Origin of the sequence: Streptomyces sp. NPDC044571, assembly GCF_040647115.1 — a bacterium.
Taxonomy (GTDB): Bacteria; Actinomycetota; Actinomycetes; order Streptomycetales; family Streptomycetaceae; genus Streptomyces.
Map to the genome: position 1 here is coordinate 1 of NZ_JBEZBN010000032.1, position 56,025 is coordinate 56,025.

Below are 56,025 nucleotides of genomic sequence, written 5' to 3' on the forward strand. Positions count from 1 at the left end.
GCCGGGGGGCGCGGCGCCCCCCGCCGGCGCCCGGGCCCCCCCCCCCCGCCGGGGGGGGGCCCGGCGCCGGCACGACGTGGCCCGACCTACGGCTGCTCCGGGCCCACGGCCCAGTGGCCGGCTCCCGAAGACGGGCGGCGCCGGACCGCCTAGCCGCCCCGGCGCACCCGGGCGGCGCGGCGCGCCTCGGCGATCTGCCGGGCCTCGGCCGTCTTGCGGGACTCCTTGCCCTGGCCCGGACGGCCGGGGCGGGTGCCGATCCCGCGGAAACCGAGGTCCGAGCCGGAGGGCCTGCCCTTGGCGTCGGTCGGTGCGGCGCCCGCCAGCGGAACGCCGGAGGGGGCCTGGGCGCCGGTGATCCGGCTCAGCGCGGCCTCGCCGGAGCGCACCTGGGTGGTGGTCGGCCGGATCCGTGCCTCGGACATCAGCCGGACCATGTCCCGGCGCTGGTTCGGGGTGACCAGGGTGACGACCTTGCCGGACTCGCCCGCGCGGGCGGTACGGCCGCCGCGGTGCAGGTAGTCCTTGTGGTCGGCGGGCGGGTCCACGTTCACGACGAGGTCCAGGTCGTCGATGTGGATGCCGCGCGCCGCGACGTTGGTGGCGACGAGGACCGTGATCTCCCCGTTCTTGAACTGCGCCAGCGTCCGGGTGCGCTGCGGCTGCGACTTCCCGCTGTGCAGACCCTGCGCCCGGACGCCCATGGCCCGCAGGTGCTTCACGAACTGGTCCACGCCGTGCTTGGTGTCCAGGAACATCAGCACCCGGCCCTCGCGGGCCGCGATCTCGGTCGCCGTCGAGTACTTGTCGGCCGCGTGGATGTGCAGGACGTGGTGGTCCATCGTCGACACCGAGGCCGCCGAGGGGTCGACGGAGTGCGAGACCGGGTCCTTCAGATAGCTCCGCACGAGCTGGTCGACATTGCGGTCGAGCGTGGCCGAGAACAGCATCCGCTGCCCGGCGTGGTGCACCTGGTCCAGGATCTCGGTCACCTGCGGCATGAAGCCCAGGTCGCACATCTGGTCCGCCTCGTCGAGCACGGTGATCCGCACCCGCTCCAGGTGGACGTCACGCCGTCCGACCAGGTCGCTGAGCCGCCCGGGGGTGGCCACGACCACCTCGGCGCCCCGGCGCAGCGCGCTGACCTGCTTGCCGATCGACAGGCCGCCGACCACGGCCGCCATGCGCAGGTTCAGGGCCTGGGCGTACGGGGTGAGCGCCTCGGTCACCTGCTGGGCCAGTTCGCGCGTCGGTACGAGGACCAGTGCCAGCGGCCGCTTCGGGTCCGCGGTGCGCCCGGCCGTACGGGCCAGGAGGGCCAGGCCGAAGGCGAGGGTCTTGCCGGAGCCGGTCCGGCCGCGGCCGAGGATGTCCCGGCCCGCCAGGGAGTTGGGCAGCGTGGCCGCCTGGATGGGGAACGGCTCGGTCACCCCCAGCTCCGTCATCGTCTCCAGCAGCTCACGGGGCAGGTCGAGCTCGGCGAACGACTCCACGGGCGCCAGCGCCGGGGTGACCGTCTCGGGCATCGCGAACTCGCCCTGCAGGGCGGCGGCCCGGGGGGCCTTGCCGGCGGCCTTCGCACCGCCCTTGGGGCCTGCCTTGATACCGGGCTTGATGCCGAAACGCCCATGAGCTGACGGGTTCTTCATGCAGAACCTTCCGTGAGACGCGAAAAGGGAGATTTTACCATCGGGCGCTACGGCGCCACCGGCCGCAGCTCGCCGGCCCGCACTTGGGCCAGATGCGCGCGCATCTCCTCCGTCGCGCGCCCGAACCAGTCCGCGATCACGGCGACCTCGTCAGGGGTGTACTCGGCGAACACCGAGCCGAGCCGCGCATAGAAGGGTTCGTACACCGCGACGATCCGTGCGGCGGCGGCCGGGTCGGCCACCACCCGGACCCGGCGGCGGTCGGCCGGGTCGGGCCGGCGCCGGGCGTACCCGGCCCGTTCCAGACGGTTGAGCACCCCGGTGACGGCGCCGGTGGTGAGGTGGGTCAGCTCGGCGAGATCGCCGGCCGACAGGGGGCTCTCCCCGGCGCCCAGGATGTGGCCCAGGCAGGTCAGGTCGGTGACGTTCAGCCCCAGCAGCTGCGCCACCTCCTGCTGGCCGATCAGGCCCAGCGCGACGTACTGGTCCATGCGCGAGATCGCCTCGCCGGCCGTGGCCGGGGGGCGGGGCTTGCCCTGCACCCGAATACTCCTTAGTGTCTAAGTTACTTAGTTCGCGAGATATTTATCTTGCGAGGTAAATCTTTGCTCTGCGTCGAGCCTACTGCCGACCCGTCCCACCAGGAGAATCATGAGCGCGCATGGAGACGTCGACCTCGGCCACACCGTCGCCGGCTGGACCGGCACGGCCCTCGCCGTCCTGGGCTCCGCCCTCGCGGGCCTCGCCCTCTGCACGGCCTGGACCCCGGGTGTCTGGATCGGCCTCGGCCTCGTCGCGGTGGCGGCGCTCGCCACCTGGCTCCTGCACTTGGCCGGCTGGGGCAAGCCCGGCGGGCCACGGCCGGCGGCCGAGCGGGACTGGCGCCGCCGGGACACCGTCGCCCGTACCGGTCACGCCCAGTGCCTGGGCTGCCGGATGAGCGGACCGCGGCGAGCCGCGGCAGCCGCCCCCCGGCCTCGGTCCGCCGCGCTGTCGCCGGCCGGGGACGGTAGTGCATGAGTGCGAAAGGTCCCCGGTTGGGCGCGTTGCGGGTGTGGTCTGCGGGGCGGATGGGAAGGATCGAGACGGCTGCACCGCACGTGCGGCCCGCGTGGAACGTTGTGAAGGATCTGCACGATGGCAACAGGCACTGTGAAGTGGTTCAACTCGGAGAAGGGGTTCGGCTTCATCCAGCAGGACGACGGCGGGCCCGACGTGTTCGTGCACTACTCGGCCATCCAGTCCAGCGGGTACAAGTCCCTGGACGAGGGACAGAAGGTCGAGTACTCGGTCACGCAGGGCCCCAAGGGCCCCCAGGCGGAGAACGTGACGCCGGCCTACTAGCGTCGCTTCACGTGTCGAGAACCCGGTGAGCCCCGCCGATCCGCCCGGCGGGGCTCACGGCTGTCGACGGTGCGTGCCGTGCAGGGCCAGCAGCAGCGCCCACAGGAGGTCCGCCAATCCGGCCGGGTCGCCCGGGACGAGCCCGTGCAGCCAGTCCGCGAGGACACCGGTGAAGGTGGCGGCCACCGCGGAGGCCACCAGATCGGCGTGCGGGGCGCCCACCGCGGTGCGCTCGGCGCGGGCGCGGGCGCGCAGCTCGCGGTGGAGCCGGTCGCCGAGCGGGCCGCCGCCGCCCGGCAGGAGCAGGGTGCGGTAGAGCGCTCCGTGCGCGGCGGCGTCGGCGAGGAATGCGGCGAGGGCGGCCGGGGGACGGGCCGGGGCCTGCGCCCCCGGGCCCGTCTGCCAGGCGTGCAGGGCGTCGACCGCGGCGTGTACGACGTCGGCGCAGGCGTCCAGGGCGAGCGCGGTGAGGTCCTCGTAGTGCAGGTAGAACGTGGCCCGGCCGACACCGGCCCGGCGGACCACGGCCGAGACGCTGACCTCGCCGAGCGGGCGGTGCGCACACTCGGCGAGCAGGCTCTCGCGGAGCCGGGCCCTGGTGCGCGCGGTCCGCGGATCCTCGGCGCTCACGCGGCCGAGAGCGCCGCGCCGAGGGCGAGGGCGGCGGGCAGGGCCTGGGCGACGAGGATCCGCCGGTTGGCGGTCGCGGCCCCGTAGACGCCGGCGACGATCACGCAGACGAGGAAGAAGACCTGCGTGGCGAGGGAGCCGGTGACGAGCGACCAGACGAGTCCCGCGGCGAGGAAGCCGTTGTAGAGCCCCTGGTTGGCGGCGAGGGTGGCGGTGAGCCGCGCGGTTTCCGCGTCGAACCCGGACAGGGCCCGGCCGGGCGGCCGCTGCCACAGGAACATCTCCAGGACCAGGAAATAGGCGTGCAGCGCGGCGACGACGCCGATGAACACCTGGGCAACGATCTGCACGACGACCTCCACGCGGCCCGGCCCCAGCCGGGAACGCCGGGCGACTTCCTGGACAACTGTACAGGAAGTCGCCCGGGGCCCCGGGCGGGTCGGGCGCCGCCTCCTCAGGGCGTGCGCACGGTGATGGCCGAGACCGGGCAGGCGCGGGCCGCCTCGTGGAGGAGCGGGCTGCCGTGGCCGTCCTCCCGGCCCGGGATGACCTGGCTGTAGCCGTCGTCGTCCTGGGTGAACACGTCGGGGGCGGTCAGCGCGCACTGGCCGGCACCGATGCAGACGGTGGTGTCGATGTCGATCCGCGGACGCGGTGAGGCTGAGGACATGTGATCACCATGCCACGGGGAGTTCGACCATGCCCTGAATGGTGTCTCCGGGTTTGAAGGGAATCCGGTCGGGGTCCTCCGCAAGGCGGAGTCCGGGCAGCCGCTCGAACAGCGTGCCCAGGGCGATCTCCATCTCGGCCCGGGCCAGGTTCTGCCCCAGGCACTGGTGCACGCCGAAGCCGAAGCCCAGGTGGTGCCGGTCCGGGCGGTGCCAGTCCAGTACGTCGGGCTCGGCGAAGACCGCCTCGTCCCGGTTGATGACGGAGGTGGAGAAGACGATCCCGTCGTCCGCCCGGATCCGCACCCCGCCGATCTCGATGTCCTCGGTGGCCACCCGCAGCATCCCGTCCGCGATCGACAGGAACCGCATCAGCTCCTCCACCGCCGCCGACATCAGCGACGGGTCCGCGCGCAGCTCGGCGAGCTGCTCGGGGTGCCGGAGCAGGGTGAACGTACCGAGCGAGATCATGTTCGCCGTCGTCTCGTGCCCCGCGATGAGCAAGATCGCCGCCAGGGACACCAGCTCCTCGACATCGGTCTCGCCGGTCTCCAGACGTCGGGCGACGAGCTCGTCCAGCAGCCCGTCCCCCCGCTGCGTCCGCTTCCGCTCGATCAGGTCGGCCAGATAGCCGTTCAGCTCCTCCCGGGCCGCCTCGACGTCCGAGGGCTCCGGTCCGCGCAGCAGCCGCCGCGACTGCGCCTCGAAGAACTCGTGGTCGGCGTAGGGGACTCCGAGCAGGGCGCAGATCACCATCGACGGCACCGGCAGGGCGAAAGCGCTCACCAGTTCCGCCCGCGGACCGCCGGCCACCATCGCGTCGATCAGCCGGTCGACCGTCTCCTGGATCCGGGGCCGCAGCGCCGCGGTCCGCTTGAGCGTGAAGCTCGGGATCAGCATCCGGCGCTGGGTGTTGTGGACGGGGTCGTCGACGCCGAGCAGGGCCGTGCGCCGGTTCTGCAGACCCTTGAACCGCCGGGTGGGGGTGGGGAAGTACGCGTTCTGCCGGTCGGCGGACAGCCGCCCGTCGCCGAGCAGGGCGCGCGCCTCGGCGTGACCGGTGACCACCCACACGGAGCGGCCGTCGAAGAGGGTGACCCGGGAGAGCGGCCGGCTCTCGCGCAGGGGTGCGTAGGCGGTCGGCGGGTGGTAGGGGCAGGTCCGGTCCTGGGGGAAGGCAACGGTTTCTGACATGCGACACCTCATAGGCATGGATGGCGTGGTTCCGTCTCGCCGGAGTCCATTACATGCCCCAGGCACCTATCTGATCCATGCCAGTTTCGGCCAGACAGCCCCTTTTCGCCCGCACGGGGAAACGGGGTCAGAGGTGGGCGTCCAGGAACTCCCGGAGCTCCGCCCGGGTCAGCACTCCGCTCCGACTGGCCGTGGCCGCACCGTCCTTGACGATGACGACGGTGGGCGCTCCGGTCACCCCGTAACGCCTGGTCGGCTCGGGGCAGCGGGTCATGTCGGTGCGTACGGCGGTCAGGCGCGGGCCGTACTCCTCGGCCGCTTCCGCCACGAGGAGGTCCATGGCGCGGCACCCCTCCAGCGCCTTGGGCCAGGTCCCGGTGAAGTAGGCGAGAACCGGCCCCCGGGCCATGCCGAGGATGAAGTCGAACTCCTCGTTCTCCAGTGGCTGGTGTACTCGACGTGCCATGGGTGGAGCTCCTCCTGCGTGGATCCGGAACGTGCGCTGCCCCCTCATCATCGCCGCCGCGGGGTGCAGGGGCGGGCCGGCCCGTTGATGCTCCTATTGATCGTCAAGCCATGGAGGCGGTTGGTGCGCCGTAGGGTGGTCTGGTGCGGTACTTGGCAGAGTCGTTCATCCTTGGGTCCTTGCGGCGGGGCCGTCCGGTCGAGCAGTTTCTTGGGCCGTGCGGCTCGTCAGAGCGTCCGGGAGTGCGCTATGTAGAGGTTCGCCCGACGAAGACGTCCTATGAGATCTACCTCCATACGGTCGAGGACGCCCGCAGAGAAGGCTTCCTGGACCTGGGCGAGTTTCCGCCCTTGGATCCCGATGACGAGGACGACGAGTTCGGTCGGCTCCTGGTCATGGCTGAGGACCCGTTGACCGCGCTGATCGCTGCCGAACAGCGCTCTGGAGCCGAGCGTGGTCGGTGGGTCAACGAGAACGTCGTCCAGGATGAGTACGGCGACTTCGTTCGCGCGGGACGGCCGCCGGGGGCTGCCCCTGACGGTCATCCGTGGTCTGCCGTGCCAGACGATCTATGAACCCGGGTGGGTGATCAGGCGGCCCGGAGCCAGTCCCGGTAAGCGAGAGCGAGGTCATCGTCTCGGCGGATCCCGCGTTCGAGGGCGGAGACGGTGGCCGGCCAGACGCCGAAGTGATCTGCTGCAGCGGTAAGGGTGATGTTCTTGGACTGCCGCAGAGGTCGCAGGTCGGCGATGGCGGGAACGGTGACCGGGGTGGTCAAACACCGGAAGATCTCCCGGGCGATGGCTCGCTTCAAGAGCCGAATGATCTCCTTCTTCGTGCGACCGGCGGCGGTTTGCCGTGCCACGTATTCGCGGGTGCGGGAGTCTGCTGACATGCGGACCAGTGCGATGCGATAGAGGGCGGCGTTGGCTGCTCGGTCGCCGCCTCGTGAGAGGCGGTGCCGGTTGGTTTTGCCGCTGGAGGCGGGGACCGGCGCGGCCCCGCAGAGCGCGGCGAAGGAGGCCTCGGTCCGCATGCGTTCGGGGTTGCCGCCCGCCGTGATCAGCAGTTGGGCCGCGGTGTCGGGGCCGACTCCATAGGTGGCCCGCAAACCGGGATTGTGGACGGTGACCTCGCTGTCCAGAGCTTTGGTCAGGGCCGTGTGCTCGGCGGTCAGCGCTTTGACGCGTCGGGCGAGGATCTTGAGCGAGGCGAGGACCGCGACGTGGACCGCGTCTCCGGCTGGCCGCAGCCGGGCAAGGGCGTCGGTTCGGTCCGTCCCCTTGAGCTGCCCGTACTTGGCGCGGATGCTCTCGGGTGCGGCGAAGAGGATGTGGGTGATCTGGTTCAGGGCTGCGGTCCGTGCCTTGACGGCGGAGCGAGCGGCGTTGTGCAGGGCGCGTATGCCGGCGACGGTGTCGTCCTTGGGTGAGCTGGAGGCCCGTCCGGACAGGGCGGCGCGGGCGGCGGCGTAGGCGTCGATGGGATCGGACTTGCCCATGCGGCGTCGTTCGGCCCGGTCGGGCCGGTTGACCTCGACGACCGGGTGCCCGTGCGACCGGGCGGCGCGGGTGAAGCCGGCGCCGTATGAGGAGGTGCCTTCCACGCCGATCGCGATCACGTGGCCGTGGGCATCCAGGAAGGCCAGAGCCGCGGCATATCCGGCGGCCGTGGTGACGAACTCCGCGTCTGCTAGACGGCCGCCATTGTCGCTGATGACGGCAACGTGGAGGGTGTCGGCGTGGGAGTCGACCCCGCCGAACACAGCCTGGTCCGCGGTGTCCGATCCGCCCTCTGATGTCATGCTGCTGATGCCTTCCCAACCGGAGGTAGGCGCCGGCCGGGTGGCGCAGACAGGACATTGAGGGGGCTTCTGACCAAGCTCCTATCAGGTCATGTTCCGCCCGGCCGGAGCCATGAGAACAGGTTCCGGCGACCGGACAGAACAACGGGAGGACAACCCAGCAGGGCGTCAGTCAGTGCCCGAGCCACGACCACCGGAACCTGAGTATCAGCATCAATGTCAGTGCCCCTCGCTAGTCTCCCGGCATACCGCAGCTCAGGGGGCTTTCCCGCCTCGATCGACGCTGCGCGGAATCCGGATCGGGCAGGCGGAGGGCACGCACTGATGGCATGGCTGGCGGCGGGCGAGGGGTACGAGATCGCCCTGGTGGAAGGGAAGGTGGCGGCGCGGTCCGCCACCGGGCGCGCGGCAGGACGCCAGTTGAAGACCCTGCCCAAGGCGCTGCGCGACCACCCGGAGGTGGACCGGCTGCGCAGGCTCGCCGCGTGGCTCGACCGGCACGAACTGGCCTGCGCGGCACAGGTGGACACGTGGATGGTGTCCTCGCTGCCGGTGCCGACCGCGCTGCTCGCCCGGGTGTGGCCGGACGAGGCCTGGCAGCGCGCGCTGCGCGACATCGCCGTCGTCGGAGACGACCCGGACGAGGTGGGCTTCCTGCGGGACGCCACCGACGCCGGCGAGCTGAAGGTGGTCAACCTCGACGGCGAGACCGTACGGCTCTCCCCGCGCACGGTGACCCTGCCGCACCCGGTGCTGCTACCCGATCTGGAGGACCTGCGGGACTTCGCGGCCGAACTCGGCATCGTGCAGCGCGTCGAGCAGATCCACCGGCCCACCTGGCACAAGCCCGAGGGGCTCGCGGCCACCGCCACCGAGGTGCGCGACTACGCGGGCGGGAAGTTCCCGAACCGCTTCAGCCTGGCCGCCCGGGCGACCGGCCTGGGCTACCGGGTGTCCGGGGGCTACGCCACCTGCAAGGTCCGCGACACCGGTCGAGGAGCGGAGGCGGCGGTGTGGATCGGCGAGCCGTACTACGACGACGACTCGACCACCGGAGCCCTGAGCTGGCACGACGAGGAAGGCCGGGCGGTACGCCTGGCGGAGGTCGGACCAGTGGCCTGGTCCGAGGGCATGCGCATGGCCGCGGCGCTGTACGCCGGGCGCACGATCGAAGAGGGCGGGGACGCACGATGAGCACCACCGGTACCACTGGCACCACGACCGACACGGCCACGGCCGCCGAGGCCGCCCGCGCGACCGAGGCCGAACTGCTCCTCAAGGCAGGCGCCGTACTGCCCGCCGGCACCCCCGGCGCCGGCCCCTCCGCCGTGGACCTCACCGCCCGCACCTACCGCCACCCCGCCCTCGGCGACGACCGCGTCGTCGTCCGGCTGACCGCCGCCGAACTGGGCCCGGCCGAGGACCTCGCCGCCGGATTTTTGGGGCTCGTCCTCGACGAGGGCGCGCCGCCCGTGGTCGGCCTCGGCCAGCGCCAGGCCCTCGGCTTCCCCGAATGGGTGCTCGTCCGCCACCCCGCGGACGGCCACCACGCCCTCGCCGTCGTCCCCGAGCTCGACCGGGCCGCCCGCCAGGCCAAGACCAAGCCGAAGGCGGCCCTCGACGCCTGCCACGAACTGGCAGAGCGGCTCGCCGCGGCCGTCCCCCACTTCCTGCCCGTCTTCTACGAGCAGGCCGCCCGCATCTTCCTCGCCGTCGAGAACACCACGTACGCCGCCCAGCTGTTCGGCCGCGCCCGCACCAGCGAGAGCCGGTACGGCCTGAGCATCGACGAAGACCGCCTCGACGCCGTGTTCCTCGAATTCGCCCTGGCCGGCGCCCTCCCCGTCAAGGTGCTCACCGGCTACGGCAAGGAGCTGTCCACGCGGGTCGCCCCCGCCGAGGCCTACGAGCGCTTCCGGCGCCTGTGCGTGCGCCGCACGGCAGGCGGCCTGCCGCCCTCCGCCCAGGCCACCGCCGAACTGCGCCGCCTCGCCCGCAACGCCGGACTGACCGGCACCGAAGCCGAGCAGCAGTACCTCGCCGAACTCCTCCCGCTGCCCGCCACCCTGCGGGCGGCCTACGGCTGGTGGAACGCGCACCGCACCGCACTGATCGCCCTGGCCCGCCGCCAACCCGCTCTGCGGGGCACCATGCTCGGGCTGATGCCGCCCGGCGGCGGAGACGGCGAACTCTCGGCGCTCTGGCTGGACGTCCTGGAGGAATCCGGCGCCACCGCCGGGCTGGTCGACGCCGGCCTGCCCGCCGAGGAGCAGTGCGCCGACGGCGCCGCAGGTTGGCTGGAGCGATTCCACGCCGCCCGGCACACCGGCTGGGGCCCGCGCCGCACCCCGCCCGTCCTGCTCGACCTCGTCACCCGGGCCGCCGACCGGCTGCGCGCCGAACTCGCCCGGCCCGGCCGCGAAGCGGGCCTGAAGGTGGGCGCCGAGGACGCCAACCTCCTCGACCTGCTGCTCTCCCTCGGCATCCCGGTCGCCGATCCCGCCACCGACGCCCCCGCCTGGAGCCGGCACGACCAGCTGAACCTGGCCGACTGGGCGCGCGGCGACCAGCGCCGCGACCTCGTCGCCCTCGCCGCCGACCAGCGGTTCCGGCCCGCGTTCCGGCGCGCCGCGTACAGCTTCGGCGATGCCGGCTCGGGAGCCGACGTCATGTGCCGCCTCGCCGCCTCGCCCGGCGGCCGCCCCATGCTGGCCGAGTGGATGCACGAGGTGGCCCACGCCTCCACCGCCGCGGGCCTGCCCGCCCTGCCCGACGCCATCCAACGGCTGAGCTGGCTGCCCGCCGAAGCCCTGGAACTGGCCCGCGAGGAGGTGGCCGCCGCGGCCGCCGCCGACCTCGGCGAGATCCTCTCCCGCACCCTGCGCGGCGGCCTCTTCGAGGAACTGACGTGGCCCGCCTGGGAGAGCGCCGTCGCCGAACTCGCGCCCGCCGGCCAGGGGGGCCACGGACTGAACGTCTACGAGGCCTGGCCCCACCTCATCGTCGCCAACTCCACCCAGGTCCGCGTCATCGACGCCCACTCCACCGTGCTCACGCACGACCTGCGGGCGCCGCGCGGCCCCTCGTACCAGTACGGATTCCACTACGTCGACGGCGACCTGCTCGTCTTCTGGAACTCCTGGAGCGCCAAGCAGATCCAGGGATACTGGCACTCCGCGCCCGGCACCGTCCTCACCCTCGCCGCCGACCACGACAACTGGTCGCTGCGCTCCGACAACATCAGCCTGCCGCTGCCCGGCGGCGGCCGCGCCACCGGAGGCGGCGTCCTGCACCGCGGGGACACCCGGCTGCCCGCCGAGCGGCCGCTGCTGTCGGACGGGACCTCGTACTGGGTGTGGCAGCGGCGCGACCAGTCGAACGAGAGCGGTTGGCGCGAGTACGACCCGGTCGGCGGTGAGCACGGCCGCTTCTCCGAGCCCGGCTTCCTCCCCGCGGCACTGCGCGCCCGCCCCGAGGCCGCGCTGTCCGCCCAGGCCTGCTGGCTGCGGCCCGCACCCACCGTCGAGGGCTCGGTGCTCGGCGCCCCCGTCGACGGGCTGCTCGGCTGGCGTGCCGTACGCCTGCCCGGCCAGGGCTGGCAGGGCAGCGACACCGCCGGACGGACCGTCACCGCGCCCGAGGGCAGTGACGTTCCCGTCGCGGCCCTGGCCTTCCCCGGTGACGACCGGCCGCGCGCCCTGACGCACCGCTGGCGCGAGCTGAGCATCAGCGACCCCGACGGTGTCGTCACCGCCAAGTCGGGCAGCCACCACCGGGCCGTGGCCTTCGCCACCGGCAGCGTCGAACTCCCCCCGCTGCCCTTCTGGTACGCCCTGCGCCCGCGCGACCCCGAGGGCTCGGCCGCCCTGCGCGCGGCCGACCGCGACACCGCCGCCGCCCTGCTGCGGGCCGCCGCCACCGCCGAGAAGGACTCCGACCTGCCCGGCCTGGTGAGCGCGGCGCTGCCGCAGGTCACCGCCCCCCAGCTGATCGGGGGCATCGTGGAGGTGCTGCGCTTCGCCCTCACCCAGCAGAAGGCGCTGGACGCCGTCGCCGCCCGCCTGGATCCCGGCACGCAGGCCGGGTCCGACGAGCCGGCGGGCCCCGAAGACCACCTGCTCGCCGACGCCCTGCACGGCCTGCTCGGTACCGGCTACTACCGCTGGGGTGCCCACAGCGACGCCGCGCACCGCTTCCTGCGCCGCCTCGCCGAGGCCTGCACCGACACCGGTGCCGCCGAGGTGCCCGGCCGGCTGCACTTCGACATGCCCGCCCTGACCTACTCCTCCCTCCCCTTCACCCCGCTGCTGGACCAGCCCGCCGCCGTCGCCTACCGCGCCGTCTCCCTCGGCACCACCGAGGAACACCGGGCCGCCCTGTGCACCCTGCTCGGCCAGGTGGACGCGCTGGGCCTGGCTTCGGCCGAGGGCTCCGCCGACCGCTGGCGCCGGGTCCTGGTCCACCTCGACCACCGCCACCTGCGCACCCCCGACGGCATCGAGCGCAGCCTCCCGCACCGCAGCCTGCTCCCGCTCGGCGGCGGAGCCGTCCTCGCGCTCACCGAGCACAGTGCGTCCGTGCCCGACGGGCACGAGTTCGGGGCGCTGCTGTACGACCCGGCAGGCCGGTTCGCCGCGCCCGACCCCTACACCCTGCGCGGCGAGGCCCCGCTCGGCGACCGGGACCGCGGGCCGGACTGGCTGGCGAAGTTCCTCACCGAGGCGGCCGACCGCGGGCCCGCGCCCTTCTTCCCCGAGGCCGCCGAGGAGTTCGCCCGCCTCACCGGCGTCTCCACCACCCTGGCGAAGCTGCTGCTCGCCGGCCTGCCCCACATCGACAGCTACGAGCACCACTTCCTGCCGACCGACCTGCGCACCGCCCTCGGCGTCAAACTGCCCGACGCGAAGAACGCCCGCAGCGAACTGAAGTCCCTCGACGCCGAAGTGCGGCGCGCCCTCGTCGCGGCCCTACTGCCCGCCGACCCGGCCCGGCTGTGGACCGACGGCCCGGACGTGGCCGCCGCCGCGGAGGTGTGGCTCCGGCGCGTGGGCCGCCGTACGCCCGTACCCGAATGGCTGCTGACCGAGACCTCCCGCGGTGTGCGGACGGGGTGGGCCACGCACCGTGCCCTCGCCGCGGTCCTGGATCCCGCCGCGTCCCCGTCGCTCGGCGTCGACGTCGCCTGGACGGTGAAGGGGGACCACGCCGAGCCGTGCGAGCCCGCCACCGAGCCCTTCACCGGGCACATCCTGACCGGCGCCCTCGCCCTCACGGCCTGGCTGGCCCACCGGCTGCCCGCCGGTGACCCCGTACGCTCCGCCCTGCCGCCCGCGCTCACCGCCGTACGCCAGCGGCTCGCCGCGCCCGAACTGCTCCTCAACGTCGGCCACTACACCAGCCTCCCGGACTTCCGGAAGGCGGCGGGCACGCCGACCGAGACCGGCGAGGGCTACGAGCGCTACGGCGCGGTGGTCATGGCCATCCACGACGACCGGCCCAAGCCCGCGCTGCGGACGGCCCTGCTCGACTCCACCGGCTCCGACCCGTACCTGGCGGCCCTGCGCGGACCCGACCAGCAGCCCTCCGGGGTCGAGACCGCACTGCGGGCCGCCCACGACCCGCGCTTCGCCGCACTGCTGGCCGACCCCGGCGCCCCGGCGACCGGCGCGGTGGACAAGGACGGCACCTGGTGGCCGCAGGACCCGGGCCGCTCGGTACCGGACCTGGTCGCGGAAGTGTCCCGGACCCACGGGCTGGGCGCGGACGCCGCGACCGTCTACCTCACGCTGCTCGCCATGCCCGACCCCACCGACCGCAACGTGGCGCGCTGGACCGGCTGGAAGCCCGCCCGGCTGAAGGCCGCCCGCGCCGAACTGGCCGCCACCGACCTGGTGGTGTCGGCGAGCCGGACCCGGGCCGGGCGCTCCCTGTTCCTGCCCGGCGGCTGGGCCGAGATGGCCTCCCCGACCGTGCCGGTGGAGCAGTGGAAGCTCCCGATGTACTCCCTCGCCCCGGGCGGATCCCCGGTGCTGGGCGTCCTGGTACCGGGTGAACCGGCCGCGGACCTCTACCGGCGGGCCTGGCAGCGGGTCGGCGAGGGCGACGTACCGCGCTTCGAGGAACTGAAGGTCAAGCGCACCCGCTCCCGGGCGGGCCGCCGCTGACGCCGCCGCGCTCCGGCCGGCGGTGAGCCGGCCCTTCGCCGGTCGGCGCCCGTCCGGCCGTGGGGCACCCGCTTGCGGCGGCTGCCCCACGGCCCCCTCCTGCTTCCCGAAATCCCGAGAGGACCCTCCCATGACCCTCACCGACCAGGCCGCCGGGCCGTCGACCACCGCGGCAGCGGCTACGGCGCCGCCCCGGCAGACCCTGCCCGCCGAGGAGCGCCACGCGGCCGAACTCGCCTTCCTCGCCGCACAGGACACCGGCCCCCGCCCGCCCGGCTGGGCGCTCACCCCCCGCGCCGTCGTCACCTTCGTCTGCGGCAGCTCCGGCGTGGAGCTCGCCCTGCCGAAGCGCCGCGCCGGACTCCCCGCCAAACTGGCCATCGCCCCCAAGTTCGTCGGCGAACGCGCCCTCGTCGAGCGCTGCGTCGTCACCCTCGCGGGGGAGCGCGGCCTGCTGCTGACCGGCGAACCCGGGACCGCCAAGTCGATGCTGTCCGAACTGCTGGCCGCCGCCGTCTGCGGCACCAGCTCCCTCACGGTGCAGGGCACCGCCGGTACCACGGAGGACGCCTTCCGCTACGGCTGGAACTACGCCCTGCTGCTCGCCCAGGGCCCCAGCCGGCAGGCGCTCGTCGACTCCCCGGTGCTCTCCGCCATGCGGACCGGGCGGGTCGTGCGCGTCGAGGAGATCACCCGCTGCCTGCCCGAGGTGCAGGACGCGCTGGTGTCGATCCTGTCCGACCGGCGCGTCAGCGTGCCCGAACTGACCGCCACCGAGGACGCCGTGGTCTCGGCGGCCCCCGGGTTCACGGTCATCGCCACCGCCAACCTGCGTGACCGCGGCGTCTCCGAGATGTCCGCCGCCCTCAAGCGGCGCTTCAACTTCGAGACCGTCGCGCCGATCGCGGACGCGGACGCGGAGGCGACCCTGATCCGCCGCCAGGCCGTGGCCGCCGTGCAGCGGGCGGGCGCCGCGTTCGGAGTCGACGACGCCGTCCTCGACGCGCTCGTCACCGTCTTCCGGGACCTGCGCTCGGGGCGCTCGGCGGAGGGCTGGGACGTGGAACGCCCCGGTACGGTCATGTCCACCGCCGAAGCCGTCCAGGTGGCCGCCTCCCTGGGGGTCGCCGCGGCGTACCTGCCGGGCGGCGACGTCCTGGACCTGCTGCCGGGGCACCTGCTGGGTGTGGTCCGCAAGGACGACCCGGCGGACCACGGCCGCCTGCTGGGGTACTGGGACGGCCCCGTCCGCCGCCGCGCCGAGGACGGCTCGGCGATGTGGCGCCGCCTGTGGGACCTGCGCGGGAGCCTGCGATGACGACGTCCCGCCCGGTTCCGGCGTCCGCCTCCCGGTCAAGGGCCGCCACCGGTGCGGCGGAGGCCGACACGGACGCGGGGGCCGGTCCGCGGGCCGTGGTGGACGCGCTCGCCGCGTCGCGCGAGCCGTACCTGCTGGGAGTGCGCCACCACAGCCCCGCCCTGGCCGCGGTGGTCCCCGCGCTGCTGGACGCGTCGGGGGCGGAGGTGGTCTGCGTCGAGCTCCCCGCCGACTTCCAGCCGTGGCTGGACCACCTGGCCGACCCGGAGACGGTCGCCCCCGTCGCCCTGGCGGGCACGGGCGTGGACGGCCGACTGGCGTTCTACCCGTTCGCGGACTTCTCCCCGGAGCTGGCGGCGATCCGCTGGGCGCGGGCCCGCGGTGTGGAGGTCCGCTGCTGCGACCTCCCGCTGTCGGCCCCGGCCTGGACGGACCCCTCTCCGGCCCGTCCCGACGCCCCCTCCCCGGCGCTGCCCCCGAGCGCGCCCGGGTCCCCGCAGCCCGCGGCTGCGGGCGCGGACCCGGCGGGCCCGGAGGCGGACCGGGTTGCGGACCCGGCCACCGAGGCCCCGGCGCGGGCGCGGCGGACCTTCGCCGACGCCCTCGCCGCTGCCGGCACCGGCCGAGACGGCGACGACCTGTGGGACCGGGCGGTCGAGGTCCTGGCTCCCGGCTGCACCCCGGAGGCCGTCCGCCGCGCGGCCCTCGGCGTCGGCTGGGCCCTGCGCCAGGACGCCTCCGTCCCCGCCACGGACCTGGCCCGCGAGGCCTGCATGCGCGCGGTCCTCAGCGACGCCGCCGCCGGGGGCCGCCGGGTGGCGGCGGTGATCGGCGCCTTCCACGCCCCGGCCCTGACCGGCGCCGCACCCCTGCCGGCCGGTTCCGGCACAGCCGCGGCACCGGCCGCGGGGCCCGGAGCGATCGCAGCCGCGGTCCCCCCGTCGGCCGGATCCGGGTCCCCGGTGGCCGTGGCAGACCACGGCGTACCGGCCGGCAGCGGCACTCCCCGCGCCGACGGGATGGCCGCCGCGGGAGGGGGAGCGGTGGCGGACGGGGCCGTGGTGACCTCGTTCGTGCCCTACTCCTTCGACCTGCTCGACTCCCGCTCCGGTTACCCCGCCGGCATCCGCGATCCCCTCTGGCAGCAGGCCGTCCTGGACGCCGGCGGTGACCCCCGGCGGCTGCGCGACGCGGCGTCCGCCGCCGTCGTCGGGATCTGCCGGGAGTTGCGGCGGGCCGGGCACACCGCCGGGACCGGGGAGGCCGCGGAGACGCTGCGGCTCGCCTGCGACCTGGCCGTCCTGCGGGGGCTGCCCGCCCCCGGCCGGGGCGAGCTCCTCGAAGCCGTGTCCACCGTGCTCGGCCAAGGCGAATCGCTGGGCCGGGGACGGGCGTTGGCCCGCGCCCTCGAAGCCGTGCTGACAGGCACCGGCCGCGGCCGGATCAGCCCCCGCGCGCCCCGCTCCGGACTCGGCCCCTCCGTCGAGTCGGAGCTCGCGGAGCTGCGGCTGCCCGGCCCCGAGGAACCGGCCGCGCGGGAGGTCCGCCTCGACCCGCTGCGCTCCGCGCTCGACGGACGCCGCGAGGTCCTCCTGCAACGCCTGCTCGTCTGCGGTTCCTCGTACGGGGAGCCCCTCGCCGTGGCCGCCACCGGCGACGGCGCCGCCCTCGGCACCAAGTGGCGCCTCCGCTGGACGCCCTCCGTCCCCGCCCGCCTCGACCTTGCCGGGGTCCGCGGGGTCACCGCCGCCCAGGCCGCGGCCGGGACCCTCCGGGACACCGCCCGGCGGGCCGCCGCCGACGGGGGTCCGACCCCCGCCCAGATCCTCGCCGGTCTGGCCGCCGCCGCGCGGTGCGATCTGCCCGAGCTGGTCGACGTACGGCTGGAGGAGGCCGCGGCCATCCTCCCGCAGACGGCCACCCTGCCCGAACTGCTGGAGGCGCTCGACCTGTTGGAGGGCCTGGCCCGCGGCCACCTGCCCGGCACCGGCGACGCGTCCCGTACCGCCGCCACCGTGCTCGCCGGTGAGCTGCTCGAAGCCGCCGTACGGTCCCTGCCCGGTCTGGCCGGCAGCGAGGACCCCGCCGACGCACGCGCCCTCGTGGCCCTGGCCGACCGCGCCGCAACCCGCCACCTGGGCCTGCGCATGGACACCGCCCTGGCGGAACTGGCCGCCACCGCCTCCCCTTTGATGCAGGGCGCCGCCCTGGCCGTACGGGTCCTCCTCGACCTCGACCCGGCCGCCGGACTGGGCGACCGCGCCGCCGGCTGGATCGACAGCGCCCGCACCCCGGACGGCCGCCGCGCCCTGGCCCGCCGGCTCGGCGGCGTCCTGGCCGCCGCAGGGCCCCTGCTGGCGTCCTCCGAGGCCGCCCTCATCCCGGTCCTGGACCGGGTCGACACCCTCGCCGACCAGGAGTTCCTGGACCGGCTCCCGGCCCTGCGCGGCGGCTTCGACACCCTCGCGCCCGCCGCCCGCGACCGGCTGCTCGACACCGTCACCGGACGGCTCGGCGACCGCGTCGACGTGTCCCTCGACGCGTCCCCCGCCCTGCTCGCACTCTGGGCCGCCGCGGACGCCGCCGGTGCCGCCGCCGTCAAGGGTCTTCCGCTGCCACGGTGCGATACGCCGCCCCAGCCGCGGGATGCGGGGCCGGCGGCCACCGCCTCGCGCGGACCCGTCCCCCTACCGGAGGACCGCAGGCTCGCCCCCGCCGACCGCTGGCGGCTGCTGCTCGGCCGCCGCCGCGACCAACTGCCATCGGGCGCGCGCCGTTATGCCCATGCCCTGGACGAGCTGTACGGCGCCGGCCGCGGCGAGGGCGCCGCCGACCTCGACTCCGGTGCGGGAGGCGGCGCGGGGGGCGGCCAGGAGGCCTCCTTCCCCACGGCGCGGGAGTGGGCGCAGGAGCTGGAGGCCCTGTTCGGGGCCGACGTACGCGAGGAGGTGCTCGCCGAGGCCGCGGATGCGGGCCGCGCCGACGTACTGACCCAGCTCGACCCGCAGGCCGTACGTCCCTCCGTGGAGCTGCTGAGCTCCGTGCTCTCCCTCGCCGGGGGCATGCCCGAGGCCCAACTCGCCCGGTTGCGGCCCATGGTGCGGCGGCTCGTCGACGAACTCGCCAAGGAGCTGGCCACCCGGCTCCGCCCGGCGCTCTCCGGCCTCGCCGGCCCGCGCCCCACCCGCCGTCCCGGCGGCCCGCTCGACCTGGCGCGGACGCTGCGGGCCAACCTCGCGCACACGCGCCGCCTCCCCGACGGCAGGACGGTCGTCGTCCCCGAACGGCCCGTCTTCAGCACGCGTATGAGCCGTGAGGCCGACTGGCGGCTGATCCTCGTCGTCGACGTGTCCGGCTCGATGGAGGCCTCCGTCGTCTGGTCGGCGCTCACAGCGGCCGTACTCGGCGGTGTACCGACCCTGTCCACCCACTTCCTCGCCTTCTCCACCCAGGTGGTGGACCTGACCGACCGGGTCGAGGACCCCCTCTCGCTCCTGCTGGAGGTGCGGGTCGGCGGCGGTACGCACATCGCCGCGGGCCTGGCCCACGCCCGCTCCCTGATCACCGTCCCGAGCCGCACGCTCGTCGTCGTGGTCAGCGACTTCGAGGAGGGCGGCCCGATCGGCGGCCTCCTCGGAGAGGTACGCGCCCTCGCCGCCTCCGGAGCCCATCTGCTGGGCTGCGCCGCGCTCGACGACTCCGGTACGCCGCGGTACTCGGTCCCCGTCGCGCGCCAACTCGTCGCCGCCGGGATGCCGGTGGCCGCCCTCAGCCCCCTTGCCCTCGCCCGCTGGGTGGGCGACCGCCTCCGTGGAGAAGCCCGTTGAGCACCGACCCCCTGCCGCAGCTGCCGCCCGTCGCCCCCGAGGTCCTCGCCGAAGCCGTGGAGAGCCTCACCGCCCGGCTGCGCAAGAAGCTCGACGCCGCGATCGCGGGCTGCGCCGGCGGTGCCGAGGCGGGGCCCGACGGCAGCGTCACCGTACGCTTCGGCGAGGACGCCCTCGTCACCCTGCGGCCCGGTCCGGACGGCACCGTCGCCACCGCCGAACAGGCTCAGTGCAGCTGCCTGCTGGCCCCCCGCTGCCTCCACCGCACGGCGGCCCTCGCCGCCTGCCCCCTCGCCGCCCCCACCTCGTGGCCCGACCCGGACCACGAGGTGGAGCCCGGTCCCGACCCCTCCCTGCCGGAGGCCGTTCCCCCGCGACCGGATGCCGCCCCGGCGCCCGGCCCCGGTCCGGTGAGCGGTTCCGGCCCGCAGGCCGGCTGGGGCACGACGCCCGGCGCCCGCTCAGGGCCGCAAGGAGACCCGGGCTCCGGGCTGGAGCCCGGCTCCGGCTCGGAGCCCGGGTCGGGTGGCGACCGGGTGCGCGGGACCGGTTCCGGCGAGGGCTTCGGCCGGCCGCGGCGCCCCGGGGCCGACCGAGCGAGGCAGGAGGCGGGCCATCCGGGCGGGGCGACGCAGACGGCGCCCGCGCTCAGCGGGGCGCAGCTGCGGGCCGCCGGCGGGCTGTGGCAGGCGGCGGCCGAGGCCCTGGCCGCGGGCGTCACCGCCGGTGGTGCGGTGGTCCAGGCCGAGCTGCTGCGGGCCGGCCACACCGCCCGCCTGGCCGGGCTGCCGCGGGCCGAGGCCGCCGCGCTGCGGGTCGTACGGGGGCTGCGCGCGGCCGGCGAGCGCAGCGGCGGCCACCGGCTCGCGGAGCTCACCGGCGCCTTCCGCGAACTCCTGTACACCGCCGGGCTGCTGGCCTCCGGCGCGGCCGGCCCCGAACTCACCGGCACCGTCCGCCGGGCCTACCGGCCCGGCGGCAGCCTGCGCGTGTACGGCCTGTGCCGCGAGCCCGTGCTCTCCGCCACCGGATACGGGGGAGTGGTCACCCACCTCATGGGCTCCGACGGCGCCGCCTACTCGGTCTCCGACGTGCGCCCCGGCGGCCTGGCCCGCGCCCGGGGCGCAGGATCCGCCCCGGTGGCGCTCGGCGGTGCCACCCTCGACCATGCGGGGCTCGCCCGCGGGGGCCTGCGCATCGCCGGGGCCACCGTGTCCCCCGACGGCCGCCTCGGCGCCGGACGCGGGGTGCAGGCGACACCGCTGCGCGGAGTCCCGTGGACCGGGGAACCGGCCGCAGCCCTGTTCGCCCGACCGGCGGCGGAGGCGGTGGCCGCCCAGTCGGCCGACCCCGACCGTGATGGCGCCCCGGAGGTGGAGGAGGGGCCCCGGCTCCTGGGCTGCGAGGTGCGCGTCGTGGGCGCCTGCGGCGAAGACCTCCTGGTCCGCGAGACCCGTGAGGACGGCCCGCTGCTCCGGCTGCGCGCCGCCCACCCCCACCCGGAGCTCCCGTACACGGACAACCTGCGCCGGATCGCCGCCCGCCCCGGACTGGTGATCCGCGTCCTGGGCCGGCCCGACCTGGACCGGGCCGCAACCCTGCGCCCGCTGGCGGTCGGCCCGGCGCCCGGTGCGGAGTACACCCTGCGGCTGCCCGAGGAGTGGCTCGGCCGCGCCGACCTCGGCTACGACCGGCTCCAGGGCAGCCACTTCCCGCCCGCCTCCGCCGGTCCGGACCCCGTGGCTCCCGTCTCCCCCGGCCCGGACCCGCTGGCGGACTCCCCGCTGTGGCGGGTCCGCCGCCTGCTCGAAACCGGGGTCGCGGGCGGCCGCCGGGCCGTCGCCGAAGCGGCCCGCGGAGCCGAGCCCCTCGCCGCGAACGGCGCGCTCCGCCGGTCCGGGTTCACCGCGGCGGCGGAGTCGGCCGCCGCCCTCGCCGCCGAGGCGGACCGCCGCCCCCGCGACGCCTTCGGCCGCCTGGCCGACCCCTCGGCCGACGCCTACGCCTGGGCCTGGCTGGCCGCGGCGACGCACCTGGAGGCGGCCCAGCGCTCGCTCGTCACCGCCTCCTGGAAGGAGACCCTGCCGTCGAACTAGGCTCGGACCCGCGATACCGAGGTGTCCGGACGGCCCACCTCGCGCAGCCATGCGGCGAGGACGGTGAAGTCGGCGTCGGTGAGACCGAACGCGGGGTCGACCCGGTGGAGCAGGGCCGGGCCGGGGTGGTGGGCGGCCACCCACCACCGGTCGGCGTCGGTGATCTCGTCGTCGATCCAGGCGAACGGGCGCCCGGCCGCCCGCCACGTCGTCGCCCACACCAACGCGCACGGCAGCGCCGCCAGCAGAGGTCCGAGCGAGGGGTCGATCCGGGCCGGCAGCGGATGCGCGGAGTCCTCCCCGTACGTCGGGTAGCCGTACGGCCGTTGCTGCCGCGTGGCTCCGAAGGGGATGAGCGGGCCGTCGACATCGAGGAAGAGAAGCGGCCGCGGCCGTCCTGCACCGGTCATCCTCCTCACGATAGTCGTCGCCCGGAGGCGGAACCGTGGCGGGCCCGATCACCTCTCCATGGTCGAGGGGGAGGACGATCGTGACGAAGAAAGCCGTATCCGCATCCGTATCCGTGTCCATGACCGGGCCCGCGGCCCGCAGAGCGGTGGGGGCGGCCCTGTTGTGCGCCGTACTGGCGGCCTGCGGGACCCGGCATGCGGGCGAGGCCGCCGCGCCGCCGTCCCCGGTGCCTGCGCACGAGACGTGTGGCCTGGACCGCGATCTCACCACCGACGACGACGGCGCCGGCGCCGGAAACGCCGGCCCGCCGACCGACGAGGAGACGGGTTACGCGGGCCCGCCGACCGACGAGGAGACGGGTTACGCGGGGCCGCCGACCGATGAGGAGACGGGTTACGCGGGGCCGCCGACCGATGAGGAGACGGGTTACGCGGGGCCGCCGACCGATGAGGAGACCGGCTACGCCGGCCCGCCCACCGACCCGGACGTGACCAACGGCGCGGGCCCCTGCGGTGGCGCCGGATGGTTCGACATGACCCGGGATTTCAACGCCTACTACGCCGAGCACCGCACCGCCGAGGACCGGTTCCTGCCCGCGCAGCCCGTCCGGCAGGCCAAGGTCCGTACGGCCGGCGGAGCCGGCGAGGCCGTGCTGACCTTCGCGACCCGCTCCGTCGGCAAGGGGGTCGGGGAGGACGCCCGCCGCCTGGCCCGGGTGTTCACCGCATGGCGGCAGCAGGTCTACGGGGACAAGGGCACGGTGTCGGTCCGGACGACCGGAGGCGAGGTCATCACCACCGCGCCCTGGTGACCGGCGCGCCCCCGCGTCCGGCACCGCACCGCACCGGCCGCCTCACGGCCACCGCGCGTCCCACAGGTCGCACCGGTGCTCGGCGCGGGCATCCACGGTGCGGATCCCCCCTGCCCCGGGCGCCAAGGACACCACGGCCCGGCCGGGTCCGAAGCGCGGCCACTCGGGCGCCCCGGCGGCCCGCGGCACACCGCTGCGGGCGAACCCGGTCCAATAGCCGATCATCCGGTCCGACAACTCCTGCTGCGGTCCCGTCAGCGGGACGCCCATGCTGAACAGGTAGGGCAGTTCGAAGCCGTGCGAGGCGCCGTACGGGAGGCCCACCACCTCCGGCAGGCCGGTGAAGTTCGGCGCGTCCCGATCACTGAACCGGTAGGCGTACGTCGGCACGTGCCGGGCCAGCGCCCGGCTGTCCCGCAGCGCCGGGCAGGTGAACGAGGCGTCGGACAGCACGGCGGCGAAGGCCAGCGCCGGCGTCGGGTACGCCCGCGCGGGGTAGCGGGCGGCGATGGCGCGGGCGGCCGACGCACCGAAGGAGCGCTCCAGCCGGGCCCGGTAGCCGGCCTCGTCGGCCACGGGGTAGGCGGCCAGGTTCTGGCCCAGGAAGATCCGCATCTCGTCCCAGGTGGTGCCCTGGATCACCGGCACCCGGTGGAAGCGGCCCTGCTCCAGGGCCCGGCGCGGTTCCACCGGCAGCAGGGTGGTGCCGTGGGAGACGAGGGAGAAGTCCTGCATCAGCTCGGGGGTCGCGAGCCGTGCCGTGTCCAGCTCGCGCAGGCAGTCCAGCACGGCGGCCGGCTCCGCCCGGTCGCAGCCGAGCCGGCTCGCGGCGGCGACTCCCTTCTCGACCGTGCGCGGCTCGGGCACGAACGGCTCGTACCTGCCCAGGGTGGGGAGCAGTGACCAGGGCGGCATGGTGGTCGAGCACGAGCCGCTCTGCAGGACCGCCCGCTGGAAGAGGCCGCCCGAGGCCGGCGAGGTCAGGTGGGCGCAGACGCTGAGCCCGCCCGCTGATTCGCCGAACAGCGTGACGTTGTACGGGTCGCCCCCGAAGCCGGACGCGTTCGCCCGTACCCAGCGCAGGGCCGCCTGCTGGTCGGCCAGGGCGAAATCGGGTGCACCGCCGAGCGCCGGATGCCCGAACAGGCCGAAGACGCCGAGCCGGTAGTTGACCGTGACGACCACCGCGCCGCCCTGGACGGCGAGCTGCTCCGGGCGGTAGAGGTCGCCGGCGCCGTTGGCGAAGCCACCGCCGTGGAACCAGACCAGGACAGGCCGCTGCTGCCCGTCCGGGGCCGCTGAGCGCGCGGGTGCCGGGTCGGGTGCGGTGACATTGAGGTACAGGCAGTCCTCCGAGCCGGTCGGACCGCCCGGCCCGATCGGGGGCAGCTGCACACAGCGGGGCCCGGGCGCGCCGGCGTCGCGTACGTCCGTCCAGGGCGCCGCGGGCTCCGGCAACCGCCAGCGCAGCCGGCCGGTCGGCGGTGCGGCGTACGGGATGCCCTCGAAGGTCCGGTGTCCGCCGCGGGCCCGACCGCGTACCGGCCCGTGATCGGTGACGACCACGGGGCCGTCCGCCGCAGTGGTCACCGCGCCGTCCGCCGCAGTGACCACGGGCCCGACCACCGCTGCGGGCACGGGGCCCTCCGCCGCTGCGGCCGTCGGCCCTGCGCCGACGGCGGCGGCCGGCCAGAGCGCGAGCAGGCACAGCGCCGTGATGCCGCGCCGGACCAGATCCACCGAAGGCACGTTGACGCCCTTTCACCGGGTCTGCCTTGCCGAATTCCGCGATGAGGTTACCCGCGGGCAGGGGCTTCCCAACCGTGGTGCGGCGCGTTAAGGTCCCCGCAACCCGATACCTAACGACGTTAGATTTATGGGCCCTCCCCGCTGGACGGCGCCACCCGGCCGCCGCCGGCCTCATTTCGAGGAGTCATGTCATGAACCTGCCGCGAATGTCCCGGCGTGCCTTCGGTGCCGCCGCCCTCTCCGCCGCAGCCGTCCCTCTGCTCGGCGGCCGCGCCTTCGCCGCCCCCGCCGAGGACCCGCACCACGCGCCCGCCGAATGGGAGCCGCACTCAGGCTGCGTGATGGCCTGGCCCTGGGACAAGACGGTCGGCTGGGGCTCACTGCTCGGCAGTGTCCAGGCCGAGATCGCCGGCATCGCCAAGGCCATCGCCCGCTACGAGACCGTCACCATGGTCGCGGAACCGGGCAGGGCGGCGCAGGCGCAAGCCCAGTGCGGCAGCACGGTGACGGTCACCGAGTACCCGGTCAACGACTGCTGGACCCGCGACACCGGGCCGGTCTTCGCCGTGAACGCCGCCAAGAGCCACCGGATCGGCCTGGACTTCGGCTTCAACGGCTGGGGCAACAAGTACCCCTACGACAAAGACGACTTCCTGCCGGTGGGCGTCTGTACGTACCTGGGCGACACCCGCAAGCCGGTCGACATGGTCCTGGAGGGCGGTTCCGTCATCACCGACGGGCAGGGCACCCTGATCACCACCGAGGAATGCCTGCTCAACCCCAACCGCAACCCCGGCATGAGCCGCGCCCGGATCGAGTCCACGCTGCTCGCCGCGTACGGGGCGACCAAGCTGATCTGGCTCCCGTACGGCCTCGCCGGCGACACCATCACCAACGGCCACGTCGACCTCGTCGCCGCCTACCTCGGCCCCGCCAAGGTGCTGCTGCACACCCAGCCCGACCCGGCCGGCCCCAACCACGCCCGGATGGCGGCCAACAAGGCGGTGCTCGACGCCGCGACCGACGCGTGCGGGCGCCCCTTCAACGTGGTGGAGATGCATCACCAGCCGCACTTCCGCCACAACGGCCTGATGGTGGAGACCTTCAGCTACACGAACTACTACCTGACGAGCGGCAGCGTCGTCGTCCCCACCTCGGGCGAACCGGCGGACTCCCTCGCCCTTGCCCAGTTCGCGACGCTCTTCCCCGGCCGCGAGGTCGTCGGCACCCCGGCGCGCACCCTGGCCTGGGGCGGCGGCGGCGTCCACTGCGTCACCCAGCACGTCCCGCGGGTGAACTGCTAGCGGGTGGCCCGCCGGCGGCGTTGCAGCGCGCCGCGTACGAAGGCTGCCTGGCCGGCGTGCTGGAGGTCGTCGGCCAGGACGCTGACCAGGCGCACCCCGAGCGTCACCGGCGGGTCCCAGCGCTCGTCGACGACACGGTTCAAGTCGGCGGCGGCCAGACCCCGCAGGAATCCGAGGCTCTGCTCGTGGACCGCGTCGAAGTACCCCAGCAGCAGCTCGCCCGAGTCCACCCGGACCGAGCCCACCTGCCGCGAGCTGTGGCCGAAACCGGTGGCGTCGGCGGGCAGGGGCAGCGCGAACCGGGTCACCCAGTCCTGGGCGTGCCACACCTGTTCCCGGCCCGAAGCGTCCGCCACGTGGTCGTCCTGCACCCGGGTCAGATGCCACACCAGCCAGGTGATCGAGTTGGCCCCCGCATCGGTCCGGTCGTTCAACTCCTCGGCCGAAAGCCCCTCGACCACCTCGTGCACGACCTCCCGGATCCGCCCGTACCCGTCGGCCAAGATCTCCGTCGCCTTCATCCACCGTCCCCATACGTGTTCATGTGCACCTGTACGTACGGCATCGGCCGGGGCCGCTGCCACCGGCCGATGCGTGCTGCGCGGGACCCGCACTACATGGGATCCATACCCCGGTCGTCGATCTTGCTCTCCTGCTTGCTCTGCTCCTCCAGCCGCCGGGCCTTCTCCTGGAGCCTCCGGCGCTCTTCCGGGTCGGTGGAGCGCTCGGCCGCCTTGTTCAGCTCCTGCGCCTTCTCGCGCAACTGCCGGGAACGGCCCTGGGAATCACCTGCAATGCTCATGCTCACTCCTTGGGGGTGTGGGGGAAAGACGGGCGGAACCAGCGAAACAGCAGCGCCGCGCGTGCGCATCTCGAAGCGTCACCGGGCGTGACGGCAGCCGCGGGCTCCACCGTTCGCCTACCCCGAGTGGCGCGGCGGTGCGGGCTGCCGCTGAATGTGACCAAGGGTGCGGGTGGGCCCGCTCCCGCCCCCGCCGCGTCTAGGCGAGCAGGTTCACGGCTCGCGTGAACAGCCACGGCATGCGGGCGGCCGCGGGCACGATCCGTCCCGCGAGCCGGGGCTGTTGGCGCGCCCAGAGCAGGGAGGCGGTGAGCGCGCGATAGCTGCGGGAGAGGTCCCGCCAGGCCCGTTCGTACGCCTGCGGCCGGCCGGCCCGCACGCAGCGGACCAGTTCGCCCGCGGCGGTCAGGGCCAGGGTGAGCCCCTCACCGGTCAGCGCATCCACGTACCCGGCGGCGTCCCCGACGAACAGCACGCGCCCCGCGACCCGTACCCGGGCCCGCTGGCGCAGTGGCCCGGCCCCGCGCACCGGCGTCTGCGCGGAGGCGGGCAGGCGCGCCGCCAACAGCGGGAAACGGCCGAGCTGTTCCTCGAAGGGCGCGCGGTCCCCGGTGAGGACCGCCACGCCCACGCGTCCGGGCCCCAGCGGGGTCACGTACGCCTCGCACCGCTGCGACCAGTGCACCTCGACCAGCTCGCTCCACGGTTCCACCGCGTAGTGGCGGCGCAGCCCGTAGCGGGCGGGCCGCCCCGGCGCGGGCGGCGCCGACAGGCCCAGGCTTCGCCGGACGGGGGAGTGCAGGCCGTCGGCGGCCACGAGGTAGCGGGCGCACAGCCCGGCGGCGCCGACCCGGTCCTCGTCCTGGCGGACCTCTCCCGCGCGCCGGGCGAGCACCCGTACGCCCAGCCGGGCGGCGCGGTCGGCCAGCGCGGCGTGCAGGACCGTACGGCGGATGCCGAGGCCGGGGCCGGAGTGGAACCGCCCCTCCACGTGCCGGCCGGTCATCCCGTCCAGGTAGCGGATCCCGTGGAACGGACGGCCGGGCACGGACAGGCCCAGCTCCGCCAGACGGCGTACCGCCCCCGGCATCAGCCCTTCCCCGCACGCCTTGTCGATGGGGGTGGGGCGGGGCTCCAGGACCACCACCTCCATCCCGGCCAGCGCTCCGTGCACGGCCGTGGCCAGCCCGGCCGGGCCGCCCCCGACCACCAGCAGGTCGATCACAGGGCGCCGTCCCCGGCCGGCACGGCCGCGCGGCGCGCCGGCGCCGTATCGGCGAGAGCGGCCTCCTCGCAGCGCACGCGCACCCTCAGCAGCAGCAGGTTCAGCACGCCGAAGCCGAGCGCCGTCAGCCATGCCGTGTGCACCAGCGGCAGCGCCACGCCCTCCACCACCACGGCGGCGTAGTTGGGATGGCGCAGGAAGCGGTACGGGCCTGCCGCCACCAGCGGCAGCCCCGGCACCACCAGCACCCGGGTGTTCCAGCGCGGGCCGAGGGTGGCGATGCACCACCAGCGCAGGCCCTGGGCCGCCACGGCCAGGGCGAAGGCGGTCCAGCCCAGCGCGGGCAGGAACGGACGCGGCGCGGCGAGCGGTTCGACCACGCAGGCGAGCAGCAGCGCGGTGTGCAGGGCCACCATGGGCGGATAGTGGCCCCGGCCGTACTCGCGGGCGCCGCGCGCCAGGCTCCAGGCCGTGTTGCGGCGGGCGACGGCGAGCTCGGCGAGCCGCTCGACGGCCACGAGCCCGACCAGCAGCAGGTAGGGGGCCAGGGTCGCGGCCGTCGACAGGGCGAGGGAAGGCAGTGCGGGCACGGCGGGCGTGACGGGCACGGCGGACGGGAGCGGCATGGCGGACGGGAAGGGCATGGCGGGCAAGGGCACGGCGGGCGGGAAGGCCATCGGACTCACCAGCGCAGCAGGACGAGTTCGCAGGCGAAGCCCGGTCCGAAGGCGACCATCAGCCCCACCGCGCCGGGCGGGGGCGGGCCGGCCGCCTGGATCCCGCTCAGCACGTGCAGCACCGAGGCCGAGGACAGGTTGCCCGCGGACGCCAGCGAGCGGCGGCTCGCGCCGAAGGCCGAGCCGGGCAGGGAGAGCGCGTCGGCCAGTACGTCGAGGATCTTCGGGCCGCCGGGATGGACGATCCAGGCGTCGACGTCCGAGGGCTTGAGGTCGTGTCCGGCGAGGAAGCCCTCCACGTCCCCGGCCACGTGCAGCCGGACCAGGTCGGGCAGTTCCCGCCCCAGCACCATCCGGAACCCCCAGTGGCCGATGTCCCAGCCCAGCAGGCCTTCGGTACCGGGATAGAGGTGGCTGCGCGCGGCCACGACCGAGGGCCCGGGGGCCGTGCGGTGCAACGGATGGCCCCGGCCCACCGCGAGCAGGCCGCCGGCCCCGTCGCCGAAGAGGGCGCCGGCCACGAGGTTCGCGGGCGACGTGTCGGCGGGCTGGAGGGTGAGCGAGCACAGCTCGGTGGAGAGCATGAGCGCCGCGTGGTCCGGGCGTCCCGCCAGGTAGTCGTGCAGGTGGCCGAGGGCGGCCGCGCCGCCCGCGCAGCCGAGGCCGAACAGCGGCAGGCGCCTCACATCGGGGCGCAGCCCCGCGCGGGCGGCGAGGCGGGCCTCCAGCGAGGGCGTCGCGAGCCCGGTCACCGTCGTCGACATGACCAGGTCGACCTCGTGCGCCGCCATCGAGGCTGCGGCCAGCACGGATTCCAGGGCGCGGGCGCCCAGTTCCTCGGCCGTCGTGAGGAAGACGGCGTTCGCCGTGCCGAAGTCGTTCGCCGGCCCGTACCGGTCCAGCGGGAGCGCGAGGTGGCGCGTCTCGACCCCCACCGACGCGTGGAGCCGGTGCAGACGGGCCGAATCGGCCGGTGACGGCATGAAACGGGAGAGTGCCGCGGTGATCTCGCACTGGGGGTAGCGGTGGGGCGGGAACACACTGCTCACTGCCATGACACGGGTCATTGCCCCAACATAGGGAATAACTGACACTTCCCAGGGAATCCCGCGAATCGGGCGCGGCGCCGTCCCCGCCCCGGGCTTAGCGTGGTGCCGTGCAGCAGACCCCCACCGCCGCACGGCCCGTTGAGGGCGGGCGGCCCGGCCTCGCCGGGCTGCGGCCGGCCGTCGCCGGCGCCGTCGCCCTGCTCAAGGCCTGTCACCCGCTGCCCGCGGCCGCCGTGACCCTCTTCACCGCTGCCCTGGCCGCAGCCGTCGGCCGGGACCTGCCCGGATCGGCGTTCACCGTGGCCGCGGTGGCCGCGGGACAGCTCTCGGTGGGCTGGTGCAACGACCGGGTGGACCTGCGTCGGGACCTGATGACCGGCCGGAGGGACAAGCCGCTGGCTGCGGGGGCGGTGCGGCCCGGCGCGGTGACGGCCGCCGCACTCACCGCCCTGCTGCTCTGCGTGCCGCTGTCGCTGGCCGCCGGACTCCCGGCCGGCTGCGCGCACCTGTGCGGGGTGGCCGCCGCCTGGGCGTACAACCTCCGGCTGAAGCGCACCGCCTGGTCCTGGCTCCCGTACGCCCTCGCCTTCGGGTTGCTCCCGGCTTTCGTCACGCTGGGCCTGCCCGGTACGCCCTGGCCGCCGGCCTGGCTCACGGCCGCGGCCGCCCTGCTCGGAGCGGGGGCGCACGTCGCCAACGTACTGCCCGACCTCGACGACGACCTGGCGACGGGAGTGGCGGGCCTGCCGCACCGGCTCGGGGCGCGGCGTGCGGCCGCCTTGGGAGGACTGCTGGTCCTCGGCTCCACCGGGGCCTTGGTGCTCGGGCCTCCGGGCCGGGTCGGCCCGTACGGCTGGACCCTGCTGGCCGTGACGGCCGCGGCGGTGCTCGGCACGAGCGGCCGCCGCGGCCGGGTGCCCTTCCTGGCCGTACTGGCGGTCGCCGCCGCCGACGTGACCCTGCTGCTGGTCCGCGGCGCCGGGCTCTTCCCGGCGGTCTGAGGCCCGGTCAGGCCGCTGCCGCGGCGGAGGGCGGCCGGCGGGTGCGGGTCCAGGTGAGGAGGTCGTCCAGCGGCCAGGTGTTGACGATGCGTTCGACCGGCACCCCGCACTCCGCGGCCCGTTCGCAGCCGTTCAGCTGCCAGTCCAGCTGGCCGGGGGCGTGGGCGTCCGTGTCGACGGCGAACAGCGTGCCCGTCTCGACCGCGAGCCGCAGCAGCCGCCGGGGCGGGTCCAGGCGTTCGGGGCGGCTGTTGATCTCCACCGCGGTCCCGGACTCCGCGCACGCGGCGAAGACCGCTTCGGCGTCGAACTGCGACTCGGGGCGGCCCCGCCCGGTCACCAGTCGGCCCGTGCAGTGGCCGAGGACGTCCATCAGCGGATTGCGTACGGCCTTCAGCAGCCGCCTCGTCATCGCGGGCGACTCCATCCGCAGCTTCGAATGGACGGAGGCGACGACGACGTCCAGTTGGTCCAGCAACTCCGGATCCTGGTCGAGCGTGCCGTCGAGCAGGATGTCGCACTCGATGCCGGTGAGCAGCCGGAAGGGCGCCCACGTCTCGTTGAGCTCCGCCACCACGGCCAGCTGCTCGCGCAGCCGCTCCGCCGAGAGCCCCCGGGCGACGGTCAGGGTCGGCGAATGGTCCGTGAGCACCGCCCACTCGTGGCCCAACCCGGCCGCGGCGCGCCCCATGGCCTCGATCGGGCTGCCGCCGTCGGACCACTCGGAGTGCAGATGGCAGTCCCCGCGCAGGGCCGCCCGCAGCGCACGGGCTCCCGGGGTGGCCGGCGGGCCCTCGGGGTGCGCGGCGACCTCGTCCTCCAGCTTCTGCAGATACGACGGGACGGCTCCGGCGAGCGCCTCCCGGACGGCCTGGCCGGTCTTGGGGCCGATGCCCTTCACCGCCTCCAGAGATCCGGCGGCCACCCGTTCGGCCACTTCGTCCTCTCCCATGCGGACCAGGGCGGCCGCCGCCGTGCGGAAGGCCTGCACCCGGTACGTGGGCGCCTGTCCGCGCTCCAGCAGGAAGGCGATCCGCTCCAGCGCCGCCACCGGGTCCATCGGGGCACCTCCTCGTACCGGCGGTCGGGACACCCACCCCACCAGTGTGACCGGGGACTCCAAGGATGTCCTGGGGAAGTCATAAGTTCGGCTTATGGGGTCATAAGCCGGGCCCGGGTGCTCGCTTAGGGTGCCCTTAGCTTAGGGTTCCCCTTGATCCATTTTTGTCGGTCGAAGGGAACTTGTCATGCCTCGCCCCCTGCGGGTAGCAATCGTCGGTGCCGGCCCCGCCGGAATCTACGCCGCCGATGCGCTGCTGAAGTCCGAGGCCGCCGCCGAGCCGGGCGTCTCCATCGACCTCTTCGAGCGGATGCCCGCCCCCTTCGGCCTGATCCGGTACGGCGTCGCCCCCGACCACCCGCGGATCAAGGGCATCATCACCGCCCTCCACCAGGTGCTCGACAAGCCGCAGGTCCGCCTCTTCGGCAACGTGGACTACCCGAACGACATCAGCCTCGACGAGCTGCACGCCTTCTACGACGCCGTGGTCTTCTCCACGGGCGCGACCGCCGACCGTGCGCTCGCCATACCGGGGGTCGACCTCGACGGCTCCTACGGCGCCGCCGACTTCGTCTCCTGGTACGACGGCCACCCCGACGTCCCGCGCATCTGGCCGCTGGAGGCGGAGAAGGTCGCCGTGCTCGGCGTGGGCAACGTCGCCCTCGACGTCGCCCGCATCCTCGCGAAGACGGCCGACGAGCTGCTGCCGACCGAGATCCCGCCGAACGTGTACGAGGGCCTGAAGGCCAACAAGGCCCTCGAAGTGCACGTCTTCGGCCGCCGCGGCCCCGCCCAGGCCAAGTTCAGCCCCATGGAGCTGCGCGAGCTGGACCACTCGCCGAACATCGAGGTCATCGTCAACCCCGAGGACATCGACTACGACGAGGGCTCGATCGCCACCCGCCGCTCCAACAAGCAGGCCGACATGGTCGCCAAGACCCTGGAGAACTGGGCGATCCGGGACATCGGCGAGCGGCCGCACAAGCTGTTCCTGCACTTCTTCGAGTCGCCCGTCGAGGTGCTCGGCGAGGACGGCAAGGTCGTCGGCCTGCGCACCGAGCGCACCGAACTCGACGGCACCGGCAACGTCAAGGGAACCGGGCAGTTCACCGACTGGGACGTCCAGTCCGTCTACCGGGCCGTGGGCTACCTCTCTGACGAACTGCCCAAGCTGCCCTGGGACGTGGACTCCGGCACCGTCCCGGACGAGGGCGGCCGCGTGATGCAGGGCGGCGAGCACCTGCAGTCGACGTACGTCACCGGCTGGATCCGGCGCGGCCCGATCGGGTTGATCGGCCACACCAAGGGCGACGCCAACGAGACGGTGGCCAACCTCCTCGCCGACCACGCGGGCGGGCGCCTGCAGACGCCGGCCACGCCCGAGCCGGAGGCCGTCGACGCCTTCCTCGCCGAGCGGAACGTCCGCTACACGACGTGGGAGGGCTGGTACCGCCTCGACGCGGCCGAGAAGGCGCTGGGCGAGCCCCAGGGGCGCGAGCGCGTGAAGATCGTCGAGCGCGAGGACATGCTCGACGCGAGCGGAGCCTGATCCCGGGCGGGGAGTCCGCCGTTGCCGGGTCCTGCCCCCCGCAGGACCCGGCCGGAACGGCAGTGCGGCAGACCGCTCGTACGGGGGATGGGCCGGCCGGGGCGGAATGCCGGGCGGCGCCGGGCGGTTCGGACCAAGGCGGCACCACGCGCAACCGCGCGACACCGGCCACCCTGCACGCACGGGAGAGCTCATGAAGATCGGCATCATCGGCGCAGGCAACATCGGCGGCAACCTCACCCGCCGCCTCACCGCCCTCGGGCACGAGGTGCGCGTGGCCAACTCCCGGGGCCCCGAGACCCTGGCCGACCTGGCCGCGGAGACCGGCGCGACCCCGGTCACGGCCGCGGAGGCCGCCCGCGGCGCCGAGGTCGTCGTGGTCACCGTCCCCCTGAAGAACGTACCGGACCTGCCCCCGGGCCTCTTCGACGGGGCGGCGAAGGACTTCGTCGTCATCGAGACCGGCAACTACTACCCGAAGCGGCGCGACGGCCGCATCGCCGGCATCGAGGACGAGGGCCTGACCGAGAGCCGCTGGACCGAGCAGCAGCTCGGGCACCCCGTGGTCAAGGCCTTCAACGGCACCTACGCCCAGGACCTCATCGACCGGCCCCGCCCGGCCGGCGACCCGGACCGGATCGCCGTCCCGGTGGCCGGCGACGACGAGTCGGCCAAGGACACCGTCCGGGCCCTCATCGACGAACTCGGCTTCGACTCGGTCGACGCGGGCGGACTCGACGACTCCTGGCGCCAGCAGCCCGGCACCCCCGTCTACGGGCTGAGGGCGGGCGCGGCCGAGGTCGCCAAGGCCCTCGCCGAAGCCTCCCCACTCCGCCAGGAGGACTTCAAGGCCTGACCACCCCCACCCGGGAGCCCCACCCCCCGGCCCTGCGCAGCCGCCCCGGCCCGGCAGCCCCGGCTCACGGCTCGGTCCGTGCAGTCGGCTCGACGGTGCGAACGGCCGGGCCCTGCGGCCTGCCCCGCCAGCCGGCCTGCAGGGCCGGTCTCCGCGCACACGGCGCCGTGCGTACGGCTCCGCCCGTCGGGAACCGTGACCGAAGTGTCACCCTCCGGCGCAGCCCCAGGCGGGGGCGTCCTGTTACGGTCCGGGCCTCACGGGAGCCGTAGGAGGGCCACCAGCATGTACGTCAGACCCCGTCTGCTCATCGCCTCGGCGGTGCTGGCGGCGAGCCTCACCGCCTGCACCGGGCAGTCGCACACCAAGACCGGGTCGGCCGCTCCCGCGCCGTCGCCGACCGGCACACCCTCCGTCTCCGGTACGCCCGCGCCGACCGCCTCCCCGTCCGCTTCCGCTTCCGCCTCCGTGCAGGCGCAAGCACCCTCGTCCACGCCCTCGGCCGCCGCGGCCCGGCCCTCGGCCCCGGCGCCGGCCGCCGCCCCGGCGACGCGGCCGGCCCTCTCCGTGGACACCGCGGGCGGTCGGCTGAACCTCGTACGCGGCGGCCCCGCCCAGGAGTTCACGGTCACCCTGCGCGGCGGCAGCGGCCAGGCCTACCGGCACCTGCTGGTGGCCTTCCAGATGGAGCCGCTCCCCGGCTCGCCCGGGGACCTGCCCGGACCTGCCGACCCGTACGTCCTGGAGCGGCGCGACCCGGCGACCGGCAGCTGGCGCCGCGTGGACCTGCGCATCGCCACCGACGTGCTGCCCGCCGACCTCTACGAGGGCGGGACCGCCCTCGGCCAGGGCGCCGTCCGCACCGAGCGCTACCGGCTGCGCGCCACCGTCACCGGTCCGACCGGCAGCAGCCCGCTCATGGTGTACGCCGTCGACACGGACCACGCCGAAGGCGGCCCCGCCGCCCGGTCCTCGCTCGCGCACACGACCCGGCGTCTCGTCTGACTCCCGTTCCCGCCCGGGCAATCCGGCGCACGTCCCTCGTCTCCGGCACCGCGCGGACCCCGCGCCGACGGCGAAGCGGGCGTGAGGCTCAGCCCGCGTTCCCCCGCGGCGGGGGCCCCGGCCGCACCCGGCCGTCGGCCTGTCCGCACGGCTCCCCTCGTGGATCTCGTCAGACGGCCGCGGCGGGGGCCCCGGAGGCTCGATAGGCTCCCGGTGGGAAGTGAGAGAGGGGAAACGACGTGCGGGTGCTGCGAGCCGGTGCGCGGGAGGCCGTGCCGTGGAAGAACGGCGGGGGAGTCACCCGGGAGATCGCCGCCTGGCCCGAGGGCGCCGGGACGGATGACTTCGCCTGGCGGGTGAGCCTGGCCGAGGTGGCCGCCGACGGGCCGTTCTCCGCGTTCCCCGGCGTCGAGCGCACGCTCACCCTGGCCGAGGGCGCCGGCATGCACCTCAGCGTGGGCGGCGCCGCCCGCACCGTCGCCGAACGCCTCGCCCCGCAGGACTTCCCCGGCGACGTCCCGACCGGCTGCCGGCTGATCGACGGCCCCGTCGTCAACTTCAACGTGATGTACCGGCGCGACAGCGCCCGCGCGGACACCGCCGTCGTCCGCGGCGTGCTCGCGCTCAGCGCCGCACCCCGCGAAACCCTGCTGGTGGTCGCCCTGCGCGGCTCGGCGGAACTCGACGCGGGCGACGGGCCGCTCACCCTCGGCCCGTACGACGCGGCCCTGATCACCGCCGGGTCCGGCTGCCGCCTCCGTACGGCCGGGCACGCGGCCGTGGTCAGGCTGGCAGACCACCGCGCGCAATGACCCCGGCGTACCAGCGGCCGCTGTCCTTCACGGTGCGCCGCTGCGTCGCGAAGTCCACGTGGACGAGGCCGAACCGCTTGCTGTAGCCGTGCGCCCACTCGAAGTTGTCCATCAGCGACCACACGAAGTACCCCCGCACGTCCGCCCCGTCCGCCATCGCCGCGTGCACCGCCGCCAGATGGCCGTGCAGGTACGCGATCCGGTCCGGGTCGTGCACCGCGCCCTCCGGGTCGGCGTAGTCGGCGTAGGCTGCGCCGTTCTCCGTGATCAGCAGCGGCACCCCCGGCAGCTCGTCGCGCAGCCGCGTCAGCAGCTCGTACAGTCCGCCCGCGTCCACCGGCCAGTCCATGGCCGTCCGCGGACCCGGCGCGGGCAGCAGGCGTACGTACGGCTGCGCGCCCACCCACGGCGAGGGCTCTGCGACGCCTGGCGACCGCGGTGACGGCCCGGGCTCCGCGGCCGGGGCGGCGGCGACCAGCGTGGGGGAGTAGTAGTTGATACCGAGCCAGTCGACGGGAGCGGCGGCCGCGGCCAGATCGCCGTCCCGGACGAACGACCAGTCGGTGAGCCCGGCCGTGTCCCGGACCAGGTCCTCGGGCAGACGACCGTGGAAGACCGGGTCGAGGAAGATCCGGTTCCCGACCGCGTCGATGCGCCGGGCCGCGTCCAGATCGGCGGCAGACCCCGTGAGCGGGCGCACCGCGTGCAGGTTCAGCGTCAGCGAGACCGCTGCCGGGTGCGGCAGGACCGCGCGCAGGGCAGCCGTGCCCAGGCCGTGCGCGAGGTTGAGGTGGTGGGCGGCCCGCAGGGCGGCGACCGGCTCGGTCCGGCCCGGGGCGTGGACGCCGGACGCGTATCCGAGGAAGGCCGCGCACCAGGGCTCGTTGAACGTGGTCCAGTCGTGCACCCGGTCCCCGAGCGCCGCTCCCACGATCCCCGCGTACTCGGCGAACCGCTCGGCCGTCTCGCGCCGGGGCCAGCCCCCGAGGACTTCCAACTGCTGCGGCAGGTCCCAGTGGTAGAGGGTGGCGACCGGCCGGATCCCGGCCTCCAGCAGGGCGTCGACGAGCCGCCGGTAGAAGTCCAGCCCGCGCTGGAGCGCCGGGCCCCGGCCGGTGGGCTGGATCCGCGGCCAGGCGACCGAGAAGCGGTAGTCGCTCACGCCGAGCCGCTTCAAGAGGGCCACGTCCTCGGGCACCCGGTGGTAGTGGTCGGCCGCGATGTCCCCGGTGTCGCCGTTGAGCACGTTGCCCGGGGCCCGGCTGAAGGTGTCCCAGATGGAGGGTCCGCGCCCGTCCGCCGAGGCGGCCCCCTCGATCTGGTAGGCGGCGGTGGCGGCTCCCCAGCGGAAGCCGGCCGGAAAACGCAGGGCCGTATCGGTCTGCGCACTCGTCCGCACATCCGTGCGCGCGTCCGTCTGCGTATCCGTCCGCGCATCCGTGGCGGCGTCCCCGAGCGCGAACGCGTCGGCAGTGGTCATGGAAGGACTCCTGGAGGGAGAGAAGGGGAAAGGAGGACCCGGCCCGGCGGCGCCCGTCAGCCCTTGACCGCGCCCTGCATGATGCCGCCGACGATCTGGCGGCCCAGTACGGCGAACACCAGCAGCACCGGCAGGGTGCCGAGCAGGGTGCCCGCCATGATCACGGACTGGTCGTGGACGTAGCCGCCGCCCAGCTGACGCAGTGCGACCTGCACGGTCGGCTCCTGCGAGGAGAGCGCGACGATCGGCCAGAAGAAGTCGTTCCAGGCCGTCATGAACGTCAGCAGCCCCAGGACGGCCATGCCCGGGCGGGCGATGGGCACCACGACCGACCAGAAGATCCGGGCGTACGAGGCCCCGTCCACCCGGGCCGCCTCGATCAGCTCGTCCGGCAGCGACTGCGCCAGGAACTGCCGCATGAAGAACACGCCGAACGCCGAGACCAGTCCGGGCAGGACCACCGCCTGGAGCTGGTTCACCCAGTGCAGCTCGACGATCAGCATGAAGAGCGGGATCACCCCGAGCTGCGGCGGGATCATCATCGAGGCGACGACGGCACCGAGGAGCAACCCGCGACCGCGGAACCGCAGTTTGGCGAAGGCGAAACCGGCCAGCGTGGAGCACAGCACCGTGCCCACGGTGATCGACGCGGAGACGATGAGCGAGTTGACCAGCGCCTTGCCGATCGCCGCCTCGTCCAGCACCGCCTGGAGGTGCTCCAGAAGACGCGGGCCGGGCAATAGCGCGGGCACCGGCCGCGCCAACTCGGAGTTCGAACGGCTCGCGGCGACCAGCGTCCAGTACAGCGGGAAGGCCGAGACCAGCACCGCGACGGCCAGGACCGCGTAGGCGACCCTCCCGCCACGCCGGGCAGCCGGGGCAGAGGTGCTCATCACCAGGCCTCCTGACCCGAACGGCGCCGCGCCAGCAGGGCGTTGACCCCGACCAGCACCGCGATCAGCAGGAACATCATCCAGGCGATGGCCGCCGCCCGCCCCAGGTGGAAGAAGCCCCAGCCCTGCTCGTACATGTAGAGGCCCAGGGTCTGGTACTGGTGCGAGATGCCGCCGGACATCGAGCCCTCGAACAGGAGCGGCTCGCCGAAGAGCTGGGTGGCTCCGATCGTGGAGACGATCGAGGTGAAGACGATCGTGGGGCGCAGCCCCGGCAGGGTCACGTGGACGAACTGCCGCCAGGACGAGGCACCGTCGACCTCGGCGGCCTCGTACCGCTCACGGGGGATCGACTGCATGCCCGCCAGGTAGATCAGCGCGTTGTAGCCGGTCCAACGCCACACGACGATGGACGAGACGGCGATCTGGGAGGCCGCCGTGCCGGTCTGCCAGTCCACCGGGTCGACACCGGCCAGCCCGAGCACCTGGTTCACCAGGCCGAAATCACGTCCGAAGAGCTGCGCGAAGACGAGGGACGCGGCGGCGACCGACGTCGCGTACGGCAGGAGCAGCGCGGTACGGAAGAACGTCAGTGCACGGAGCCGCGAGTTGAGGAGATGTGCCAGACCCAGGGCCATCAGCAGCTGGGGGACGGTGGAGAGGAGGCCGATGGTGAAGGTGTTGCGCAGCGCCGTCCAGAAGAACGGGTCGCCGAGCAGCGCGGTGTAGTTGTCGAGACCGCGCCACTCCAGCTCGCCGGGGGTCTGCAGCTCGACGCGGTAGAGGGAGACGTACGCCGTGTAGAGCAGCGGGAAGATCCCGAACGCGGCGAACAGGGTGAAGAACGGGGCGAGGAAGGCGTAGGGGGACCTGGCGCTCACGGGGCGGTCCTTCGGGATCGGGGTGGGCGGGGCGGCGGGGAAGCCGGGCGGGGCGGCGCGGAAGCCGGGCGGAGCCCGGCAGGGCGGCGGGAGCCGGGCGGGGCCGCGCGGCGCCGGGCGGGCGGCGGGCTCAGCCGAGGGCGTTCTTGACGGCCTTCTTCGCGTTCGACCAAGCCGTGTCCGGCGCGGTGCCCTTGCGTTCGACCTCGCTCAGCGCGTTGTTGATCTGGTCGGCGATGTCCTTGTCGTGGACGCCGAGCACCTGCACGGGGGACTGGCGGGCGGCCTCGCCGAAGATCTGCCCGATCGGGGCGTCGGAGAAGTACGGGTCCCCGGCGTCCGCGATCTGCGCGATGGCCCGGGTGGCGGAGGGGAAGTTGCCCTGCTTGCGGAAGACCTTGGCCTGCTGCTCGGGCGCCGTGAGCCACTTGACCAGCTCGTACGCCTCCTTCTTGTGCGGGGCGGCGCCGGGCACGGCCAGGTAGGAACCGCCCCAGTTGCCCGCACCGCCGGGCAGCTTCGCCACGTCCCACTTCCCCTTGCCCGCCTCGCCGGCCTGGCCCTTGATGTAGCCGAGCATCCAGGCGGGGCAGGGCAGCGTGGCGAAGGCACCGGAGGAGAACGCCTGGTTCCACGGGGGCGACCACTGGTCCAGCTTGGCGCTGAGCCCTTCGGCGGCGGCCTTGACGGAGGCGTCCCAGGCGGCCTTCACCGCGGGGCTGTTCTCGTAGATCAGCGCGCCCGAGGCGTCGTAGTACCGCTCCTTCTGCTGCCCGACCATGACCGCGTTGAGGCTGCCCACGCTGTCCAGCCAGGTGCTCCCGGCGGGTGCCTTCTGCCGGTACTGGCGGCCCAGTTCGAGGTAGCCGTCCCAGGTGGCCCAGCGCGCGGCCAGCTCGCCGCGGTCGGTGGGCAGACCCGCGGCCTTGAACAGGTCGCTGCGGTAGCACATGGCCTCGGGGCCGACATCGGTGCCGAGCGCCAGCACCTTGCCGTCCTTGGTGGTCCCGGCCGACCAGGTGGCGGCGGCGAACTCGTCCTTGAGCGCGCCGGCCCCGTACGCGGTCAGGTCGGTGAACTTGTCGGCCTGCTTCTGGGTGACGGAGGCGATGCGCCCGACTTCCAGGGCCTGGACGTCGGCCAGTCCGCCGCCGCCCGCGAGCCGGGTCTGGAGCGACTTCCAGTAGTCCTGCTCGTCCTCGGTGTCGGTTTGCCTGATCTTGATCCCGGGGTGGAGCTGCTCGTACTCGGCGTAGAGCCCGCTCTCCTGGTAGCCGAACGCGCCGAACAGGTCGATGGTGAGTGTGAGGGGGCCATCCGCGTCCCCGCTGCTCTCCGGGCTGGAACCGCATGCGGCGAGGAGCGTGCCGGCGAGGGCGACGGCGCCGAGGCGGAGGGCGGCTCTGCCGGCGGTCCGGGGCATGGGCATGGGGTGGCCTCCTTGGCCGGGAAGGAATGAGAGCGCTCTCAGAACGCGCTTGGAGCGTGCACCCACTGCCATGACCCCGTCAAGAGTGTGACGCCGGCGGTGTCGGCGAGGAGGCACCCGAGCCAGCGCGTTGCGGTCAGACCGCAACCCTCGTCAGGGCAGGCCCGGACCCTCGTCGGCCCGGGCGCCGGTCAGGCCGAGGCGCGCCGCACCAGCGAGGTCGCGGTGATCACCGACGCCGGAACGGCGCGGCCTTCCCGACCCCGGCCGGTGTCGAGGATGCGCAGCAGCAGGCGGGCCATCATGCGGCCCATCCCCTCGATGTCCTGACGGACCGTCGTGAGCGGCGGATCCGCCGTCTCGGCCACCGGCTCCGCATCGTCGAACCCGACCAGGGCGACGTCCCCGGGCACGGACAGCCCCCGCTCGCGCAGCACCCGCAACGCCCCCGTCGCCATCAGGTCGTTGGCGGCGAACACCGCATCGAGCCGTGGGCGGCGTTCCAGCAGCTCCGCCATCGCGCGGGCCCCGCCCGCCACGGTGAAGTCGCCCTCCGCGATCAGTGCGGGATCGGCGTCGAGCAGGACGTCCCGGTAGCCGTCGAGCCGGTCCACGGCCGAGGTCTGGTCGAGCGGCCCGGCGATGTGCGCGACCTGCCGGCGCCCCTGGTCCAGGAGGTACCGTACGGCCTCGCGGGCCCCGCCGCGGTTGTCCGCGTCGACGTACGCGACCGCTCCGCCCTCCGCGGCCCCGGCGGTCCAGCCCGGCCGGCCGCCGTAGACGGTGGGCATGCCGATCCGACGGGTGATCGCGGGCAGCGGGTCGGCGGCGTGCAGGGAGAAGGCGAGCGCGCCGTCCACGTGGCCGCCCGCCAGATAGCGCTCGATGCGGTCGTAGTCCCCCCGGTGCTCCACCAGCAGCAGCACCAACTGCGTGTCGCGTGCGGTGAGTTCCTTGCTGATGCCGCGGATCTGGCGGGAGAAGAAGGGGTCGGAGAAGATCCGTACCTCCGGCTCGGCGATGATCACCGCGACCGCGCCGGTACGCCGCGTGACCAGCGTCCGGGCCGCCGGGTTGGGTACGTAGCCGAGCTCCCGGACGGCCTCCCGGACCTTCTCCGCCACGTGCGGGCGGACGCCGTCACCCCCGTTGACGACCCGCGACACGGTGGCCCGGGACACCCCGGCGCGCTCCGCCACGGCCTCCAGCGTCGGGCGTGGACCGGGAAGCTGTTCGGGCACGAGCCCTCCTCCTGCGTGTGCGGGGGCGGTCGCCTCACCGGACAGCAGGGTAACCCCTGTCGCCGGGAGCCTGAGAGCGCTCCCGGCGACAGGGCCGCAGGATCTCAGTGGCCGAAGCCGAACCAGTTGACGTTCACGTAGTCGGCGCCCTGGCCACTGGTGAAGGTCAGGTACACGTCGTGCCTGCCGGTGACCGGGCCGATGTTCGCCGGTACGGTTCGCCAGCTCTGCCAGCCCCCGGTGTTGGAGACGGAGAAGCTGCCGACCGGCGCACTCGTGCGGCTGTCCAGCCGGACCTCGACGAGCCCGCCGACCCCGCCGGGCGCACCGCTCGCGACGCGTCCGTAGAACTGCCGGGCCGCCGTGGAACCGAAGTCCACCCCCTTGAAGAGGGCCCAGTCGCCGTTGGCGACGGAGCCGAGGTTCTGGCCGCCCCCGGTGTCCGTGGTGGTCTCCTTCACCAGGCCGCCCTGGGCGTCGTACGACTCCGCTTCGATCCTGCCGTACGCGTCGCGGCTGCCGGACGGCGGCGGACTGGTGGGCGGCGAGGTGGGCGTGGTCGGGGGCGGGGTCGTGCCGCCGGGCGCGGTCCGTACGGACACGTAGTCGACCACCATGGGGTGGCCGGGCTCGGTGCCGGCGTCGGGCCCGCCCCCGAAGGCGTCCGGGAAGCCGCCGCCCATCGCGACGTTCAGGATGAGGAAGTAGCCGTGGTTGGTGGCATTGGTCCAGGTGGCGGCGTCCACCTGATCGGCCCGTACGGTGTGGAACACGACCCCGTCCAGGGAGAAGCGCATCTCCTCCACGGCGGTGGAGCGGTCCCACTCGACCGCGTAGGTGTGGAACCCGCCCTGGCAGGTGGTGCCGGTGCAGACGCGCTGGCCGCCTATGCCGGAGGTCTCGTTGCAGGGGCCGCCGGGGGTGGTCCCGCAGTGCATGGTGGCCCACTCGTTGTTGATGCCCTGGACGTTCTCCATGATGTCGAGCTCACCGATACCGGGCCAGTTCCACCAGTTGCCGCGGTACGGGGCGCCGAGCATCCAGAACGCCGGCCAGTACCCCTTGGCCGCGGCTCCCGTGACGTTCGGCATCTGGATCCGGGCCTCGGCGCGCAGCTTCCCGCCCGCGGGGGGCTGGAAATCGGCGCGTCTGGTCTCGATGCGCCCGGAGGTCCAGTTCCCGGCGGTGTCCCGGCGGGGGGTGATCCGCAGATTGCCCGCGCCGTCGAGGGCCACGTTCGAGGTGCTCGCGGTCATCGTCTCGACCTCGCCCGTACCGAAGTTGGCGGGGCCGCCGGGGTAGCTGGTCCCCGTCGTGTACTGCCAGTCGGCGGTGTTCACGCCGGAGCCCGCAGGCCCGTCGAAGTCGTCCAGGAACACCTGGGTCCAGCCGGCCGGAGGTGGGGGAGCGGCGGCGTTCGCGGGCAGGGAGACCGTGGCGGCCGCTGCCGCGACGGCCACGGCCAGGGTGCCCATTACGGCGAGGAAGGACCGCCGGGCGGCCGACGGTTTTCTACCGGATGTCTGACGCATGCGTGACCTCTCTGAGGCGCCGCGAGGCGCAGTGCGGGGGGAGACGCCACCGTGCGAGCCGGACTGAGAGCGCTCTCAGGTCGCGCCGCTGGACACTGTGCTCCCCGCCACCACCGGCGTCAAGACATGGAACCGGCAAAGCCCTTTCCCCCAGGGCGAGTTCATTCGTTGAAACGTGTCCTCCGCGCGTGGCGCACCGAGGGTGCAGCGGCGACGCCCCTTCCAGGATGCGCCGGTGGTCGGCCCACCGCCGACCACGGACCGGATCGGCCGGCATCAGCGGCTCGATCCGGTCCCACATCGCACCAGTGGTCGCCCCCGGCGTCCGTCAGGCCTCTCGTCAGGCGTCCTTCTCCATGGTGGGGCGCAGGCGCTCCAGGAGGGCGTAGAGGGTCGCGCTCTCGGTGGCGTCGAGGGTGTCGAGCGCGCCGTGCGTAGCCTGCATCTCCTCGCGCACCCGCCGGATGATCTCGCGGCCCGCGTCCGTCGCCACCACGTTCTTGACGCGCCGGTCCGCGGGATCCGGCTCCCGCCGGACCAGCTCGCGGGCCTCCAGCCGGTCCACGATCCCGGTGACGTTCGATGCGTCACACACCAGGAGGGTGGCGAGGCCGCGCATCGGCAGGGGGCCGTTCAGCTGGGCGAGGACCCGGGCCTGGGTGGAGGTGAGGCCGTAGTGGGCCGCCGCGGCCGCGAAATCGCGCCACTGGGCGGTACCGATGGCGGCCAGCAGCTCCAGGAGCTGGAGCTTGGTGGGGGTGTGGGGGGTGGTGGCGCTCATGCCTCCGGAGCCTATCAGATTGGTTGACATTATCAATTGTTTACTTGACCACCTTAAGTATTCCCGTCTACCGTCGGAGAAGTACTTGATGACATCAAACATCTGCGATCTGAAGCACTAAGAAGGTCCTGCCAGACATGAGCACCGCCGCCCCCATCCCCGCCGATGCCAGGAACAGGAACGAGACGGTCATCGTCTTCGCTCTGAGCCTTGCCGCCATGGTCGTGTCGATGATGCAGACCCTGCCGGTCCCGATCCTGGGCCTCATCCGCGCCGACCTCGGCACCTCGACCGCCAACGTCAGCTGGGTGACCACGGCCACCCTGCTCTCCGCAGCCGTCTTCACCCCGCTGCTCGGCCGCTTCGGCGACCAGCACGGCAAGAAGCCCACGCTGGTGGCCGTGCTCGGCGTCATGGTCGCGGGCTCCGTCATCGCCGCCCTCGCGAGCTCGCTCCCGCTGCTGATCCTGGGCCGCGTGCTCCAGGGCGCCGCCACTGCGATCTTCCCGCTGGCCCTCTCGGTCCTGCGCGAGGAGGTCCGCCCGCAGAAGCTTCCCGGCGCGATGGCCCTGGTCAGCGGCACCCTCGCCTTCGGCAGCGGCCTGGCTCTGGTCGCCACCGGCCTGCTCACCTCCGGTGCCGACGCCGACTACCGCAACGCCTTCTGGATGGCGACCGGCTTCGCCGCCCTCGCCCTCCTCGCGGTCGCCTTCCTGGTCCCCGCCACCCGGCACAAGACCGGTGGCCGTACCGACTTCCTGGGCGCCCTCACCCTCGGCATCACCCTGCTGCTGCTCCTGCTGCCGATCTCGCAGGGCCACGAGTGGGGCTGGACCTCCGGCCGTACGCTGGGCAGCTTCGCCGGCGCCGCCGTCATGACCGTCGTCTGGGTCTTCACGGAGCTCAAGGTCAGCGAGCCGCTCGTCGACATGCGGATGTTCGTCCACCGCCCGGTCCTCATGGCCAACCTGGCCGGCATCCTCGTCGGATTCGGCATGTTCGCGAACTTCCTGGGCGTCTCCTACCTCGTCCAGATGCCCGAGGCCCTCACCGGCTACGGCTTCGACGCCTCCATCCTGCGCGCCTCCGTCCAGTTCCTGCTGCCCGGCGCCATCGTCTCGCTGCTCGCCTCTCCGGTCGGCGGCCAGCTGGTCCGCCACCGTGGCCCGCGCATCGCCCTCGCCCTGGCCGCGGGCCTTGGCGCGGCCGGCTTCGGCTGGCTGGCGCTCGACCACGGCCACACCTTCTCGGTGATCGGTGCCGGCGTGGTCGTCGGCGCGGCCGTCAGCTTCGGATATGCGGCCATGCCCGCCGTCATCATGGCGAGCGTCCCTCACCACCAGAGCGGCATCGCCAACGGCATCAACTCGATCTCCCGCTCCACGGGCAGCGCGATCGGCAGCGCCATCGTCACCACGATCCTGGCGTCGAAGACGATCGAGCACCTGCCGGCCGGGGTCCCGGCCCTGCCCGCCGAGTCCGGTTTCACGCTCACCTTCTGGATCGGCGCCGTGGCCTTCGCCTTGGTCGCCGTCATCAGCTGGCTCGGCCTGCGCGGCGGGCAGGCGCCCCGCACGGTCGAGGTGAACCGCCCCGCCGCCGAGAAGGTGTCGGAACCGGCCTGAACCGCCTGAGTCCTTCCTTCCGGGGGCGGCACCCTTCCGGGGTGCCGCCCCTCGTCGTACGTGGTGTCCTGGCCCCAGGGCAGGAGGCCGCCACCGGGGCGGCGGGGGAACGCCCGATGCCCGTCTCGCCAGGAGGGACCGCCATGGCGATCTTGATGCACGCCGTCATCCCGCGCATCACCGCGGACCAGTACGACACCCTCAACGCCAAGCTCCAGGAAATGCCCGAGATCTTCGACGGCTGCCTGGCGCACGTCTGCGTGGCGACCGAGGTCGGTGTGGAGATCCACGACGTGTGGGAGACCGAGCAGCAGATGACCGCCTTCGCCGAGAAGATGATGCCCATCGCGGCGAACCTGGGCTGGCCCGCGGACGCGGCCATGCCCAAGGTCCAGCAGGTGCACCACTACTGGCTCCCGGGAGCCGGCACCTGACCGCCGAGACCTTCTCGTGAGCCGAGCCGGGCTCGGTGCGATCGACAACGGAAGCAGCCGCCGTCGAATGCGGCGGCCTGTCCCGGTCGGGCGGACTCAGTTCTCGGCGCGGGCCGCCGCCTTGCGCTGGCGCTTGCTCAACGGGGCCAGGGAGAGGTCCTGGGCCTGGGACTTGAGGCCCTTGAAGGCGTAGCCGCGCTCGGCCAGCCAGCTCTCCGCCGCGAGTTCGGCGCGCGCCGTCGCGTCGAGGATGTCCTCCTCGGCCTCGCCCGAGTCGAGGAAGCGGAAGGCGAAGAACGGCCGGGCCGTCAGGTCCGCGTCGTACGTGAGGTGGCCCTCGGCGGTGAACGTGGCGTGGAGCATGTCGTGCTGCGGTGCGGCGGCGGCGAGCTCGGCGCGCTGCGCTTCGGTCAGCGCGCCGAAGGAGCCGCGGACGGTGATCCGGAAGGTACGGGTACTCATCCCGGCAGCGTAGATCGGGCGAAACCGGCGCGCACCGGGTTTTTCCGCGACTGACCGAGCCTCGCGGCGTTCCGCATCTGCCAGTGAAGACCGGCAAACAGCCAGGTGGATGCTGCCCTGGATGCCGGTTTAGCGTGACGACCACCAACTTCACCGATTTCCGCGCACTCACGTCATGGTCCCGCATGTCCCGGTCCTGGACGCTGATCGCGTTCAGCGCGGCCGGCCTGCTCGCCGCCGTCCTCACCCCCGTGACCGCGGCCGCCGCCGACCCGGCGGCCTCCTCCGCCCCCCTGCGGCGCCGGCGGGACCTTCACCGCATCACCCGCACCTGTACGTACACCACCACGGGGACGGACACCTTCACCGTGCCTGACGGCGTCGGCGCGATAGACGTCGACCTGTACGGAGCCAAAGGCGGCAGCGCAGCCGGCTTCGTCGCCCCCAATCCCGCCAACACGGGCGCCCCCGGCGGACTCGGCGGCGAGACCCGGGCCACCCTCCCCGTGCACCCGGGGCAGCAGCTCCAGATCACCCTGGGCGCCCACGGAAGCTCCGGTACCTCCCGCCACGGCGAGTGCGCCCGACCCGGCGGCACCGGCCACGGCGCCGGCGGAAGCGGCTTCGCGGCGCCGTCCGCATCCGCAGTCTCCCTGCTCAGCGGCGTCCGGCACGGCGACGGCAAGGCCGTCGTCACCTACCGGTACGGGACCTCGCTCTCGCTCACCGCGGACACGGTCAGCCCGCTGTTCGGCCATCCCGTCACGGTGACGGTGGTGGTCGCCCCGGCGAACCCCGCGGCGGGCACCCGACCGGAGCCGTCACCTTCACGGACGGCACGAGGCAGCTGGCCACCGTTCCGCTGGACGGCGGCCGGGCCACTTCACCACGAGTGCCTTCCAGCCGGGCAGCCACCCCGTCACCGCCACCTACGACGGAGACCCGGTGCTCGTTCCCGCCGCCACGGCGGAGCCCACCGGTCTCACCGTCGGATTCACCGAGCCGTGCCTCACCACCGCGCATCACGGACCGCTGACCGTCGCGGGCGGGGCGCTGGCCGTGACGGACGCCGAGATCGACGGTCCGCTCTGCTCCGACGGCGCCCTGGCCGTCACCGTCTGCGGGTCGCGGCTCACCGGACCGGTGACCCTGTCCCGTACGAGCGGTCCCCTCCTGCTCGGCTCGGGCGGCACCGCAACTCCCTGCGCGGCCCACACCGTCCGGGGACCAGTGGAGCCGAACGCCGACCGCTAGAGGTCGATGTGGCCCATCAGGCCCCGCTGGTAGTCCAGCTGGGCCTGGCGGATCTCGGCAGCGGTGTTCATGACGAAGGGACCGCTGCGGGCGACGGGTTCGCCGATCGGCTCACCGGCCAGCACCAGCACCTCGGCGGCCGCCTCCGGGGCCTCGACCGTGAAGCGTTCCGCATCGCGGCCGAGGATCGCGAGGTGGCCGTCGGGGAGCTGTGCGTCGGGGGTGGCCGCAGTGCCGGACAGCACGTACAGCATGGCGTTGTGCCCGGTCGGTACGGTGAACTCGGCTCGGCCGCCCGCCGCGAGGCGGGCGTGCACCACGAGGACCGGGGTGTGGGTCTCGAAGGGGCCGCGCACACCGTGGGTGCTACCGGTGATCACGGTGAGCCGGGCGCCGCCGTCCTCCGTGGTGACGGTCGGAATGTCGGCCGGGGAGCCGTACTGGACCCGCGGCGGGGTCGCCTTGAGGCGGGCCGGCAGGTTGACCCAGATCTGCAGCAGGTGCTGCGGTCCGCCCTCGGCGAGCAGTTCGGGGGTCGGGCGGGCGAGGTGGACCAGACCCGAACCGGCGGTGAGCCACTGGACCTCACCGGCGTCCATGACGCGCTTGTGGCCCTCGGAGTCGATGTCCTCCATGGCGCCCTCGATGACGTACTGGATGGTCTCGAACCCGCGGTGCGGATGCGGCGGCGCACCCTTGGCCTCGCCCGGGCCGAGGACGTGCGGGCCGACCTGGTCCACCATCAGGAAGGGGTCGACCAGGGGCAGTTCCGGCTGCGGGAAGGGGCGGCGGACCGGGAAGCCCTCACCCTCGTACGTGTGGAAGGGACGGACGACGCGGAGGGTGGATCGCACGGCGGCGGCGGTGGTGATGTCCATGCACCGAATGAACGGCACGGCGGATTCCGCTGTCAACGCACGCCCGTTTGGTTGTCAGGTCCGTCAGCGCCTGCGGGCCCGGGCCCGGCGCAGCAGCACACCGGCCGCGGCGCCCGCGAGGGCGATCACCGCCACACCGGCGGTCGTCCACCACACCGTACGGTCCTGCCCGCCCTTGCCGTCGGCCGGTGAGGCGGACGGCGCCGGGATCTGCGGCTGAGCCGCGGACGGCACCACGGGCGTGGTGGCAGAGGCCGACGGTGCGGCCGGCGAGGACGGAGCCGTGGACGGCGCGGCGGACGGGACCGGATCGGTCACCGGTACGGCCACCTCGCGCTCACCGTGCCCGAGGGAGGGGAAGCCCACGTCGACGGTGACCTTCCAGGTGCCGGGCGGGAGCGCCTCGGCGGTGCTCCAGCCCGTACGGGTGCCCGCATCGCGGACCAGCCGCCAGGGGCCCATCGACCGGGAGCCGTCGATGCTGGACGCGTTCACGGTGGCGGCGACCGCCTCCTCGATGGCGTCGCCGTCGTTCTCCCAGGTGATCTCGGTGGTGACACGGCCCTCCCGCTGCCCCGTCACGACGACCTTCACGGTGTCGCCGTGGGCCTGGGCAGGGGTGGGCACGGCCAGTGCCCGGACGAGGAACAGGAACAGGAACCCGAGCCCGGTCAGGGCGGAGAAAACGTGTCGTGTGCGCATCGGTGCGGTGCTCCTGGTGCGTGGGATGCGGTGGAAACGTACGTGCGTGGGGGGCTGGGGGAGCGCCGGCGGGCGGCCGCGCGGGGCGGCCCCCCCCCGGCGGGGGCTGAGACCCGCTGGCGCCAGCACCCCCGCGGCGGCCCGGCCGGGGCCCCCGGGCGGTCGCGCAGCCCCGCCCCCCCGGGGGGGGGGGGGGCCCCCCCCCCCCCCCGCCCCCGGCCCCCCCCCCCCCCCGCCCGCCGCCCCGGCCCACCGGCCCCCCCGCCCCCCCCCCGCCGGCGCCCGCCCGGCACGGCCCTCGTCATGCCCGGGCGATGCCGCAGGCCCGGGTGATGCCGCGCCGTCCGGTCAGCTGCCCGGCGGCACCCGCGAGGGGCGGCCCCGGCCGCGCGTGAGGGAGTACCCGAAAACGCCCGCGAGGGCACCGAGGACGCCACCGGCCGCGGTCCAGATCCAGCGGTCGGACCACCGTCCGCCGGACCAGCCGCCCTCCGGCTCGCCGACGGCGGCCGGCTGCTTCTTCGCCGAACCCTTCGCGTCGGCCCGCTGCGCCGTGATCCCGGGCACGAGCGGAGCGGCGAGCGCCCCGTCCACCGCGAAGGCGCCGCCCGTGTCCGAGACGCTCGTCTCGATCTCGGCCCGCACCGGCTGGCCGAGGTCCTCCTGCACCACGTCCAGGACGGTCAGGCGTACGTAGTAGCTCCCGGGCAGGGGATCGTTCGCCCACGGCTCCGCCCCGGGCCGGACGGGCCGCAGGGTGCAGGACAGCTCCACCGAAGCGGCCTCCTTGGCCGCCGCCCCGGTCTGCTTCCCGTAGGTACAGGCCTGACGGCGGCGCAGCCCGTCGTACACGTCGAGCTGCCAGGTCGAGGCGCCGTGCCGGTCGGCCGACGCAGGCAGCTTCACCCGGGCCCGTACGGTGGCCCGCTGTCCCGAGTCCAGCGGCAGCACCCAGTAGAGGTAATCGCCGGTGGACGCGTCGGCCGTGGCCCGCTGGCCCGGCCGGACCGGCGTGGCCGTACGGAAGGCCGTGCCGGCCTCGGTCGGCCCGGACGCCTTGCCGCTCGGACTGGCACTCGGGGCCGGGGTGTCGGCCGCGGCCGCGCCACCCGCGCCCAGCACCGCGCCGGCGGCCAGTGCCGCAGCGGCCAGTATGCGTACGGTACGCATCAGTTCGTCCTCCAGACCGAGATACGCCAGCGGGAGATCCAGCCCCACACCAGGCCCGCCACGAGGCCCGCGAGCACCAGCACGCCGAGCAGCCACCAGCCGCGGCCGAGCCCGAAGGCCGCCGCGTCGGCGGTGTCGTCGGGGCCGTCCACCAGGTCGATGGTCAGTTCGACGGGCAGGCCCGGGGTGGTCTTGACCGAGGCGGGGGCCGAGAAGGAGTTGCTGATCTGCAGGCAGACCGTCTCGGTGGCCGGCTTGCCGTCCCCGCTGCCGTTCGCGTCCTCGTCGTCGACCTCGGCCTTCGGGTAGCGCAGTCCGGTCGAGATCATGTCGGTGCGGCCGTCACCCGCCTCCGCGCCCCGGACGATCTCCCGCCCGTGCACGGTCGTCGCCCGCAGCAGGATCCCGTAGTCCCGGTTGACCGCGCGGTCGGCGGCGATGCTCACCGAGGCGCGCAGCTCCTGGCCGGGCTTGACGTCCACCCGGTACCAGCGGTGCTCACCGAAGGCCTCGCGGTCGCTGTAGAGGCCGGCTCCGAGCTGCGGTGCGCCCTGGCACTGCTTGGCCCCCTCGGTCGCCACCGGGGTGACGACCGGGGTGGCGGCCCGGTCCACCAGCTGGCGGACCCGGCCGGAGAGTTCGGCGGTGTGCTGGACCGAGGTGTAGGTGCCGCCAGTGGCCTCGGCGATGCAGACGAGCTGGTCGCGGGTCTTGGCGTCCGGGACGAGCCCGAGTGTGTCGATGACCAGGTGGATGCCCTGGGCCGCGATGTCGCGGGCCACCTCGCACGGGTCGAGCGGGGCGCAGGTGTCCTCGCCGTCCGTGATGAGGACGATCCGCCGGGTGGCGTCGCCGCCCTTGAGGTCCTCGGCCGCCCCGAGCAGCGCCGGTCCGATGGGGGTCCAGCCCGTGGGGGCCAGGGTGGCCACCGCCGTCTTCGCCTCGGTCCGGTCGAGTTTTCCGACCGGGTAGAGCTGCTTGGTGTCCTTGCAGCCGAGCTGCCGGTCGTCACCGGGATAGGTGGCCCCGAGGGTGCGTATGCCGAGCTGCACCTCGTCCGGGGTGGCGTCCAGTACCTCGTTGAACGCCTGCTTCGCCGCGGCCATGCGGGACTTGCCGTCGATGTCGGTCGCCCGCATCGAGCCGCTGACGTCCAGCACCAGCTCGACCTTGGGGGACTCCTTCGCCACCGGTTCGCCGGCGGCGGCGTTCGCCGGGAAGAGCCCGACCGCCAGGGTGGCCCACAGGCCGCAGGCCCCGGCCGCCACCCATTTTCTTGTGATCATCGCCGGATCGTATTGAGGATCGGGCGCCAAACCAAAACAGTCCCCCGCCACCGGCGTTGATCAGCGCGCTGCGGGCAGGTGGGCCCGGGACTACGCTGGACGCAGGAACGGTGTGCCCGGTCGGAGGCGAGCCATGAGACGACGCCATCACTTCCAGATCGATCATGCGGGGCACTCCGTCAGCGCCACCGTCGAGACCGGCCGCCGGGTCGAAGTGGAGATCCTCGTCGACGGCAAGGAGACCGGTCACGGCACCACGCAGGCCGACCGCCCCGTCACCGTGCAGGTCGAGCTGCCGACCGATCCGCCGACCCCGGTGTCCGTCCGCACGACACCCGGCCCGGGCGTCCCCCGCTGCGTCCTGGCCGCCCCGGACGCCGAGCCGCACGTCATGTCACCGCGCCCGTACTGAGACGAGCGGCATGCGCGGGGGCGCATGCCGCTCGCCGGTCCGACTCAGGCGGCCGTCAGCTCACCTGGAGGGCCACGTCGTCCACGACGAACGAGGTCTGGAGGGACGGGTCCTCCACGCCCTGGAACCGCAGGGTGACGGTCTGCCCGGCGAAACGGGAGACGTCGTAGCTCTTCAGTACGTAGCCGGTGGCCGCGTCGACGTTGGAGAAGCTCTCCAGTGTCTGGCCGCCGACCGAGACCGTGAAGGTGTCGTAGACGACGTCCTCGGTCTCGTCCGTGTCGATGTGCAGGTAGAAGGTGAGCCGGCCCGAGGCGCAGCCGGAGGGGAGGGTGAGCGACTGCGACGCGCTGTCTGTCCGTGCGGAACCCCAGCCGTTCAGCCACGCCATGTACGCCCCGCCGTGCGCGACCTCGCCGGACTGGTTGGTGATGACCCCGGACGTCGCCGTCCACGGGCTGCTGCCGTTCTCGAAGCCGCCGTTGGCGACGACCTGGCGCGGGGTGCAGGTCCCGCCGCCGCCCCCGACCGTCAGGGTGTAGGTGGTGCTGTGGCTGACCGTGCCGGTGCCGGTGAGGGTCAGGGTGTACGTGCCCTGCGCGGCGCCCGCGCCGACCTGCACCGAGAGCGTGGAGGAGCTGCCGGACTGCACGGAGGAGGGGCTGAGCGTCGCGGTCACCCCGGCGGGGGCGCCGGAGACCGAGAGGGCGAGCGTCTGCGGGCTGCCGCTCACGGTCGTGGTGCCGAGGGTGGAGGTGACGCTGCCACCCGGGTTGGCGGTGCCGGCGGCGGGGGAGGCGCTGAGGGAGAAGTCCTGCGCCGGGGTGTCCCCGCCCACGGCCTGCTTCCAGATCGCGTAGGCCACGCCGTCGGCACTGCGGTCCAGGACCGTGGCGTTGATGTTGTTCGCCGTGTCGCAGGAGCTGTGGTAGCAGGAGTCGTACGCGGCGTTCGCGGTGCCGCCCCACTTCGCCGCCTGCGCCGAGGTCTTGCGGGCGCTGGCCCCGGCCGCGTAGCCGGAGGTCGGGATGCCGCCCTGCTGGAACGAGTAGTCGTCACTGCGGCCCTGGCCCTCGGTGTTCTCCTCGGGGGCGAGGTTCAGCGAGGCCCAGTACGCCTTCAGGGGCGCGGCCGTGGCGGAGTTCAGGTTGTTGATGAAGTAGCCGCCGTTGGGCGAGCCGACCATGTCGAAGTTGTAGTAGCCCTTAATGGCGGATTTCTCGGCGCTGCTGAGCCGCCCCACGTAGAACTCGGAGCCGTTCAGGCCCTGCTCCTCGTCGGTCCACCAGGCGAAGCGCACGTGCTGCGTCATCGTGGGGTTCTTCTGCGCGAGGACGAGCGCGTTCTCCAGCAGGGTCGCGGAGCCCGAACCGTTGTCGTTGATGCCGGGGCCCGCCGAGACGCCGTCGAGGTGGGCGCCGAACATGACGGTCTTGTCCGCGGGGCCGCCGGGCCAGTCCGCGATCAGGTTGTTCGAAGGATAGGTGCAGGAGGTGCAGTTCTGCTCGGTGACCGTGTAGCCGGCCGCCTGGAGCTTGCCCTTGATGTACGCCAGGGACTGGGTGTGGCCCGCGCTGCCCGCACGGCGGTTGCCGCCGTTCTGCGAGGCGATGGTGTTCAGCTGGGTCAGGTGCGCCTGGACGTTGGCCACGTTGATGTTCGGCGGGTCCGTGCCGGGCTGGGTGCCGCCGACATTGAGGGCGTAGTCCACGGTGTGCGCCAGGCTCGGGCCCTGGCCCTTGACCGTGACGGTGGAGGCGCCGGGCGCCGCGGCCGAGCTCGCGGAGAGCGTCAGCGTCGAGGACTGGCCGGACTGCACGGTGGCCGGGTTGAAGGAGGCGGTCACCCCGGACGGGAGGCCGGTGGCGGTGAGGGTCACCTGCTGGGCCTGGCCGGTGGTGGTGCTCGTGGCCACGGTGGTGGTGACCGAGCCGCCCTGCTGGACGGTGCCCGACGACGGGTTCAGCGCCAGCGAGAAGTCGTCGTTCTGGCCGCTCGGGGTGCAGGTCGGGTCACCGGACTGGGCGGGCACGCTGATGGCGTCCCAGGCGGCCTTGGTGCGGTTGAACAGGTTGCAGGTGGCCGGGTCCAGCGACTTGGCGGAACTCAGGGTCGCCGTGCGGTACTTCTTGTAGGACATGCTGCTGGTCTTGAGCAGCATGCCGCCGTAGAAGATCTTTCCGGCGTTCTGCACGCCCACGCCGGTGACCGCGGACTGGTTGCAGGTGGGGCTGTCCGGCTTGCCGCCGCCCGGGCTGCTGCCCTCGGCGAGCAGGTAGAACCAGTGGTTCAGCGGACCCGCGGCCTTGTGCACCTCGGTGCCGGGTATCGCGGAGCTGTAGCAGGCCGGGTCGTTGTTGACGGCCGGCGGGTTGTACATGTTGCGGATCGGCCCGCGGCCCTGGAGGTTGATCATCTCGCCGACGGTGTAGTCGGGAGTGTCGTAGGGGGCCGGCTCGTTGACGTACGCCTCGGTGAGCGCCCCGAAGATGTCACCGGTGGCCTCGCCCAGCCCGGCCTCCTGGCCGCTGGTGCCGCCGGGGGTGTTGGAGTCGATGGCGTGCCCGTACTCGTGGGCCACCACGTCCACCCCGGCGATCCACTCGTTCGCGCTGTTGTGCCCGATGGTGACCGAGCTGCCGTCCCAGTAGGCGTTGAGGTCGCCGAGGCCGACCTTGCCGGGGAAGCTGCGCCCGTTGCCGCTGACGCCGTTGCGGCCCAGCCACTGGCCCAGCATGTCCCACTGCTTCTGCGCGGCGAACATGAGGTCCGTGCAGCCGGTCTCCTTGGAGGTCGGGTTGCCCGTGCCCCAGGAGTCGGAGGACTTGGTGAAGACGCTGCCGGTGCCGTAGTCCGCACAGCTCAGACCGGCCCGGTTGGGGTCGCGCAGGGAGTACGAGCCGCCCGAGGCCGTGGTGTCGACGGTGAGCGGGTTCGGGCCGTTCCATTTGCTGGTGCCGCTGCCCGCCACCACCTCGTCGTGGCGGTCGACGACCTTGCCGGTGCGGGCGTCCACGAAGACGTGGAGCTTGCTGGGCGCGGTCCGGGTGCTGCCGGAGAGGACGGTCTCCCAGGCCAGGACCGGCCGGTCGTCCTTGAGCCGGACGACGAGGCGGCGCTCCAGGACCGTGTCGACCTTCGCCAGCTCCGCCCGCGAGACGGTCTCGGCCGCCTGTGCGGTGACGGAGGGGGTGGTCGCCACGTCGATGACCGTGGCCGAGGCCGACTGCACGGCGCGCACCCGGCCGTGGCCGTCGGCGAGGACGACCGCGTCGCCGCCGACGACCGGCAGGCCGCGGTAGGTGCGCTCGTACGCCACGGAGTACAGGTCCTGCACCCAGGGGGTGACCAGGCGCCGGTCGTACTGCTGCTGGGGCGAGTTGACGAGGGAGTCCAGTCCGCTCCCGACCGCCGCGTCGGCGGCGGCGACCGCGCGCTCGGCGGCGGTGGGCTGCGGGGCCGTCGGGGAAGCGGCCTGTGGGGCGGCGGACGCGGTGCCGGCCAGGGTGCCGGCGAGACTCGCGGTCAGCGCCATGGCCGCCACGGAAGCCATCCATCTGGTGGGCTGCAAGAGTCCACTCCGATCGTGTGTGGGGGGTTCCGGCTGGCTGTTCGCGCCGAGTATGGGCGTGGACATGGCGAGATTGGGACATCCCTGCGCACATAAGACGCGCGTTATGGTGCGGTTGAGTCACGCTGCGTAAGCTGCCGGGATGCAGCTGGAGTTGAGACATCTGCACGCCGTCTGCCAGATAGCGGAAGCCGGCAGCCTGGGCGGCGCGGCGCGACGGTTGGGGGTCTCCCAGCCGGCCCTCTCCGCGCAGTTGCGGCGCATCGAACGGGTCACCGGCGGCGAACTCTTCGTCCGCGGCCGGCACGGGGTCGAACCCACCCCGCTGGGCGAGTACGTCCTGGCCAAGGCGCGCCGCGTCCTCAGCGAGATGGACGCCCTCGGCGCGGAGACCCGCGCGATGGCGGCCGACACCCCCTTGCGGCTCGGCTGCATCCTGCTCGTGCTGCTCGACGGCCTGCTCGCGCAGACCGACCTGGCCCTGGCCGGGCGGGAGATCGCCCTGTACCAGGAGGACTCGGTG

49 protein-coding genes (1 of these 49 only partly in view) are annotated in these 56,025 nt (G+C 74.0%); 20 read left to right on the forward strand and 29 right to left on the reverse strand.

The window, feature by feature from the left end; all coding sequences use genetic code 11:
- Positions 1 to 149: 149 nt before the first annotated feature.
- Both AB0B01_RS18620 and AB0B01_RS18625 read right to left on the reverse strand, forming a co-directional pair.
- Positions 150 to 1,526 (reverse strand): DEAD/DEAH box helicase, encoded by a 1,377-nt coding sequence (locus AB0B01_RS18620; RefSeq protein WP_361719970.1) that lies wholly within the window; start codon positions 1,524 to 1,526, stop codon positions 150 to 152.
- 170 nt (positions 1,527 to 1,696) lie between these two features.
- Positions 1,697 to 2,191, reverse strand: coding sequence for a MarR family transcriptional regulator (locus AB0B01_RS18625; RefSeq protein WP_361719779.1), 495 nt, complete (start codon positions 2,189 to 2,191; stop codon positions 1,697 to 1,699).
- Between the two features lie 109 nt (positions 2,192 to 2,300).
- On the opposite strand from AB0B01_RS18625, the gene AB0B01_RS18630 reads away from it, so the two are divergent.
- Together AB0B01_RS18630 and AB0B01_RS18635 are read left to right on the forward strand one after the other, a co-directional pair.
- A complete protein-coding gene (locus AB0B01_RS18630; protein ID WP_361719782.1) occupies positions 2,301 to 2,669 on the forward strand; it encodes an HGxxPAAW family protein in 369 nt (122 codons plus the stop codon).
- A gap of 117 nt (positions 2,670 to 2,786) precedes the next feature.
- Complete coding sequence (locus AB0B01_RS18635; RefSeq protein WP_361719785.1) at positions 2,787 to 2,993, forward strand: cold-shock protein; 207 nt, start codon at positions 2,787 to 2,789, stop codon at positions 2,991 to 2,993.
- A gap of 54 nt (positions 2,994 to 3,047) precedes the next feature.
- Here the strand turns inward: AB0B01_RS18635 and AB0B01_RS18640 are convergent, their stop codons facing one another.
- The 5 genes from AB0B01_RS18640 to AB0B01_RS18660 all read right to left on the reverse strand — a co-directional run bounded on the left by AB0B01_RS18640 (position 3,048) and on the right by AB0B01_RS18660 (position 5,951).
- Positions 3,048 to 3,623: a TetR family transcriptional regulator gene (locus AB0B01_RS18640; protein WP_361719788.1), complete on the reverse strand. Its 576-nt coding sequence runs from the start codon at positions 3,621 to 3,623 to the stop codon at positions 3,048 to 3,050.
- Positions 3,620 to 3,973: a DUF1304 domain-containing protein gene (locus tag AB0B01_RS18645; RefSeq protein WP_361719791.1), complete on the reverse strand. Its 354-nt coding sequence runs from the start codon at positions 3,971 to 3,973 to the stop codon at positions 3,620 to 3,622. Before AB0B01_RS18645 ends, AB0B01_RS18640 begins: the two co-directional genes overlap by 4 nt.
- A gap of 104 nt (positions 3,974 to 4,077) precedes the next feature.
- Positions 4,078 to 4,293, reverse strand: coding sequence for a ferredoxin (locus tag AB0B01_RS18650; protein WP_361719794.1), 216 nt, complete (start codon positions 4,291 to 4,293; stop codon positions 4,078 to 4,080).
- Between the two features lie 4 nt (positions 4,294 to 4,297).
- Positions 4,298 to 5,485 (reverse strand): cytochrome P450, encoded by a 1,188-nt coding sequence (locus AB0B01_RS18655; RefSeq protein WP_361719797.1) that lies wholly within the window; start codon positions 5,483 to 5,485, stop codon positions 4,298 to 4,300.
- A gap of 127 nt (positions 5,486 to 5,612) precedes the next feature.
- Entirely contained in the window at positions 5,613 to 5,951 is a 339-nt protein-coding gene (locus tag AB0B01_RS18660; protein WP_361719800.1) for a thioredoxin domain-containing protein, read from the reverse strand.
- 242 nt (positions 5,952 to 6,193) lie between these two features.
- Here AB0B01_RS18660 and AB0B01_RS18665 point away from each other — a divergent pair, with 242 nt between their 5' ends.
- On the forward strand, positions 6,194 to 6,526 hold the full coding sequence (locus AB0B01_RS18665; protein WP_361719803.1) for a hypothetical protein: 333 nt from the start codon (positions 6,194 to 6,196) through the stop codon (positions 6,524 to 6,526).
- Positions 6,527 to 6,540: 14 nt separating this feature from the next.
- Here the strand turns inward: AB0B01_RS18665 and AB0B01_RS18670 are convergent, their stop codons facing one another.
- Positions 6,541 to 7,755: an IS110 family transposase gene (locus tag AB0B01_RS18670; protein WP_361719806.1), complete on the reverse strand. Its 1,215-nt coding sequence runs from the start codon at positions 7,753 to 7,755 to the stop codon at positions 6,541 to 6,543.
- Between the two features lie 324 nt (positions 7,756 to 8,079).
- On the opposite strand from AB0B01_RS18670, the gene AB0B01_RS18675 reads away from it, so the two are divergent.
- The 5 genes from AB0B01_RS18675 to AB0B01_RS18695 all read left to right on the forward strand — a co-directional run bounded on the left by AB0B01_RS18675 (position 8,080) and on the right by AB0B01_RS18695 (position 21,160).
- Positions 8,080 to 8,949, forward strand: coding sequence for a DUF4132 domain-containing protein (locus tag AB0B01_RS18675; protein WP_361719809.1), 870 nt, complete (start codon positions 8,080 to 8,082; stop codon positions 8,947 to 8,949).
- A complete protein-coding gene (locus AB0B01_RS18680) occupies positions 8,946 to 13,919 on the forward strand; it encodes a DNA-binding protein (RefSeq protein WP_361719812.1) in 4,974 nt (1,657 codons plus the stop codon). The genes AB0B01_RS18675 and AB0B01_RS18680 overlap by 4 nt, the downstream gene beginning before the upstream one ends.
- A 130-nt stretch (positions 13,920 to 14,049) precedes the next feature.
- Positions 14,050 to 15,237, forward strand: coding sequence for an AAA family ATPase (locus tag AB0B01_RS18685; protein ID WP_361719814.1), 1,188 nt, complete (start codon positions 14,050 to 14,052; stop codon positions 15,235 to 15,237).
- Positions 15,234 to 19,064 carry a DUF5682 family protein gene (locus AB0B01_RS18690; RefSeq protein ID WP_361719817.1) on the forward strand — a complete coding sequence of 1,277 codons (3,831 nt, stop codon included), beginning with the start codon at positions 15,234 to 15,236 and terminating at the stop codon, positions 19,062 to 19,064. The genes AB0B01_RS18685 and AB0B01_RS18690 overlap by 4 nt, the downstream gene beginning before the upstream one ends.
- A complete protein-coding gene (locus tag AB0B01_RS18695) occupies positions 19,061 to 21,160 on the forward strand; it encodes a hypothetical protein (protein ID WP_361719820.1) in 2,100 nt (699 codons plus the stop codon). Before AB0B01_RS18690 ends, AB0B01_RS18695 begins: the two co-directional genes overlap by 4 nt.
- Here AB0B01_RS18695 and AB0B01_RS18700 read toward each other — a convergent pair.
- On the reverse strand, positions 21,157 to 21,570 hold the full coding sequence (locus tag AB0B01_RS18700) for a hypothetical protein (protein WP_361719823.1): 414 nt from the start codon (positions 21,568 to 21,570) through the stop codon (positions 21,157 to 21,159). The genes AB0B01_RS18695 and AB0B01_RS18700 overlap by 4 nt on opposite strands.
- A gap of 80 nt (positions 21,571 to 21,650) precedes the next feature.
- Here AB0B01_RS18700 and AB0B01_RS18705 point away from each other — a divergent pair, with 80 nt between their 5' ends.
- Positions 21,651 to 22,382: a hypothetical protein gene (locus AB0B01_RS18705; protein WP_361719826.1), complete on the forward strand. Its 732-nt coding sequence runs from the start codon at positions 21,651 to 21,653 to the stop codon at positions 22,380 to 22,382.
- A 42-nt stretch (positions 22,383 to 22,424) separates the two neighbouring features.
- On the opposite strand, the gene AB0B01_RS18710 is transcribed toward AB0B01_RS18705, so the two are convergent.
- Complete coding sequence (locus AB0B01_RS18710) at positions 22,425 to 24,131, reverse strand: carboxylesterase family protein (protein WP_361719829.1); 1,707 nt, start codon at positions 24,129 to 24,131, stop codon at positions 22,425 to 22,427.
- 191 nt (positions 24,132 to 24,322) lie between these two features.
- Here AB0B01_RS18710 and AB0B01_RS18715 point away from each other — a divergent pair, with 191 nt between their 5' ends.
- Complete coding sequence (locus AB0B01_RS18715) at positions 24,323 to 25,435, forward strand: agmatine deiminase family protein (protein ID WP_361719832.1); 1,113 nt, start codon at positions 24,323 to 24,325, stop codon at positions 25,433 to 25,435.
- Here AB0B01_RS18715 and AB0B01_RS18720 read toward each other — a convergent pair.
- The 5 genes from AB0B01_RS18720 to AB0B01_RS18740 form a co-directional block, all read right to left on the reverse strand.
- Positions 25,432 to 25,956, reverse strand: coding sequence for a DinB family protein (locus tag AB0B01_RS18720; protein ID WP_361719835.1), 525 nt, complete (start codon positions 25,954 to 25,956; stop codon positions 25,432 to 25,434). The genes AB0B01_RS18715 and AB0B01_RS18720 overlap by 4 nt on opposite strands.
- 92 nt (positions 25,957 to 26,048) lie before the next feature.
- A complete protein-coding gene (locus tag AB0B01_RS18725) occupies positions 26,049 to 26,237 on the reverse strand; it encodes a DUF6381 family protein (RefSeq protein WP_361719838.1) in 189 nt (62 codons plus the stop codon).
- A gap of 199 nt (positions 26,238 to 26,436) precedes the next feature.
- Positions 26,437 to 27,462 carry an NAD(P)/FAD-dependent oxidoreductase gene (locus AB0B01_RS18730; RefSeq protein WP_361719841.1) on the reverse strand — a complete coding sequence of 342 codons (1,026 nt, stop codon included), beginning with the start codon at positions 27,460 to 27,462 and terminating at the stop codon, positions 26,437 to 26,439.
- On the reverse strand, positions 27,459 to 28,010 hold the full coding sequence (locus AB0B01_RS18735) for an isoprenylcysteine carboxylmethyltransferase family protein (RefSeq protein WP_361719972.1): 552 nt from the start codon (positions 28,008 to 28,010) through the stop codon (positions 27,459 to 27,461). The genes AB0B01_RS18730 and AB0B01_RS18735 overlap by 4 nt, the downstream gene beginning before the upstream one ends.
- A gap of 134 nt (positions 28,011 to 28,144) precedes the next feature.
- Positions 28,145 to 29,206 carry a 3-oxoacyl-[acyl-carrier-protein] synthase III C-terminal domain-containing protein gene (locus AB0B01_RS18740; RefSeq protein WP_361719844.1) on the reverse strand — a complete coding sequence of 354 codons (1,062 nt, stop codon included), beginning with the start codon at positions 29,204 to 29,206 and terminating at the stop codon, positions 28,145 to 28,147.
- A gap of 89 nt (positions 29,207 to 29,295) precedes the next feature.
- Between AB0B01_RS18740 and AB0B01_RS18745 the strand changes: the two genes are divergently transcribed.
- Complete coding sequence (locus AB0B01_RS18745) at positions 29,296 to 30,189, forward strand: UbiA family prenyltransferase (RefSeq protein WP_361719847.1); 894 nt, start codon at positions 29,296 to 29,298, stop codon at positions 30,187 to 30,189.
- 7 nt (positions 30,190 to 30,196) lie between these two features.
- Here the strand turns inward: AB0B01_RS18745 and AB0B01_RS18750 are convergent, their stop codons facing one another.
- The gene (locus AB0B01_RS18750) at positions 30,197 to 31,249 is read right to left on the reverse strand and encodes a PHP domain-containing protein (RefSeq protein WP_361719850.1); all 1,053 of its coding nucleotides are present in this window, start codon (positions 31,247 to 31,249) and stop codon (positions 30,197 to 30,199) included.
- A 187-nt stretch (positions 31,250 to 31,436) separates the two neighbouring features.
- On the opposite strand from AB0B01_RS18750, the gene AB0B01_RS18755 reads away from it, so the two are divergent.
- The 4 genes from AB0B01_RS18755 (at position 31,437) to AB0B01_RS18770 (ending at position 35,471) form a co-directional block, all read left to right on the forward strand.
- The gene (locus AB0B01_RS18755; protein ID WP_361719853.1) at positions 31,437 to 32,798 is read left to right on the forward strand and encodes an FAD-dependent oxidoreductase; all 1,362 of its coding nucleotides are present in this window, start codon (positions 31,437 to 31,439) and stop codon (positions 32,796 to 32,798) included.
- A gap of 193 nt (positions 32,799 to 32,991) precedes the next feature.
- Positions 32,992 to 33,654, forward strand: a complete 663-nt coding sequence (locus AB0B01_RS18760) for an NAD(P)-binding domain-containing protein (protein WP_361719856.1) — start codon at positions 32,992 to 32,994, stop codon at positions 33,652 to 33,654.
- A 285-nt stretch (positions 33,655 to 33,939) separates the two neighbouring features.
- Entirely contained in the window at positions 33,940 to 34,659 is a 720-nt protein-coding gene (locus AB0B01_RS18765; RefSeq protein ID WP_361719859.1) for a hypothetical protein, read from the forward strand.
- A 239-nt stretch (positions 34,660 to 34,898) separates the two neighbouring features.
- The gene (locus AB0B01_RS18770; RefSeq protein ID WP_361719862.1) at positions 34,899 to 35,471 is read left to right on the forward strand and encodes a HutD family protein; all 573 of its coding nucleotides are present in this window, start codon (positions 34,899 to 34,901) and stop codon (positions 35,469 to 35,471) included.
- Here AB0B01_RS18770 and AB0B01_RS18775 read toward each other — a convergent pair.
- The 7 genes from AB0B01_RS18775 to AB0B01_RS18805 all read right to left on the reverse strand — a co-directional run bounded on the left by AB0B01_RS18775 (position 35,443) and on the right by AB0B01_RS18805 (position 43,708).
- Positions 35,443 to 36,951 (reverse strand): GH1 family beta-glucosidase, encoded by a 1,509-nt coding sequence (locus tag AB0B01_RS18775; protein WP_361719865.1) that lies wholly within the window; start codon positions 36,949 to 36,951, stop codon positions 35,443 to 35,445. The two genes, AB0B01_RS18770 and AB0B01_RS18775, sit on opposite strands and share 29 nt — an antisense overlap.
- Positions 36,952 to 37,007: 56 nt before the next feature.
- Positions 37,008 to 37,844, reverse strand: coding sequence for a carbohydrate ABC transporter permease (locus AB0B01_RS18780; protein WP_361719868.1), 837 nt, complete (start codon positions 37,842 to 37,844; stop codon positions 37,008 to 37,010).
- A complete protein-coding gene (locus AB0B01_RS18785; RefSeq protein ID WP_361719871.1) occupies positions 37,844 to 38,725 on the reverse strand; it encodes a sugar ABC transporter permease in 882 nt (293 codons plus the stop codon). The genes AB0B01_RS18780 and AB0B01_RS18785 overlap by 1 nt, the downstream gene beginning before the upstream one ends.
- Positions 38,726 to 38,855: 130 nt before the next feature.
- The gene (locus tag AB0B01_RS18790; RefSeq protein ID WP_361719874.1) at positions 38,856 to 40,154 is read right to left on the reverse strand and encodes an extracellular solute-binding protein; all 1,299 of its coding nucleotides are present in this window, start codon (positions 40,152 to 40,154) and stop codon (positions 38,856 to 38,858) included.
- A 191-nt stretch (positions 40,155 to 40,345) separates the two neighbouring features.
- The gene (locus AB0B01_RS18795) at positions 40,346 to 41,395 is read right to left on the reverse strand and encodes a LacI family DNA-binding transcriptional regulator (protein ID WP_361719877.1); all 1,050 of its coding nucleotides are present in this window, start codon (positions 41,393 to 41,395) and stop codon (positions 40,346 to 40,348) included.
- A gap of 104 nt (positions 41,396 to 41,499) precedes the next feature.
- Entirely contained in the window at positions 41,500 to 42,927 is a 1,428-nt protein-coding gene (locus AB0B01_RS18800) for a glycoside hydrolase family 16 protein (RefSeq protein WP_361719880.1), read from the reverse strand.
- Between the two features lie 340 nt (positions 42,928 to 43,267).
- Complete coding sequence (locus AB0B01_RS18805) at positions 43,268 to 43,708, reverse strand: MarR family transcriptional regulator (protein ID WP_361719883.1); 441 nt, start codon at positions 43,706 to 43,708, stop codon at positions 43,268 to 43,270.
- Positions 43,709 to 43,845: 137 nt separating this feature from the next.
- Between AB0B01_RS18805 and AB0B01_RS18810 the strand changes: the two genes are divergently transcribed.
- Together AB0B01_RS18810 and AB0B01_RS18815 are read left to right on the forward strand one after the other, a co-directional pair.
- Positions 43,846 to 45,333, forward strand: a complete 1,488-nt coding sequence (locus AB0B01_RS18810) for an MFS transporter (protein ID WP_361719886.1) — start codon at positions 43,846 to 43,848, stop codon at positions 45,331 to 45,333.
- A 143-nt stretch (positions 45,334 to 45,476) separates the two neighbouring features.
- Positions 45,477 to 45,767: a hypothetical protein gene (locus AB0B01_RS18815; protein ID WP_361719889.1), complete on the forward strand. Its 291-nt coding sequence runs from the start codon at positions 45,477 to 45,479 to the stop codon at positions 45,765 to 45,767.
- Positions 45,768 to 45,863: 96 nt separating this feature from the next.
- On the opposite strand, the gene AB0B01_RS18820 is transcribed toward AB0B01_RS18815, so the two are convergent.
- Positions 45,864 to 46,229 carry a DUF6204 family protein gene (locus AB0B01_RS18820; protein ID WP_361719892.1) on the reverse strand — a complete coding sequence of 122 codons (366 nt, stop codon included), beginning with the start codon at positions 46,227 to 46,229 and terminating at the stop codon, positions 45,864 to 45,866.
- 945 nt (positions 46,230 to 47,174) lie between these two features.
- Between AB0B01_RS18820 and AB0B01_RS18825 the strand changes: the two genes are divergently transcribed.
- Positions 47,175 to 47,483: a hypothetical protein gene (locus AB0B01_RS18825; RefSeq protein ID WP_361719895.1), complete on the forward strand. Its 309-nt coding sequence runs from the start codon at positions 47,175 to 47,177 to the stop codon at positions 47,481 to 47,483.
- Here the strand turns inward: AB0B01_RS18825 and AB0B01_RS18830 are convergent.
- From AB0B01_RS18830 to AB0B01_RS18845, 4 genes are all read right to left on the reverse strand, one after another.
- Positions 47,480 to 48,361: a pirin family protein gene (locus AB0B01_RS18830; RefSeq protein WP_361719898.1), complete on the reverse strand. Its 882-nt coding sequence runs from the start codon at positions 48,359 to 48,361 to the stop codon at positions 47,480 to 47,482. The genes AB0B01_RS18825 and AB0B01_RS18830 overlap by 4 nt on opposite strands.
- Before the next feature lie 63 nt (positions 48,362 to 48,424).
- The gene (locus AB0B01_RS18835) at positions 48,425 to 49,063 is read right to left on the reverse strand and encodes a hypothetical protein (RefSeq protein ID WP_361719901.1); all 639 of its coding nucleotides are present in this window, start codon (positions 49,061 to 49,063) and stop codon (positions 48,425 to 48,427) included.
- A 348-nt stretch (positions 49,064 to 49,411) separates the two neighbouring features.
- Positions 49,412 to 50,233, reverse strand: a complete 822-nt coding sequence (locus AB0B01_RS18840; RefSeq protein ID WP_361719904.1) for a hypothetical protein — start codon at positions 50,231 to 50,233, stop codon at positions 49,412 to 49,414.
- Positions 50,233 to 51,519, reverse strand: a complete 1,287-nt coding sequence (locus AB0B01_RS18845; RefSeq protein ID WP_361719907.1) for a VWA domain-containing protein — start codon at positions 51,517 to 51,519, stop codon at positions 50,233 to 50,235. Before AB0B01_RS18845 ends, AB0B01_RS18840 begins: the two co-directional genes overlap by 1 nt.
- Before the next feature lie 133 nt (positions 51,520 to 51,652).
- On the opposite strand from AB0B01_RS18845, the gene AB0B01_RS18850 reads away from it, so the two are divergent.
- A complete protein-coding gene (locus tag AB0B01_RS18850) occupies positions 51,653 to 51,931 on the forward strand; it encodes a hypothetical protein (RefSeq protein ID WP_361719909.1) in 279 nt (92 codons plus the stop codon).
- Between the two features lie 55 nt (positions 51,932 to 51,986).
- Here AB0B01_RS18850 and AB0B01_RS18855 read toward each other — a convergent pair whose 3' ends face one another.
- Positions 51,987 to 55,466: a M28 family peptidase gene (locus AB0B01_RS18855; RefSeq protein WP_361719975.1), complete on the reverse strand. Its 3,480-nt coding sequence runs from the start codon at positions 55,464 to 55,466 to the stop codon at positions 51,987 to 51,989.
- Between the two features lie 178 nt (positions 55,467 to 55,644).
- Here AB0B01_RS18855 and AB0B01_RS18860 point away from each other — a divergent pair, with 178 nt between their 5' ends.
- Positions 55,645 to 56,025, forward strand: partial view of a LysR family transcriptional regulator gene (locus AB0B01_RS18860; RefSeq protein ID WP_361719912.1) — the beginning only. It continues 579 nt past the right edge of the window; 381 of the gene's 960 nt are visible here — the first part of the coding sequence; it begins with the start codon at positions 55,645 to 55,647; the stop codon falls past the right edge of the window.

What these genes read in the sequence shown, in the direction of transcription:
- AB0B01_RS18620 (WP_361719970.1), bottom strand. Translation starts at nt 1,526, where the DNA reads ATGCCCGAGACGGTCACCCCGGCGCTGGCGCCCGTGGAGTCGTTCGCC.
- AB0B01_RS18630 (WP_361719782.1), top strand. Translation starts at nt 2,301, where the DNA reads ATGAGCGCGCATGGAGACGTCGACCTCGGCCACACCGTCGCCGGCTGG.
- AB0B01_RS18635 (WP_361719785.1), top strand. Translation starts at nt 2,787, where the DNA reads ATGGCAACAGGCACTGTGAAGTGGTTCAACTCGGAGAAGGGGTTCGGC.
- AB0B01_RS18650 (WP_361719794.1), bottom strand. Translation starts at nt 4,293, where the DNA reads ATGTCCTCAGCCTCACCGCGTCCGCGGATCGACATCGACACCACCGTC.
- AB0B01_RS18655 (WP_361719797.1), bottom strand. Translation starts at nt 5,485, where the DNA reads ATGTCAGAAACCGTTGCCTTCCCCCAGGACCGGACCTGCCCCTACCAC.
- AB0B01_RS18660 (WP_361719800.1), bottom strand. Translation starts at nt 5,951, where the DNA reads ATGGCACGTCGAGTACACCAGCCACTGGAGAACGAGGAGTTCGACTTC.
- AB0B01_RS18670 (WP_361719806.1), bottom strand. Translation starts at nt 7,755, where the DNA reads ATGACATCAGAGGGCGGATCGGACACCGCGGACCAGGCTGTGTTCGGC.
- AB0B01_RS18675 (WP_361719809.1), top strand. Translation starts at nt 8,080, where the DNA reads ATGGCATGGCTGGCGGCGGGCGAGGGGTACGAGATCGCCCTGGTGGAA.
- AB0B01_RS18680 (WP_361719812.1), top strand. Translation starts at nt 8,946, where the DNA reads ATGAGCACCACCGGTACCACTGGCACCACGACCGACACGGCCACGGCC.
- AB0B01_RS18685 (WP_361719814.1), top strand. Translation starts at nt 14,050, where the DNA reads ATGACCCTCACCGACCAGGCCGCCGGGCCGTCGACCACCGCGGCAGCG.
- AB0B01_RS18690 (WP_361719817.1), top strand. Translation starts at nt 15,234, where the DNA reads ATGACGACGTCCCGCCCGGTTCCGGCGTCCGCCTCCCGGTCAAGGGCC.
- AB0B01_RS18700 (WP_361719823.1), bottom strand. Translation starts at nt 21,570, where the DNA reads ATGACCGGTGCAGGACGGCCGCGGCCGCTTCTCTTCCTCGATGTCGAC.
- AB0B01_RS18715 (WP_361719832.1), top strand. Translation starts at nt 24,323, where the DNA reads ATGAACCTGCCGCGAATGTCCCGGCGTGCCTTCGGTGCCGCCGCCCTC.
- AB0B01_RS18720 (WP_361719835.1), bottom strand. Translation starts at nt 25,956, where the DNA reads ATGAAGGCGACGGAGATCTTGGCCGACGGGTACGGGCGGATCCGGGAG.
- AB0B01_RS18725 (WP_361719838.1), bottom strand. Translation starts at nt 26,237, where the DNA reads ATGAGCATTGCAGGTGATTCCCAGGGCCGTTCCCGGCAGTTGCGCGAG.
- AB0B01_RS18740 (WP_361719844.1), bottom strand. Translation starts at nt 29,206, where the DNA reads ATGACCCGTGTCATGGCAGTGAGCAGTGTGTTCCCGCCCCACCGCTAC.
- AB0B01_RS18750 (WP_361719850.1), bottom strand. Translation starts at nt 31,249, where the DNA reads ATGGACCCGGTGGCGGCGCTGGAGCGGATCGCCTTCCTGCTGGAGCGC.
- AB0B01_RS18755 (WP_361719853.1), top strand. Translation starts at nt 31,437, where the DNA reads ATGCCTCGCCCCCTGCGGGTAGCAATCGTCGGTGCCGGCCCCGCCGGA.
- AB0B01_RS18760 (WP_361719856.1), top strand. Translation starts at nt 32,992, where the DNA reads ATGAAGATCGGCATCATCGGCGCAGGCAACATCGGCGGCAACCTCACC.
- AB0B01_RS18765 (WP_361719859.1), top strand. Translation starts at nt 33,940, where the DNA reads ATGTACGTCAGACCCCGTCTGCTCATCGCCTCGGCGGTGCTGGCGGCG.
- AB0B01_RS18775 (WP_361719865.1), bottom strand. Translation starts at nt 36,951, where the DNA reads ATGACCACTGCCGACGCGTTCGCGCTCGGGGACGCCGCCACGGATGCG.
- AB0B01_RS18780 (WP_361719868.1), bottom strand. Translation starts at nt 37,844, where the DNA reads ATGAGCACCTCTGCCCCGGCTGCCCGGCGTGGCGGGAGGGTCGCCTAC.
- AB0B01_RS18790 (WP_361719874.1), bottom strand. Translation starts at nt 40,154, where the DNA reads ATGCCCATGCCCCGGACCGCCGGCAGAGCCGCCCTCCGCCTCGGCGCC.
- AB0B01_RS18800 (WP_361719880.1), bottom strand. Translation starts at nt 42,927, where the DNA reads ATGCGTCAGACATCCGGTAGAAAACCGTCGGCCGCCCGGCGGTCCTTC.
- AB0B01_RS18805 (WP_361719883.1), bottom strand. Translation starts at nt 43,708, where the DNA reads ATGAGCGCCACCACCCCCCACACCCCCACCAAGCTCCAGCTCCTGGAG.
- AB0B01_RS18810 (WP_361719886.1), top strand. Translation starts at nt 43,846, where the DNA reads ATGAGCACCGCCGCCCCCATCCCCGCCGATGCCAGGAACAGGAACGAG.
- AB0B01_RS18815 (WP_361719889.1), top strand. Translation starts at nt 45,477, where the DNA reads ATGGCGATCTTGATGCACGCCGTCATCCCGCGCATCACCGCGGACCAG.
- AB0B01_RS18820 (WP_361719892.1), bottom strand. Translation starts at nt 46,229, where the DNA reads ATGAGTACCCGTACCTTCCGGATCACCGTCCGCGGCTCCTTCGGCGCG.
- AB0B01_RS18830 (WP_361719898.1), bottom strand. Translation starts at nt 48,361, where the DNA reads ATGGACATCACCACCGCCGCCGCCGTGCGATCCACCCTCCGCGTCGTC.
- AB0B01_RS18835 (WP_361719901.1), bottom strand. Translation starts at nt 49,063, where the DNA reads ATGCGCACACGACACGTTTTCTCCGCCCTGACCGGGCTCGGGTTCCTG.
- AB0B01_RS18840 (WP_361719904.1), bottom strand. Translation starts at nt 50,233, where the DNA reads ATGCGTACCGTACGCATACTGGCCGCTGCGGCACTGGCCGCCGGCGCG.
- AB0B01_RS18845 (WP_361719907.1), bottom strand. Translation starts at nt 51,519, where the DNA reads ATGATCACAAGAAAATGGGTGGCGGCCGGGGCCTGCGGCCTGTGGGCC.
- AB0B01_RS18850 (WP_361719909.1), top strand. Translation starts at nt 51,653, where the DNA reads ATGAGACGACGCCATCACTTCCAGATCGATCATGCGGGGCACTCCGTC.
- AB0B01_RS18855 (WP_361719975.1), bottom strand. Translation starts at nt 55,466, where the DNA reads ATGGCGCTGACCGCGAGTCTCGCCGGCACCCTGGCCGGCACCGCGTCC.